This window comes from Paenibacillus cookii (genome assembly GCF_018333375.1).
GTDB classification, from domain to species: domain Bacteria; phylum Bacillota; class Bacilli; order Paenibacillales; family Paenibacillaceae; genus Paenibacillus_AQ; species Paenibacillus_AQ cookii.
In genome coordinates this window covers 1-57671 of record NZ_BORW01000026.1, presented here as the reverse complement: position 1 = coordinate 57671, position 57671 = coordinate 1, and the positions used below count along the sequence as shown (strand labels likewise).

Sequence of the window (57671 nt, the reverse complement as noted above, 5' to 3'; positions counted from 1 at the left end):
AGCGGCGTTTATTCTCGGGATCGGGATGGCCGTCGACGCGAACATCATCACAAACGAACGGATTCGGGAAGAAATCCGCAACGGCCGCAGCATCACCTCGGCGGTCAAAGCGGGGAACAAATCCTCCTTCCGCACGATTTTGGACTCGAACATTACGACGATTATCGTCGGTGCGGTGATGTTCGCGTTTGGGACAGGCGCCGTCAAAGGTTTCGCCCTTGTCCTGATCGTCGAAATCGTGCTGAGCATTTTGACGAACGTGTATTTGACCCACTTCCTGCTTAGTTTGCTCGTCAAGGGCGAGCTGCTCAAAAAACCGAAGCAGTTCGGGGTAAAGGAGAGTGAGATCAATGCACTTTAAGAGAGAATTCGACTTCGTGAAGCTCAGCAAGCCGGCCTTTATCTTTTCGATCGTGCTGACGATCGCCGGCATTATTGCGCTTTCCGCTTTCGGTTTGAACTACGGCGTTGATTTCCGCGCGGGTTCGAACGTGGACGTGAAGCTGTCCAAAAACGTGACGGCTGAAGAGATACAGCCGGTGCTCAGCGCCATCGGAGTCGCCAAAGAAGACGCGCATATCACGCCGGGGGATCAGCGGGTGAACATCCGTTTCACGAAAGTGCTCCAGGAGGATCAGGACGAAAAGCTGAAAGCGGAAATTCAGAAGCTGGACAAGTCTGCATCCTTCGAAATCAACACCGTTGATCCGGAAATGGCCAAGGAGCTCGGCCGGAATGCGATCTATGCCGTACTCATATCCTGTATCGGGATCATCATATACGTAAGTATCCGGTTTGAATGGCGGTTCGCGTTAGCGGCCATCGTCGCGCTTTTGCATGACGCGTTTATGGTCGTAGCGATCTTCTCCATCTTCCGGCTGGAGGTCAGCCTGACGTTCATCGTCGCGGTGCTGACGATCATCGGTTACTCGATCAACGATACGATCGTTATTTTCGACCGGATCCGCGAAAACCTGCGTTTCGGCAAGCAGAAGACGCGCGAGGATTTGGCCAAACTGCTGAACCACAGCGTCAACCAAATGCTGATGCGTTCCTTGTATACAGCGTTTACGGTATTTATCGCCGCGTTTTTCCTGTTCCTGTTCGGCGGAGAATCGATCAAAATGTTCTCGCTGGCCATGGTCATCGGCCTGATCTTCGGGGCATACTCTTCGATCTTCATCGCAAGCCCGCTGTGGCTGCTCTTTAAGTACAAGCAAAAACCTAACCGGAAAGCGGTCAAGCCTTCCAAAGCGTAAGGTTCTTGTACAGGTGAAAGCCGCGTCCCATGCGACGCGGCTTTCGATCTTCCATGTGGAACTCATCAATGGCTTATTCACCTCGAAGAAACGGATGCAGGTGCGTCATAACCGTACGGATGACATCCATTTCAAAGAAAAGAATCGGCATGTTGGGACTGCCGGAGAGGAGGCAAACATGAGCACAGGGCGTTCACATTCTTCCGATAAGGTCACTTGGGCGGGAATGATCGGCGATTTGTCGCTTGCCGTTCTCAAAGGGACATTAGGTTATTTCGGGGGAAGCAAGGCATTGCTTGGCGATGCGTTGTATTCCGCTTCCGATGCGGTGACCGCGTTGAACCGGCTCATTCCGCGCCGCATGTCCGCCAAAGCTTGGGGCGCAGGCAAGCAGCCGAAACGCTCGCACCGAACGGAGCCTTTGTTTGCGATCATTTTTGCGGTGCTTGTTCTGATGGGAGGGCTGCAGATCGCGATCGCTTCCATTCGGGAAATCGCTTCGGGAACCATCGAGATACCGGAATCGTTTACGCTCATCGCCATTTTTGTGTCGTTGGCCGTAAAGGAAGCCATTTTTCAATTCCAATACCGCTATTCGAAAAAGCAAGGCGACGGGAATCATACCGCTTATGCCGAAGAACATCGCTTTAGCTTGTATACTTCATTGACCGTCTGCATCGGCGTCTTTTTGTCCTTGGCAGGCGACGGTTTGCAGGTGAAAGCGCTGATGTACATGGATCCGGTTGCGGCTCTGATCGTGGCGGCTTTGGTGCTCCGCAAAGGGTACCTGATGATCGTGACATCCGTTTACGGTTCGCTTGTGGAGGAAACCGAGCAGGAGGACTCTCTGAATTTCATCGAGACCGTGCAGCGGGTACACGGCATCATCACCGTCGACGATTTGAAGGCAAGGGAGCAAGGACATTACGTAACCGTTGATCTGAAAATCAGCGTCAATCCCCGCATTACGGTGCTGGAAGCAAACGAAATCGCGGAGCGGGCCAAAAAACTGCTGATGAACCGCTTCGTGCATATCAGTGACGTGAATATCCAAGTCGTTCCTTATGATCCCGGCTATCCGTACAAATCCAATCATCAGCTTACGGATAATGACATGCCGACGCTGCTTCAATAACGCGTTGAATCGCGCATCGAAGGCGCAAGCCGGCAGGGAAAGAAAGGTGAAGACGATTGTTTGAATCAAAATATTCGTGGCAGACTCCTTCCGGACATGAAGAGACCGCACGAACTTTGGCTAAGCAGCTTTCGGTATCCCCATTGACCGCTTCGCTGCTGGCCTCCAGAGGCATCACCAGCCTGGACGATGCCGAAATGTTTCTCGGGGGCAGCCTTGACGCTTTGCATGATCCGTATCTGCTCCTCGGCATGGATAAAGCCGTACCGCGGATTCGGCAGGCGGTTGAACAGGGGGAACATATACTCATATACGGGGACTACGATGCGGACGGCGTTTCCAGCACTTCATTAATGATTTTTTTCATGCGGCATTTGAAGGCCTCTTTCGATATTTACATTCCGCATCGTTCCAATGAAGGCTACGGGTTACATAACCATGCGCTGGATTGGGCCCATCAGCAAGGCGTCAGCCTGATTATAACGGTGGACACGGGCATAAGCGCGGTAGAGCAAATCGCCTATGCCAACGCGCTTGGCATCGACGTGATCGTGACGGATCACCACGAAGCGCCCGAAGTGCTTCCCGAGGCGTATGCCCTCATCAACCCGAAGCAGCCGGGTTGCCCTTATCCGTTCAAAGGATTGGCGGGCGTCGGCGTAGCTTATAAACTGGCACAGGCCATACTCGGGGAACCCCCGGTGGAATGGACCGAAATCGTTGCGATCGGCACGATCGCCGATCTGATGCCGTTAACCGGGGAAAACCGCATTTTGGTCAGCCGCGGACTAGAATCGATGCGTCGCACCTCGTTTCCGGGAATTCGCGCCCTGATGGAGGTCAGCGGGATTGCGATGGGATCGGTTACGGCCACGAACGTGGCATTCGGGATGGCGCCAAGAATCAATGCCAGCGGCCGGCTGGACCATGCCGGTTCCGCCGTGGCTTTGCTGACGTCCGATGATGCGGACGAAGCGCAGCGTCTGTCCCATGCCTTGGACGAACTGAACAAGGAACGGCAGCAGGTCGTCGAATCAATCGTCGAAGAGGCGCTTGGGCAGCTGCAGCATAAATGTACGGACGGCAGCGTTCCGGACGTGATCGTTCTGGCAGGCGAAGGCTGGAACGTCGGCGTCGTGGGCATCGTCGCTTCGAAAATTTTGGAACGTTATTACCGCCCGGTCATTATTCTCGGGATCGATCCCGAAACCGGGATGTGCAAAGGTTCGGCGAGATCCATCCCGGGGCTTGACATTTACGAGGCGCTCACCTCCTGCAAAGACCTGATGGACCATTACGGCGGGCACCCGTCGGCAGCCGGCATGAGCCTGCACAAGGATCAGCTTCAAGCGTTTGAAGAAGCTTTGAACCGGTTTGCCGCCGCAGCGATGACGGAAGAAGATTATATTCCCGTCACGGCTGCGGACGGCGAATGGAAATTATCCGACGTTCCGCTGGACGTCATCGACGAAATCGAGATGCTGGCGCCGTTTGGCATGGCCAATCCGGTGCCGAAGCTCATTTTCCGCGGAACCCGGCTCGTCGAAACGAGAAAGATGGGGAAAGACGGTAAACATCTGAAGCTGGTCGTCCGACAGGACGGCGCGCGGATGGAAGCCGTGGCTTTCGGCAGGGGAGATTTGGCGGACGTGCTGGAAGAGGGAATGACCCTGGACATTCTGGCCGAGGTTTCGGTCAACGAATGGAACGGGTCGCGGAAGCCGCAGCTGATGCTGCAGGATATGCGGATCGTGGGACCGCAAGTGTTCGATTTGAGGGATGCCAAAGAGCCATGGAGGCTCGTCCAGCAAATCTACGACCGGATATCGCCGCATATGCGGCTGGACCGCAAACAGATCGCAGCCGTGTTTAATCCGCGCCTCGAAAGTTCCCCGAAATTGCATTTGAATGATTGCACCCTTTGGGTATATGATAAGAATGCTGGAATTTCGGCATATAACGACGCGGCCCATACCTATGACGCTGACCAGATTACGACTTTGTTTATGATACACGTGCCCGACTCCGCGGATCAGCTCGATACGCTGCTTGCCACGTTCAAAAACCTCTCCAACCTGTTCCTGCTCCACTCGGGACGGAATCAGGCGGAGAAGCTGACCGTGCCGAGCCGGGACCAATTCAAACTGCTGTATGTATTGCTGATGCGGATGGCTGCGGAGCCGATCAGGGAGAAGGAAGCGCTTCTCCGTCTCAGCCAGCAGTCCTCCGCGACATTGCGTATGGTATCGATGATGATGGACGTATTCGAGGAGCTTTCGTTTATTGAACGCCGTGACGGCCATATCGTGGTCATTCCGAAACCGCCGAAACGCGAACTGAGCAGTTCAGCGCATTTCTCCGCATTGGGCAGCCTGGCCGAAATGGAACAACATTTGCTGTATGCGGGCACATCCCAATGCACGAGCTGGATGATATCCCGTTTGGAAGGCGCCAGCTAAACGCATGACCTTTCGTATAACACTTAGGAGGAGATTTATTTGGATTACAAGAAACATATTCGGGTCATTCCCGATTTCCCGCAGCCGGGGATCAGCTTCAAGGATATTACCACATTGCTTCAGAACGGAGAACTGTACAAAAAAGCCATCGACGACCTTAAACAAATGGTTTCCGCTCTGAATATCGATGTGATTGCAGGTCCCGAAGCGCGCGGATTCGTGGTAGGCGCTCCTCTGGCCTATGCGCTTGGCGTCGGTTTTGCGCCGATCCGTAAAAGCGGGAAGCTTCCATACGAGACGATCGAGGTCGGTTATGATTTGGAATACGGCAAAGACCGTCTTGCGATGCATACGGATGCGATCCGCAAAGGACAAAACGTGCTGATTGCGGACGACCTGCTGGCGACCGGAGGCACGATTTCGACTTCCGTCAACCTCGTGCGGCAGCTGGGAGGGAATGTCGTCGGCGCAGCGTTCCTGATCGAGCTTTCGGCTCTGAACGGACGCGAGAAGCTGCCGGGGATCGAAGTGTTCTCCCTCATGGAATACGAAGATTAATCGCCAATAGCGAATTCTTATAAGGATTGTCCGGGACTCACGTTTTCCCGGGAAATATTAGGAATACCTTCGGGTCGATTCAGACCTGAAGGTATTTTTTGCTTTGTGCCGCAAATATACATGGAGTAGGGGTGTTGTCCACTCGCCGGCATGGCCGCCGGCATGACGAGTTTTCCCCGGGTTGTACGCAGATTGTTGGAATGCTCGGCGGCGATACGAAATAGTGTTATAAGAGAGGATAAAAACTTCATATTTTTATAATAAACAGAAGAAATTCTCTGAACATCCCGATTTTCTTCTCCTACCCCAAAAGCTGATGCCGTTCCGCCGTTTTTATCCTCAAGCCAAAGGAATGTCTGCCGACAATCATGGAAAGGGAGCCGAAAACATGAAAATGAACAAAAAGGGAATGTCTGTCATTGTGTTGTCCGTGTTATTGTTGTCGTTTATGCTGAGCGCCTGCGGCGGAGGTGGAGCAAGCCCGATAGAAAGCAGCGGAACGACGAAGGAAAACGGCGACGGAAAAACGCAAGAAAACGTCAGCAAAGCCGAGCCGGTGAAATTGGAATTTTGGACGATCTCGCTGCAGCCGACCTTTACGGATTATTTCAATAACCTGATCTCGGAATACGAAAAAAGCCATGAGGGCGTGACCATCGACTGGAAGGACTATCCTTACGATGCCGTTACCAACAAGCTGCTTACCAGCATTGCCAGCGGATCCAGTCCGGACGTGGTCAATTTGAACACGGAATTCGCGAGCCAAATGGGTTCCAAAGGCGCCGTAACCGACCTGAACTCCTTTTTGACCGATGAACAGAAGAAATCATATTTTGACGGCATCTTCAATTCCACCGTGATCGACGGAAAAGCCTATGCCCTCCCTTGGTACACCGGCACCGAAGTTCTTTTTATGAACACCAAAATCGTCAAGGCGGCCGGCCTGGATCCGGCAAATCCGCCGAAATCGCAGGATGAGCTGATCGCCTGGGCCAAACAGATCAAGGAAAAAACGGGGAAGACGGGATATGCGACGCAGTGGGTTTCGAACCTGTTCCCGAAAGAAGGCATCAAGATCCTGAACGAGGACAAAAGCGCAGCCGCATTTAATACGCCGGAAACGAAAGCGATCCTTGAAAAAACGAAACAGAAAATCACCGACGGCGTCATCATGAAGGAGGATGTTCCGTTCACGAAGCAGATCCAATATTATTCCAGTGAACAGGTGGCTTTCGAAATCGCAGGCCCGACGTTCATCAACTTCCTGAAAACCTCGGCACCGGACGTTTACAAAAATACGGTTGCGGTTCCGCTTCCGACAGGCAAAGCCGATGTGCGCTTGTCGAACAGCATGAACGTCGTCGTGCCCGCCAAGTCGAAGCACCCGAAGGAAGCGGTGGAGTTTGCGGCGTTCATTACGAATGCGGATAACCAGACGGCGTTTGCCAAAGCGGCCAATACGCTTCCGTCCACGAAGGAGTCCATCAAGGATCCGTTTTTTACGCAGTCGGACAATACGCTGGAAGCCCAGGCCAAAATCGCTTCGGCCAACAGCCTGGATAAAGCGGTCGATTATATGGTCGGCGTCCCGAACGCGTCGGATATCAACGGGGGGATCGCCAGAGGCCTGCAAAAAATCATGCTGAACGACGCCGACATCGCTTCCACGCTGAACGCCATGGAGCAGGAGGTCAATCAGGTGTTGAAAAAGTAAACGGGACGGTGAATGCGGCATGCGCAGATGGGTGCGTTCGGAAGCCTTCTCAGCTTGGACGTTTATGGCGCCCGGGCTGGCTCTAATAGCGGTGTTTGTATTTTGGCCGATCATTTACGGGATTCCGCTGTCCTTTACCGATTATTCCGTCATCTCCGAAACCCACTATGTTGGCTTGGATAATTTCGTGAAGGCTTTTCAGGATCATAACTATTTGATTTCGCTGTGGAATTCGCTTTTGTATGTCATCGTCGTGCCGGTGATCCAGGTTTTATCGATTTTGATGGCGATTTTGGTGAACGGGAACATACCCGGCGTCAAAATATTCCGTACGGCCTATTACATCCCGGTCGTGACTTCGATGGTGGCCGTCGCCCTGATCTGGAGCTGGCTGCTCAGCAGCAACGGCGTCGTCAATTTCCTGCTGATGAAAATCGGGCTTATCCATGAACAGGTTTCCTGGCTGTCGACCAGCAGCACCGCGTTGTTCGTCCTCATGTTCATTACGATGTGGAAAGGGCTCGGATACTACATGATGCTTTATTTGGCGGGACTGCAGGGCATCCCCTCCGATTTGTATGAGGCCGCCCGGGTGGACGGCGCGAGCCGCTGGCGTTCGATTTGGAGCATCACCGTGCCGCTGCTTCGGCCGCATATCCTGTTTTGCACGCTGATTTCGCTGATGGGGGCTATCAGAGTATTCGACGAGGTCTACATTTTGACCAAAGGCGGTCCGGGGAACTCGACGTTAACCTCCAGCGTTTACATTTTCCAAAAAGGCCTGGAGCAGTTCAACTTCGGGTATGCGTCGGCGCTGGGGCTGATCGTCAGCGTCCTGATCGGCGCGCTCAGCGTGCTTGTCTTCCGCTTTAACCGCAGAGGGGGTGTACATCCCTATTGATGGCGACCACGACTTATGCGAAAAAATGGTTGACGGGCGTGCGGCTTGCGGTCGTGTACGTCCTGCTGCTGGCGCTGGCCTTATTTATGATGGGACCTTTTCTGTGGCTGCTCAGCGTGTCGCTGATGCCCGGCAAAAACGTGTTTGCCAATCCTCCGGCCATTTTGCCGACGTTTATCGATTTCGATAACTACGTGAAAGTATGGCAGTTCATGAGTTTTCCGAAATACATTTACAACACGGTGGTCATTGCGGCGCTCGGGGTGGTCAGCAATGTCGTTTTATCCGCATTGACGGCTTACCCGCTTGCGACCTTCCGCTTCAAAGGCAGAAATTTCGTTTTCGGGCTGCTGGTGGCGACGATGATCATTCCGTCTTCGACGGCCATGATCGTACACTATTTGACCATTCAGTGGCTGCATCTTACAGGTTCTTTTCTCGGGGTGGTGCTGCCTTCGGCCGTTTCGGTGTTCAACATTTTCCTGATGCGGCAGACCTTTCTGAGCGTTCCGACGGACATCCGCGATTCGGGCAAAATGGACGGCGCCTCCGAATACCGGATATGGTGGCAGCTCGTGCTGCCGCTCGTCAAACCGGCGATCGCGGTGATCTCATTGCTGGAGATGATGGCGTTTTGGAACAACTTTTTGTGGCCGATCGTCGTGCTGGACGATCCGCAGAAGTATCCGCTTGCCGCGGCGCTGACGTTCCTGAACGGACAGTTTTCCTATAATTTCGGCTGGATCGCGGCGGGAACGATGATTTCGGTGCTGCCGATCATCATCGTATTCCTGTTTACGCAGCGGTATTATATGGAGGGCATCGCGGGAGCGATCAAAGGCTAGGCGGCGGGGGATGGACTTTTATATGAAAAAGGGAGCTTGTTAACCGATGGGGAAGCTGCACAAAATCGTCTATATGCCGCTGGATGAACGGCCTTGCAACTACCAATTTCCTTACCTGCTGGCGCAGGGAACCGGCGTCCGCATGGCGCGCCCGCCCATGGAGATGATGGGACTGAAAAAAAGGCCGGGGGACACGGACCGGTTATGGGCCTGGCTTGAGGAACAGACTGCGGATGCGGACGGCGCCGTCATAGCGCTGGATGCGCTGCTGTACGGCGGCATCGTCCCATCCAGGCTGCATCCTATGGAAGAACCGCAGCTCAGGGAACGTCTGCAAAAACTGCGGGGGCTGAAGGAGCGCAATCCGGGTCTGAACATATTCGCCTTTCAGCTGATCATGCGCTGTCCCCAATATTCGTCCTCCGACGAGGAACCGGATTATTACGCCGATTGGGGGCGGGATATTTTCCGGAAAGGATACATCGGCCACCGGTCGGAGCTGGGGCTCGCTGCCCCCGGGGAACTGGAGGAGCTGGCGAAGATCGACAGCCGTCTTCCCGCCGGCGTTCTGGAGGATTATTTGCGCCGCAGATCCGTCAACATCGGGGCGATCGGCTACGCGCTTCGGCTCGCTGCCGAAGGCGTCATCGATTTTATGGTCATCCCGCAGGACGATGCGGCGCTTTACGGGTACACGGCAAAGGACCAGCAGAAGGTGCGGGCCCTGATCTCGGAGCTCGATTTGGAGCTGAAAACGTACATGTACCCCGGAGCGGACGAAGTCGGCTGCACGCTGCTGGCCAGAATGGTCAACGAAAGCATGAACGCCGTTCCGCTCGTGTATGCGAGGCTGGCCGCCACCCGGGGAGCTTGGGTAACCCCGCTGTACGAGGACCGCGTTCTCCACGAAAGCCTGAAATGCCAAATCATGGCCGCAGGCGGTTTGATGGCGTCCTCGGCAGACGAGGCGGATCTCGTGCTGCTCGTGAACACGCCCGGGGAAACGATGGCGGAAGCAACCGTTCAAGAGGAGCCCGATTGGAGTGACGAGGTATCCCGGAACATCGTCGAACTGGCCGAATACGGGGATTACATGCTTCGCCGCAAAGGAAAACCCGTGGCCGTAGCCGATGTGGCTTACGCAAACGGTGCGGATCGCAAACTGCTGAAGCTGCTGAAGCACAAAGGTCTTCTCTTCGAATTGGCGGGTTATGCCGGCTGGAACACGAGCGGAAATACGCTGGGAACGGTCATCGCGCAGTCGTTTTTGTATCTTCGTTTCGGCCGGACGCCGCAGCATCTGGATTTTTTGGGTCTGCGCTACGCGGAGGATTTGTGTTACTGCACCGTCGTCCGCACGAAACTGAATCAAGGCGAAGTCGAAGCGATGGGGCTCAGCCGATTTCAGCTGGACGGGCCGCGGGGGAAAGTTGCCCGGCTGGTGAGGGAGCGCCTGGCGGATGAGCTCCGGCAGCGCATTGACGGAAGCGGGGGACGCGTCGAAATAACGGACTGCTTTATGCCGTGGAACCGGACCTTTGAAGCGGGGCTGAGCGTCCGTTATTATCCTCCGGATGAGGAAGGCTAAGACTGCATCGGGTTCCAGCCCCGGCATGTTTCATTCGAATTTGGCAAAAGCATAAAAAACAGAGCCGGCAGCGCCCCTTACAAGGGCTTGTCCGGCTCTGTTTATTTGGAATCAGTCTGGAGTCTTTTCAACAAGTTCGTCGTTTTTTTCGTTGGAAAGGCCAAGCACGTCAATCAGCTTGAAGAACAAGCTCAGCAACATGCCCACGATCGTTGCCAGCGCCATCCCTTTCAAATGGACGTTGCCGATATCGAGCTGCACGCCGCTGATGCCGACGACCAGCACGAGCGTGGCAAGGATCATGTTGGTCGGTTTCGAAAAATCGACTTTTTGCTCGACGAAAATACGCAGGCCCGAAGCGGCGATGACCCCGAAGAGCAGCAGCGACACGCCGCCCATAACAGGAACGGGGATGTTCGCGATGACCGAAGAAAACGTCCCCGAGAAGGACAGCACGATGGCGATGACGGCGGCCCCGCCGATCACGAACACCGAGTAGACCTTGGTCAGCGCCATCACCCCGATGTTTTCGCCGTAGGTCGTGTTCGGGGTGGAGCCGACGAATCCGGACAGGACGGTCGAAATGCCGTTGGCAAGCAACGAACGGTTCAAGCCGGGATCTTTGGACAAGTCTTTGCCGACGATGTTGCTTGTGACCAGCAAATGACCGATATGCTCGACGATGACGACCAGCGATACCGGTATGATGGTAAGGATCGCTTCCAGATCGAATTTAGGAGTGGTAATCGTCGGCATCGAAATGAGATGCGCGCTGGCGATGGCACCTTTGTTGATCATGCCCGGCATAAAGTAAGCGACCGCGTATCCGGTAACGATGCCGATCAGGATATGGATGATCTTCGGGAACCCGCGGAACAGCACGGCGCCGATGACGGTGACGCCAAGCGTCGTCATGGACAGGATCACGGCGTTGGGGTTAAACCAATCCGCCGAAGCCCCGTTCTGCGGGATCAGGCCGGCCATGCCGGCAGCGGTAGGCACGAGTTCAAGGCCGATCGTGGCGACGATGGCGCCCATGGCCGCGGGAGGGAAAACGACGTCGATCCATTTCGTTCCGGCGTATTGCACGATCAGTCCGACGATGATGAAGATGATGCCGGTAACGATAAACGCCCCGAGCGCGAGCGGATAGTTGTCCGTATCTTTCAGCAGTACGGCTTGCACAGGCGAAATAAACGCGAAGCTGGAGCCGAGGTAGGCGGGGATTTTTCCGCTGCAGATCAAAATGTACAGCAGGGTGCCGATGCCGTTCATCAGCAAAATCATGCCGGGGTCGACGCCGAACAGGTTAGGCACGAGGACCGTGCTGCCGAACATGGCGAACAGGTGCTGCAGGCTGAGAAGGAATCCCGGGCCAAGCGGAAGCCTTTCATGGACTTGAATTTCGCGTTGCAAGGTTCTTCACTCCTAAATATGAAATATTTTCGTATCTCGAATTGCATTCAATGAACTAGATTAGCTAAGATGCCGACATTTTTCAATCATTTTTTATGTGATTATGGCCAAATTCGATCATAAAAATTGACGAAAAACCAAAAACACCGGAATGTTCCGTCCAAACCTCCCTGTTCCTGGCAAGAAATATTGACGCGGAGCCTTTCAAGCGTCATAATTATAGGAAATCTTATTTGACCAGGGAACCTGCTTAGGATAAACGTTTGCGGGTTCTATTTCATATAGAAGGGAAACGGAAACGACTAGAATGGGCATAGAGCGATTACTTGAAAAGGCAGGAGCCTATATCAAAGAACCGGATTTGAGCCGCATCCGCGAAGCCTATGAATTTGCGGAGCAAGCTCATCACGGACAGGTGCGCAAATCCGGCGAACCCTATATTCTGCATCCGCTTGCGGTTGCAGAAATTGTCGTGGGCTTGATGATGGATACGACCTCCATCGTCGCTGCGCTGCTGCATGATGTCGTTGAGGATACGACCGTATCGCTGGAAGAAATCCGGGACAAGTTCGGCGACGCCTGCGCGATGCTGGTTGACGGATTGACCAAACTGGAGCGTATCCAGTTCCGTTCCAAAGAAGAGCAGCAGAACGAAAATTACCGCAAAATGTTTATCGCCATGGCGCAGGATATCCGGGTCATCGTGATTAAGCTTGCGGACCGGCTTCATAATATGCGTACTTTAAAATACCAGTCGGAGGAGAGCCAGCGGCGGATCGCGTACGAAACGCTCGAGATTTTTTGCCCGATCGCGGACCGGCTCGGTATTTCGGCGATCAAAAGCGAAATGGAGGACCTGTCGCTTCGCTATCTCAACCCTCAGCAATATTACCGGATCGCCAACCTGATTCATAAAAAACGCGCCGAACGGGAACAGTTTGTCGAAAACGTCATCGCCAAAATCCGCGAAAAGCTGGACGAAATGGGGATCGAAGGCGATCTGTCCGGCCGGCCGAAGCATATATACAGCGTTTTTAACAAAATGACGTCCAAAAACAAGCAGTTTAACGAAATTTACGACCTGATCGCGATCCGGGTCATCGTCGACAACATCAAGGATTGTTATGCCACGCTCGGCATCATTCATACGTTATGGAAGCCGATGCCCGGACGGTTCAAAGATTACATCGCCATGCCGAAGGCCAACATGTACCAATCGCTTCATACGACGGTGGTCGGACCCAACGGGGAACCGACGGAAGTGCAGATCCGGACGTGGGATATGCACCGGACGGCCGAATACGGGATCGCGGCTCACTGGGCGTATAAGGAAGGGACGACGCCGGCCGGAGGCAATTTTGAAAATAAAATGACTTTCTTCCGGGAAATTTTGGAGCTTCAGCATGAAGCGAAGGATGCTTCCGAGTTCGTGGAATCCCTTAAGATGGATTTCTTTTCGGACCTCGTATTCGTGTTCACTCCGAAGGGCGAGGTTATTGAGCTGCCTTCAGGATCCGTGCCTTTGGATTTTGCTTACCGGATCCATACGGAGGTCGGAAACCGCACGATCGGAGCGAAGGTGAACGGGCGGATCGTGCCGCTGGACCATCGCTTGAAAACCGGCGACATCGTCGAGATCCTGACGTCCAAGCACTCCTACGGACCAAGCGGGGACTGGCTGAAGATTGCCCAGTCTTCCCATGCCAGAAGCAAAATCAAGCAGTGGTTCAAAAAGGAAAAACGCGAAGAAAACGTGGAAAAAGGCCGCGACATGATCGAACGCGAGCTGAAAAACCGCGGGCTTGATCCTGCCGAATGGACCACGGACGACAAGCTGCTGGAAGTCGCCAAAAAGTTTGCCTTCAACGACGTGGAGGATATGCTGTCAGGCATCGGATTCGGGGGCATCACGGCCGCCCAAATTTGCACCCGCTTGACGGAACGCCTCCGCAAAGAGCAGGAAGAAGCCAATCTGCTGGAGCTGACGACGGAGAAAAAAGAAATCAAGGCCCCTTCGGAAAAACGATCCCGCCCGACCAACGGCGTGCGCGTCAAAGGAATCGACAATTTGCTGGTCCGTTTTGCGCGCTGCTGCAACCCTGTGCCGGGGGACGATATCGTCGGTTACGTTACCCGCGGACGGGGCGTTTCCGTACACCGCTCGGATTGCCCGAACATTCAGGCGTCGGAGGAAAGCGAGGATGCAGCCCGCGTGATCGAGGTCGAATGGGAGACCGAAATCGAAGCGAATTACAGCGTCGACATCGAAATTACGGGCCATGACCGCAACGGCCTGCTGAACGAGGTGCTTCAGGCGGTATCCGAAAGCAAAACGAACATTTCCGCCGTCACCGGACGTTCGGACAAAAACAAGATGGCGCTGATCCACATGACCATCCTGATCCGCAACACGGATCATCTCCATTCGGTCGTGGAGCGGATCAAACGCGTCAAAGACGTTTATACCGTGCACCGGATCATTCAATAACATTCATCATTCAGCAAGCGGAGGGAATCGCAGCATGAGAGTCGTCGTTCAGCGCTGCAAGGAAGCGCAGGTTACCGTGAACGGAGAAATTACCGGCCGGATCGGCCAAGGTTTGATGGTCCTCGTAGGGGTTACCCATGAAGATACGGAAAAGGATGCGCAATATTTGGCCGACAAGGTCGCGGGCCTGCGCATTTTCGAGGACGGGGAAGGCAAAATGAATTACAGCGTCACCGATGTGGGCGGGGGGATTTTGTCGGTCTCGCAGTTTACGCTCTACGGCGATTGCCGCAAAGGCAAACGTCCGAATTTTATGGCTGCGGCCAAACCCGATCGTGCGCTTGAGCTGTACGAATGTTTCAACCGCGAGCTGTCCGCCAAAGGGCTGCAGGTCGAAACCGGCATTTTCGGCGAGATGATGGATGTCGCGTTTACGAACTGGGGTCCCGTCACGTTGATCATCGACAGCAAAACGACGGCATAAACCGGCGTCCCCAAGGGAAAGCTGAAATATAGAACATCAGCCATTATCCGAAGGAGCCGTCCTATTTATGCGCCAATCTTTCCAAGGATCTGCCCTAAAGCAGCTGCCGCTCATCCCGCTTGAATCCGTGAAGGAAGCGGTCAAGCTGGAGCAGGCAGGGAAAATTCCTTTTCCTTTATGGCATGGATACGACAAGGGAAAAGGATCGCTGCCTTACCGCCAGCGCTAAAAATCGAACAGTACCCATGCAAAGCAGGGCTTCCAGCATATCGGAACCCTGCTTTTTTAAATGATGGTTACACCGGTTTTCTTTGGGGTAATTACAGAGCATAAAGGTAAACCAGAATCCTTCGAGAAAAAGGAGGCAATGATCATGTCGAAACAAATTCAGGCATACTTCAAAACGGAAGACGACGCCGAGCAAGCGAAAACGAAATTGATCGGCATCGAGACGGAGCATTTGGAGGTCGGCCGGCTCGGGACTGCGCTGGAAGGTAACAGGCGGATTCTGCTCCCGTTTGCCCCGGCCGGGATGACGGGCAACGGCGTGACGACCGGTTCCGCATCGGCTGCCGGCGTTTCCGGGGCGGCCTATACTCCTCCGGTGGTGATGTCGGTCGATGATAACGAGGGCGCGCGAGATCGGGATGGCTATGCAGCCGGGGAACCACCGGTGGAAAACCGGACCGCGGAAGACGTGCTGCTGCCGGATTCCATGGATTTGTACGCGGATCGTTACGATGATCTTGAATACGTGCTTTCCTGCAAAGTGCGGGATGTGGATTATGCAAATGTCGTCAACACGCTGCGCAATCACGGAGGTCACGTCGAAATCTTTGAGGAATGAGTAAAAGCCGGGTTTTTTAAAGCGGTTTCTTATTTGTAATATAACTGTAATATAAGCTTCATCATCCTTTAATATAGCCTGCTTATAATAACAGCATGACCCCCTTTTTTAATATAAAGTCTTTTGGACCTACAATCGGATTGTAGGTTTTTCTTTTGCCTGCCCCTTGACTTTAGTAAAGCAGTTCATTACAATCTAAAAATAATCCAAAAATCGATTCGATGACGGGACCAAGTAGTCCGCGCCCCACCATGCAGAGAGGAATCCCTTAGGCTGGAAGGATTCTATGGATGACCGGATGAATGACTTCCCCGAGAACACGCGTCGAAAACCGAGGAATCCGTGCGATATCCTTGCCAGTAGACGTGCTGCGCGTAACGGGCGTTAAACGTATGAGCGGATGCGCTATATCAGCGGGTCCGGAATGTGGGTGGCACCACGGGAGATTGATCGATCCAATCCCTCGTCCCTGTTTGCTTATTGAAGCGGCAGGGCGAGGGATTTTTTGCATACCCGGCGGCTTTTGGCCCGTACTTTGATAAGCGATATTAAATACGAAAAGAAACATTCAAAAACGTATTTTGGCAAATGTTGAGCTTTGTTGCGAAATTTGCGGAAAATACATGGAGCAGGAGGTAGAACGATGGCTTACCAAAAACCGACAGGCACGCAGGACTTTTTGCCTGGAACCGTGGAAAAATGGCAGTCCGTCGAGGAAAAAGCCAGAGACTTGTGCCGGCGGTTCAATTACCGCGAAATCCGCACGCCGATGTTCGAGCAGACCGAATTGTTTGAACGCGGCGTCGGCGAAACGACGGATATCGTCGAAAAAGAAATGTACACGTTCAAGGACAAGGGCGACCGCAGCATGACGCTTCGTCCGGAGGGAACGGCGGGGGTCGTCCGTTCTTACGTGGAGAACAAGCTTTACGGGGAACCGGACGTCAGCAAGCTGTATTACATCGGACCGATGTTCCGCTACGAACGTCCGCAGGCCGGCCGTTATCGGCAGTTCCACCAGTTTGGCGTCGAAGCCTTCGGCGCGATCGATCCGGCGATCGATGCGGAAGTGGTGTCGCTTGGCTACCAGTTCTGCAAGGAACTAGGGCTGCAGGGCGTTAAGGTAGAGATCAACTCGGTCGGCAACCCGGCGAGCCGCGCGGCATACCGCGAAAAGCTGCTGGAATTCCTCACTCCGATGAAGGACCGTTTGTGCAAGGACTGCCAATCGCGGATGGAGCGAAATCCGTTGCGCGTGCTGGACTGCAAGGTCGATCAGGACAAATTCGTCGACGCGCCTTCGATTCTCGACAGTTTGGACGAGGAATGCACGACCCACTTTGAACAGGTCAAACGGTATTTGACGGATATGGACGTGGATTTCGAGGTGAACCACCGCATGGTTCGCGGCCTTGACTATTACACGCATACGGCTTTCGAATATAAAGCGCAGGGCATCGGCGCGATCGACACGATCGGCGGCGGCGGCCGCTACAACGGCCTCGTGGGCGAAATCGGCGGGCCGGATCAGCCTGGGATCGGATTCGGGCTCGGGCTCGAGCGCATCTTGCTGATCGTCGAGAAGCAGGAAATCGACCTGAACGCCGTTAAACCGCTGGACGTTTATTTCGTCGCGCTTGGCGAAGCGGCCGACCGGGAAATCACGAAGCTGCTGTATCTCGTCCGCAAGGAAGGATTGTCGGCCGAACGCGATTACCTGGGAAGAAAAATGAAGGCTCAAATGAAATCCGCGGACCGTTTTAACGCCAAAGTGACGGCGATCCTCGGCGACGACGAGCTGCAGCGGGGCGAAATCGCGCTGAAATCGATGGCGACCGGCGAACAGCAGACGGTAAAGCTGAGCGAGCTTGCAACGAAACTAAAGGAAATCGCCGAATAGGCATACCAAATATAAAAGGAGTTTGAGAATCATGCTTAGGACCCATCAATGCGGAAGCCTGACGACAGGCCACATCGGAGAAACCGTAACACTGAACGGCTGGGTGCAAACCCGCCGCGACCTCGGGGGCGTATTGTTCATCGACCTGCGCGACCGCAGCGGCATCGTGCAAATCGTATTCAACCCCGCGTATTCCGGGGAAGCGCTGGCGATTGCCGACAAGGTGCGCAGCGAATACGTGCTGGCGGTTACCGGTAAAGTCGTCAAACGCGATCCGGAAACGATCAACCCGAACCTGGCCACAGGCGAAATCGAAGTTCAAATCACCGAGATCGAAGTGCTGAACGGCGCCAAGACGCCTCCGTTTTTCATCGAAGACGGCGTGGAAGTCGACGAGTCGCTTCGCCTGAAATACCGTTACCTGGACCTGCGCCGCCCGGAAATGCAGAAAACGCTGCTGCTCCGCTCGAAAGCTTCGAAGATTTTCCGCGACTTCCTGGACGGCGAAGGGTTTATCGAAGTGGAAACGCCGATCCTGACCAAAAGCTCCCCGGAAGGCGCACGCGATTATCTCGTGCCAAGCCGGGTGCATGAAGGCGAGTTTTTCGCTTTGCCGCAATCCCCTCAGCAGTATAAACAGCTTCTGATGGTGGGCGGAATCGAGCGTTATTTCCAAATCGCCCGCTGCTTCCGGGACGAAGACTTGCGCGCCGACCGTCAGCCCGAATTCACGCAGGTCGACATCGAAACGTCCTTCATGAGCCGGGACGAGCTGCTGGGCATGATGGAAAAACTGATGGCCCGCCTGTTCAAGGAAACGATTAACGTCGACATTCCTTTGCCTTTCCAACGCCTGACCTACGCCGAAGCGATGGACAAATACGGCTCCGACAAACCGGACCTTCGTTTCGGGCTGGAACTGATTCAAGTCAGCGATCTGGTTGCGTCGAGCGGCGTCAAGGTGTTTGCTTCGGTCATCGAAAAAGGCGGAGAGGTCAAAGTGCTGAACGCCAAAGGCTGCGGCACGTGGAGCCGGAAGGAAATCGACGATCTGGGACCGTTCGCGGCCCGTTACGGCGCCAAAGGATTGGCATGGATTCAAGTCAAGGAAGGCGAATTCAAAGGGCCGATCGTCAAATTCTTTACCCCTGAAGAGATCGAAGCGCTGAGAGAGCGCACGGGAGCCGAGGAAGGCGACCTGCTGCTCTTCTCCGCCGACAATAAAAAGGTCGTAGCCGACGTGCTTGGCGCACTCCGCCTGAAAATCGGCAAACAACTCGGCCTGATCAACGAAAACGAGTTCAAATTCGCCTGGGTAGTCGACTTCCCGCTGCTGGAGTGGGATGAAGAAGAGAAACGCTACGTCGCTCTCCACCATCCGTTCACCCGTCCGCGCGATGAAGACCAGCATCTGTTTGAAACGAACCCGGGTCAAATTCTCGCCCAGGCGTACGATATCGTGCTGAACGGTTATGAAGTCGGCGGCGGTTCCATGCGGATCTACAAACGCGACATGCAGGAAAAAATGTTTGCGGCACTGGGATTGTCCCCGGAGGAAGCCCAAGACAAATTCGGCCACCTGCTCGAAGCGTTCGAATACGGCACGCCGCCGCACGGCGGAATCGCCTTCGGCCTGGACCGCCTCGTCATGCTTTTGGCCGGCCGCAGCAACCTGCGCGAAACGATCGCGTTCCCGAAAACGGCAAGCGCCACGGATCTGCTGATGGACGCGCCATCGCCGGTCGATGCGTCGCAGCTTGAACAGCTTCATATCAAAGTGGCGAAAAAACCTGCAGAGAAAAAAGTGAATGCTTAAATAAAGGGAGGCCTCCATACTCTATGCTCAACCAATTTTCCCGGACGGAACTGGCCATAGGACCGGAAGGTCTGGAAGCGATGAAAAACAGCACGGTGGCTGTCCTCGGAATCGGCGGCGTAGGCTCCATTGCGGTGGAGGCCCTCGCCCGCACGGGCGTCGGCAAGCTGATCCTGATCGACAAGGACGTCGTGGACATTACCAACATTAACCGGCAAATCCATGCGCTCACGACAACGATCGGCCAGAAAAAAGCGGATTTGATGGTGGAACGGATCAAGCTGATCAACCCCGAATGCGAAGCGATCGCCTTGAATATGTTTTATACCGAGGAAACCTGCGAGGAGCTTTTCAAATACGACCTGGATTACGTGCTTGACGCGTCCGATACCGTTTCGTACAAAATCCATCTGATCAAGGAATGCCTCAAGCGAAAAATTCCGATCATCTCCAGCATGGGCGCGGCCAACAAAATGGACCCGAGCCGCTTTCAGGTCGCGGACATTTCCAAGACGACGGTCGACCCGATCGCCCGCGTCATCCGCACCAAGCTGCGCAAGGAAGGCATCAAAAAAGGCGTGAAGGTCGTCTTTTCGACCGAAGAGCCAATGAAGCCGCGGGTGGACGTGACGGAAAAAATCGTGCCCGAAAATGCTCCGGAAATCCGCAAAGCGAAGCAGCCGCCGGCCAGCAACGCGTTTGTCCCGCCGGTAGCCGGACTTATCATGGTCGGCGAGGCCGTCAAGGATCTGCTGAAAAAGGCCGGGATCCGGGTGTAAAGAAAATCCCTTCCCGAAGCCAGAATGTGGTACAATCAAAAGGCGTGAAAAGTCGAGAAAAACCGACAATCACGCCTTTTTGTTTCATGCCCGGCAATGAGGGGTCATTTGCCGGGGGCTCGACATAGAGAGAGAAAATCGTCATTGCTCATCAAACGACGTTTGTTACGATCGGCCATTTCAGCGATCCTTCGGTCATCGTATCCTGCATTACGCTGCTGGTGGCGCTGATCCTGTTTATCCGCAACGTCCAAGGCGGCCTTTTGATCGCGATCCTGGCAGGCACCGGGCTGGCTTACCTGCTTGGAGCGGTCCAACCCGTGCAGCAGACGGAGCCTGGCCGCCTGTTCGAATCCTACGGGACGTTATTCGGGCAGCTTTCCTGGTCGGGAATCGGCAGCCTCGTGTTTTGGATCGCGGTATTTTTGCTGCTTTTGATCGTCGTGTTCGAAAACATCGGCCTGATCGCGGCCCAAACCCGGATGATCGGCCGTCCCGGCAATTTCAAGGGAAGCCTGCGGGCGTTGGCGCTGACGAATATCGTTGCCGGCGTTTTCGGCAGCAGCCCGATGGTCGCTTCGGCGGAGACAAGCGCGGGAATCGCGGCCGGCGGCCGGACAGGCCTTACGGCGCTCGTATCGGGCGCGTTATTTGGGGCGACGTTCTTTTTTATTCCGCTGCTCGCCTACATTCCGGACAGCGCGATCGCCCCGGTCCTGATCGTGATTGGCGGACTGATCGTGCAGAGCGTGAAGGAAATGGATTTCAGCGACATGACCGAAGCGTTTCCGGCCTTTTTGATCATGGTGATGATCCCTTTCACATACAGTATTGTGGATGGCATGGCTTTCGGATTCATCGCGTACCCGCTCGTCAAAATCGCCCGGGGAAAAAGCAGGGACGTTTCTCCGGTGCTTTATATCATCGCCGCTTTGTTCGTCGTCAACTTTGTGGTGCATGCCCTGCTGTAATACTGAAGCAAAGGTACAGGCAACGGGGCCGCTTGCTTGCAGCAGGCGGTTCCTTGCTTTTTCAAGCAAACGAGATTCGGGGGAGGAGATGCCATATGACGCTAATACAATCATTTACCGAAGGACAGGAAGTTACGGGATTTTATTTATTAAAAACGGCGATGGTCAAACAGACGAATTCCACGCCGCCCAAAGATTATTTGGATCTTGTCCTTGCGGACGCCAGCGGGGAAATTTCGGCTAAATTTTGGGATGCATCCGCGGCGGACAAGGAAACCTTTTTTGCTCCCATGCTCGTGAAGGTGCGCGGCGTCGTGCAGCTGTACCGCGAGCGGCTGCAGTTCAAGGTGAACAAAATCCGGCCCGCAACGGATGAAGACGGCTACAACATTACCGATTTCGTACGGTCCGCGCCGGTTCCGCCCAATGATCTGGTTTATGCGATCAAAACGGCGGCATATACGATTCAGGACACCGAAATCCAGATGATCATCGACCACTGCCTGAACAAAATCGGGGACAAATTGATGCATTACCCGGCCGCCAAAGGCATGCACCATGCTTTTTACGCCGGTCTGGCCTATCACATCGTACGCATGCTGGAGTTAGCCGAGTTTATTTGCAAGCAGCGCCCTTTCCTCAACCGGGATTTGCTTGTGGCGGGCATCATCCTGCACGATATCGCCAAAACGGAGGAATTGACGGCGGAGCTGGGCATCGTCAGCGAATACAGCTTCACCGGCAAACTGCTGGGACATATTCCGCTTGCCGCCAGTTGGGTGACGGAAGCCGCGATGACGATCGGGGCGGACGTGAATTCGGAAAAAATCGTGTTGCTGCAGCATATGATTTTGTCGCATCATAATTTGCCGGAATGGGGCAGCTCCGTTCTGCCGCAAATTCCCGAGGCGCTTGCGCTGCACTTGATCGACCAGATGGATGCCAAGCTGCAGGCGGCGGAGGATGCGATCTCGATGATGCCGTCCACGGATGACTGGTCCGCGCCGGTAAGGGCGCTTGAGAACAAATCGTTTTACCGGGCCAAAGGAAACGAATGATGGAGGGGGAACTTCCGATGCAAAAAGCAGGCTATTCAGCTTCCGAAGGGCACGCCGGAAAGGCGTTCATCGTAGATCCGGACGGCGGGGAAAAGCCGGCGCTCCGGGTCATGACGTACAACATTCATCATGGCGAAGGGATGGACGGCATCGTGGACCTAAGGCGGATTGCCGCCGTGATTCGCGGCACCCGTCCCGATCTTGTGGCGCTGCAGGAGGTGGACCGCCATTTGTCCAGAAGCGGCGGCGTGGACCAGGCCGCGGAACTGGGAAGACTGACGGGCATGGATCACCGGTTCGCGAAGGCGATCGCTTTTGACGGAGGCGAATACGGAATAGCCGTTCTCTCCAAACTTCCGATTGCCTCGGCGCATACGCTGACGCTGCCGAACGAACCGGGAGGAGAGCAGCGCGTGCTGCTGGCCGTTCAGCTGGCTCCGGAACACGGCCTTCCGTCATTCGTGTTTGCGGATACGCATTTGGAATGGCAGGAAAACGCCGAGCTGGCCGAACAGATCCGGTTGGCCCAAGCAAACGCGATCCAAAATGAGCTCAAGGACAAAACGCCGTTGATTCTGGCAGGGGATATGAACGCGCTGCCGGATTCCGCGACGATGCGCGTTTTTGCGGAAAACATGGCGGACGCTACGGCTCACATCGGGCCTACCCATGCCGAAGACGGCAAAATCGACTATATCCTGTTCGATGAAAACAGCGGGTGGAGGCTGGTTGGCGCCCAGGCGATCGAAGAGGATGCGGCGTCGGATCACCTTCCCGTTCTCGCTGTATTGGCGTGGGATCCGGTAAAGGCATGACGCAGCAAAAAACCGAAACAGGTCTCTTGCGGAAAGAGTCCGTTTCGGTTATATGAAAAAAAGAATGATGATTTGCATAATTTAATGAAACATGTTGCATGTGACATACGTATATGATACTATATAATGTACCCTTAAAATGATACCATATAGTCATTAACATTATAGCATATTTTCTCATTTGCGTCAATATTCATTTGAGGGCCGCAGCGAAGAAGATACAGGATATGTCGAAATGATCTTTAAAGGGGGAGGACGTACGTATGGCGAACGAGGAACATGAATTAGAGACAAATCGTGCCGATACGAACGATCAGGAGCAGGCCGTCCATTTTGCCGAAGCGGAGCTTCTGCCGACTGGAATGAAAAACGACGATTCGGTGCGCATGTACTTGAAGGGGATCGGCCGGGTCGGTTTGCTTAGCGCCGAGGATGAAGTGAGTTTGGCCAAACGCGTCGCAGCCGGCGACGAAGAAGCCAAAAAGCTGATGGTCGAGGCCAATCTCCGGCTGGTCGTCAGCATCGCGAGACGGTACGCGGGACGCGGCATGCAGCTGTTGGATCTGATTCAGGAAGGCAATATGGGCCTGATCAAGGCCGTGGATAAATTCGATTATACGAAAGGTTTCAAATTCAGCACCTACGCGACTTGGTGGATCCGTCAAGCGATTACGCGGGCTATTGCCGATCAAGGCAGAACGATCCGCATACCGGTTCACATGATCGAAACGATCAATAAATTTACCCGCATTTCAAGACAGCTGGTGCAGGAATTGGGACGCGAACCCGAAGAAGAGGAAATTGCGCGCGCCATGGAGCTCAGCGTTGAAAAGGTACGGGAAATCATGAAGATCTCCCAGGAACCGGTATCGCTTGAAACGCCGATCGGGGACGAAAACGATTCGAAGCTCGGCGATTTTATCGAAGACCATGATGCGATGGCTCCCGTCGACTCCGCCGCCCATAAGTTTTTGAAGGAACAGCTCGGCGACGTTCTGGATACGCTCACGGAACGCGAGGAAAACGTGCTCCGTCTCAGATTCGGGCTTGAAGACGGACGGACGCGGACCCTGGAGGAAGTCGGCCAGGTGTTCGGCGTCACCCGCGAGCGGATTCGCCAAATCGAAGCCAAGGCCTTGCGCAAGCTGAGACATCCCAGCCGAAGCAAACGGCTGAAGGACTATATCGAATAATCGGGCGGTCCGGTCAGCCTTGGGGAACAGGCTTTGCCGGCATGGTTGACATCCGGAATGGCGATTCATTATAATTTGGTACGAAGCGGCAGTTTTTTCGACGAATCGTTGGTCGATAAAAACGGACGCGGGGAACTTTTTAATTTGACGATATGAGGTGGAAAGGCATGGAAAGATCAACTGTTCTTGTAAGAGATTTGGCTTAAGACGGGAGAAGTCTGCCCTTTTTTAACAAGCCATCTCGAGAACAGTTGATATGATTCCGAATCCTTTCTTACTCTGATATAGAACGACGGGTAAGGTGTATTCGCCTTACCCGTTTTTTTATCCCGGCATCGGGTTCATGGTCAGGGAAAAGAGCCGTTTCTACAATTCGAATATTTCCGCCTAACTTGAAGGCAAGCGCGGTTTGCGATTTTCATATGGCTGTTTCTCCGGATGGCTTTCGCTTGAATCCAACGAAAACCAGAAGGAGAGATCACGATGAGTATTTTAAATGTCGAAGGTTTAACGCATATGTACGGCGATCAGATCACGTTCAGGGACGTTCATTTCCGCTTGCTGCCCGGAGAGCATGCCGGCTTGGTCGGCGCCAACGGTGCGGGGAAATCGACCTTGTTCCGCTTGCTGACCGGCAGCCTGCTGCCGGATGCGGGCAAAATCGAATGGGCGCCGCAGGTGCAGGTCGGTTTTCTGGAGCAGCATATCGAGCTGCAGGAAGGAACGACGATACGGCAGTATTTGGAGCGGGCGTTTTCGGGCTTGTTCGCGATGGAAAAGGAAATGGGCGCGATCGCCGAGCGGCTGGCGGATCCGGGCGAGGAGCTCGATGCGTTGCTGCGCAAATACGGAGAACTTCAGGCGGCCCTTGAGCATCACGAGTTTTACCAGATCTCCTCCAAAATCGAAGACATCGCATCAGGGCTCGGCATTACGGAGCTTGGGCTCGAAAGGGATGTCAGCCTGCTGAGCGGCGGGCAAAAAACAAAGCTGCTGCTGGCGAAGCTGCTGCTGGAAGAACCCCAGGTGCTTCTGTTGGACGAACCGACCAACTATCTGGATCAGGTCCATATCGAATGGCTGACGGGCTACCTGAAGCGCTATAAACACGCCTACATCGTCGTGTCCCATGACGAGCATTTCCTGAATGAAATCACGACGGTCATCTTTCATCTGGCCCATCAAAATATGAAACGGTATACGGGCAATTATAGGCAGTTCCAAAAGGAGCTGGCGCTCGGGCAGGTGCAGCAGCAAATCGCTTACGAGAAGCAAAGCAAGGAAATCGAAAGGCTGGAGGCTTTTATCGACAAAAACCGGATCCGTAAAGCCAAGCAGGCCAAAAGCCGGGAAAAAATGCTGAGCCGAATCGTCCGGGTCGAAAAGCCGGTGGAAGGGCCCGCGCCCCGTTTCGAGTTTTCCACCCCGGCCGCGACGGCGGGCACGACCATCGTAGAGACGAAGGCGCTGGAGGTCGGGTATCACAGTCCGCTGTTCAAACCGGTGTCGCTGAAGGTGCGCAAAGGCGATAAAATAGCGATCGTCGGGGAAAACGGAGCGGGCAAATCCACGCTGGTCAACACGCTGCTGGGCCAGCTCCGGCCGCTTGGCGGCAAACTGCTTGCATCCGAACAGGTGAAAGCCGCCTATTACCGCCAAGAAGATACGGCGCCCGTTGAAACGCCGATGGAAAAGGTTTGGGCGCTGCGGCCGGATCTGACGCAAAAGGATATCCGGAAGGTGCTGGCCATGGCCGGTCTGACGGCGGAGCATATCCGCAAGCCGATCCGGGCGCTGAGCGGCGGCGAGCAGGCCAAGGTGCGCCTGGCGGAGCTGATGCTGACGCCGAGCCATCTGCTGGTGCTGGATGAGCCGACGAACCACTTGGACGTCCGGGCGAAGGAAGCGCTCAAAAAAGGATTGATGGATTACAAGGGCACCGTTTTGCTCGTCTCCCACGAGCCGGCCTTTTACCAAGACTGGGTGACCGATGTGTGGAAGGTGGCGGAGTGGAGATAAGGCGCCGCCGGCCTGGCAGCGGAAACGGAAAGGGAGCCGTCGGGTCGAAAGCGTTGCAACGAATTTGAACGTAACCCATACGGCAAAAACAAACATGATAAGGAAGCTGTCCGGTTGGACGGCTTCCTTTTTTTAAATGCCTCTCAAAGTTCCCCGTTATACCACCGCAGCGTCCCCATGGCATAGGAAAAACCGCAGCTGAACGCGACGATCGCCAGCATAAGGGCCATAAATGCCCAATCTCTCCAGGTGACCCGAATCCGGTCATAAAAATCGCGGCGGCCCGTTCCGGTAAACCCTCTCGATACCATCGCCACCGCGGCCCGTTCCGATTTGCGGATCGCTCCGGCGAGCAGCGGAATGCCGTAGCGCTTGAGCGCCTCCAGCAGCGACCGGGGCGTGCGGCGGATGCGTCCGGCGCCCCTTACCCGGTGCGCTCGTTGCATGATGGATAATTCCTCGCGGAACAAGGGCAAAAAACGAAAACCCGCCAAAATGCCGTAAGCGAGCTTGGGCGGCAGCTTGCACTGCTGCATCAGGCTGAGCATCAGCTTGACCGGGTCGGTCGTCAGCATAAACAGAAGCGATAGCGCGGAATACAGCAGCGTGCGCAATCCGAGCGACAGGGCCACCTGAAATGCGGCCGCCGTCACCCGAACCGGTCCGATGGACCATAGGATCGCGGAGCCCGGTTCCGGCTGCTCGCGCGGGAATACAGCGGCGGTCCAGAAATAACCGCATGCCAGGACAAGGAACGGCGAAAACAGAAGCAGCCATCTTCTCCAGGAGACGTTCCCGAATATCCATGTGACAAGCAGCGTCATGACCAGCGCCGTCGAAGTCGTCACCGGATCGAATACCAGCGATAGCGGGAGCACGCACAATACGACGGTCACGCCTTTGATGACCGGATTCAGCTCCTCAAGCCGAAGCAGCCGCGGCCGGGGGACCGGGACGGATTTTTCGCTCTGGACGTTCAGCATGGATCTCCCACCTCCATGGCTTGCAGCAACCGCGCGGCTATCGGAGGGATAAGGCCTTGATCTTCCAGAAATCGCGCGGGCTTGGACCAGAGCGAGATCGGAGGCCCCTCGAAGTGAATCGAACCGTTGTTCATCACGATTACGCGGTCGGCGTATTCCTGCACGAATTCCATGTCATGCGTGATGACGACGACGGCCAACCCCTGGTCCGCGCGGGCCCGCAGGCCTGACATCAGCTCCTTGGCCCCGTGGGCGTCCTGCCCGTAGGTCGGTTCGTCGCACAGCAAAATTTGCTGTTCGTCCGACAGCATGGCGGCCACGCTCAGGCGCCGCTTCTGTCCTTGGCTCAACGAGAATGGGCTGAAGGATTCGCGGCCCTCCAGACGGAATCGTTGCAAAAGGCCGTTTACCCGCTCGCCGATTTCCGTCTCGCTGCGGTTCTGCAATCGAAAGGAATAAGCCAACTCGTCATACACCGTATCGGCGACGAGTTGATGTTCCGGATGCTGGAAAATAAAGCCGATCCGGCTCCGGAGCTCGGCTTCCTTCCAGTCCGGCAGCGGTTTGCCGTCCAGCGTGACGCTGCCGGACGAAGGCTCCAGAAGCCCGGACAGCACGGCGAACAGCGTCGATTTTCCCGCACCGTTCCTGCCGGTAACCGCCAGAAGCTCTCCCGCGCGGACCGACAGGGAGATCTCCTGGATCACCGCCCGTTTTCTCCGGAAGAAGGACAACCGTTCTGCGCGAAGCAGGATGCGTTCGGCAACGCCGGGGCCGGCTGCGTGTTCGGAGACGGCCGCGCCGCGGCGCGCAGGTTCCGCGTTTTTTTGTAGCCGCGCCCGAAGCGAACGGGTCGCTTGTTTTTGAATTTGGGCCGGATAGCCCGTCCATTCCTCGATAAGCTCCCGGGCGGAAAGCGGCAGCGGGCCCGGGATGTCCCCGGCATCCGCTTGGCCGCCGGTCACGCCGGCATCCCGGATCAACGCGCGGTGAAGCGTGGCGGCCCGAGGGTGCCAAATGCCGGCTTGCGCCGCTTCGTGTGCTTGATTCATAAAAAACGCATCCGGCTTCCCCTCATATCGAACCGTTCCTTGCTTGTCCATAACGACAAGTCGGTCGACGTATTCGATCCATGGATCGAGGTTGTGCTCGATCAGCAGGATCGTCATCGGCAGCAGCCGGCGGAGGGCATGGAGCCGGTCCGCGAGCAGCTGCGCCGAAGCCGGATCGAGATTCGACGTCGGTTCGTCCAGGATGAGCACCTTGGGCCTAAGGACGAGCGCCGCGGCGATGGCGACGCGCTGTTTTTGCCCTCCGGAGAGCGTATGGATTTCTTTCTCCCGGCAATCGCTCAGCTGAACGAGCTTCAGCGCATCTTCGATCCGCCCGCCGATCTCCTCCCGGGGGCAGCCGATGTTTTCCAGGCAAAAGGCCAGCTCCTGCTCGACCGTCAACATGCAAAACTGGCTGTCCGGGTCTTGAAAGACGATGCCGACGGTTTGGGCCGTTTTTCCGGGATGGCGAAGGTCCGGCGTTTCTCCGAACAGCTTCACGCTGCCGGTAACGACGCTTTCCACCGCATGCGGGTATATCCCGTTCAGACAGAGGGCGAGCGAGCTTTTTCCGCAGCCGCCGGGACCCAAAAGCAGCGTGATTTCCCCCTTGTATAACGACATCGAAACCGAAGACAGCACGTCATCCCCAAGATGGTCGTCGAGCTTCAGGGAAATCCGGTCGGCTTCCAGCACCGGTCGGCGGTCTACAGCGGCCATTAGGAAACCTCCGCCTTGGAACTCAGCTGACCGCGCGAAGTTTTGGCGATCGGGAAGCTGCGGAGCACGCCGGTTTTGGCCAGCGCGTCGGCGATCCATTTGCCGAGCAGGCCGGCGAGCAGCACGGAGCTGACGATGCGGGCGATGAACATGGCCAGCAGCAGGCCCGGGGACAACGCGGCAAAGCCCGAGTGGATGAAACCCCAGGCAAAGCTGAAGACGGCCGAACCGGCGCCTGCGGCCATCAAGGCCGGGGCGGAATAGTTCCGGTAACGCAGCGCCGCAAAGACGGCTTCAGCCCCGAGCCCCTGGATAAAGGCCGACAAAATAAGCACCGGCCCTGCCGTATTGCCGATCAGAAGCTCGACGGTTCCGGCCACCGTTTCCGACAAAAGCGCGGCTCCCGGACGCTGCAATATATATGCCGAGATGATGGATACGATAAACCAGATCCCGAAAATGACCTCGTATCCCATCGGCCCCATCAAGCCGACCAGGACGTTGCCGACCTGAAGGAAAAGAACGTATACGACGGCAAAAACGACCGACAGCGAACTCAGCACGATAATGTCGCGCAATTTCCAGTTTTTCATCGGATCTGCGCCTCCCCGGCTTGGTTTCGCGCAGGCTTCGGGGAAGGGCTGTTGCACGACAGGGTTGCGGTCATCACCAAATGGGACGTTTCCTCCGCAGCGTTGGCAAACGCCTGCTCCAGCGTCCGGAACACGTCGCCGGCAGTCCCGTCGAGGCGGCTTGCATAATGAACGCTTCCGGAGAAGGTGCCCAGCGTTTGAGCCGTCCGGACCGCCTCCGCGATCATGCCCATATATCCCGGCGCGTTCATCGGATAAAGGGCGAACTGCGCCGACGTGTCGACCCCCGAGGGGGCATCGTTCAAACGGACGTCATCCTCCGACATGTACGCGTCGCCGCTGGAGTCGCCCGGGCAGCCGATCGAAAATGTGCCGCTGAACACGACATGCTCCCCGCTTTCCGCCGCATGGGCGAACATCGACTGGGCGACGTCGAACACCTGGGACATCCGCCCGCGGACGCAGGTGCTGACATCGTCCGTAAACATCCATACTTTGGACGTATTCGTCCGTTTCAAAGCCTCTTCGATGATTTCGGCAAAACGGCCGCTCATCGGATAAATCGAAAAGCGGCAGCCCGCGATGCGGCTGGTCCCGCAAGCGCCGGCGGATCCCCCGCACGCATCTATGCCGCTATGCAAATTTTCAGTCATAACCTTCGTTTCCTCCTTCAACGAACGCTGATCGATTTTCAACTTCAAGCCGGCCGGCACGCAAAAAAACCGCACCCGAAAGAGTGCAGCTCGCGGACGGCTCGAAGGCCGGTTCCGTCGTTCGGATCGAAAGGCCTCGAAGCAGTCGTTTCACCGCACTTCCCCACGCTAGTATGACCTAGATCGGGTGTAAAGGGTTAACGTTCGCGCATGCATTCGCTACTTGTCTCTCAGCCAGAAAGGCACCCCTAGTGCTATCTATCCGTATGCAGTTTTTTGCTGGTTCCCATTATACAGCTTCGAAAAAGATTGTAAAGACCCGAGCCTTTTGAAAGCGCCGTTTTCACAACGGGCCGCGCTGGAGAATGCGCCTTCATTGTGATATACTGAATATCCTTTCTAAGCGGGCTTATGGCTCACGACTAAGCATCAGCTTACCAGGGCAGGGTGGTTCGCGGCGTTCGCCCCGCACATATCGCAGGGTTGCAGGCGAACGGCGCACGAACGGCTCCCGCGGCCATTTTGGCTGGCGGAAAAACTTTTAGGAGGTAACTGAAATTGGAGCAAACTTTTCAAAGTGCCTATCAAGAGGAAGAGCGAAGGCTGAATGCAACGATAGCGGAAATCGACAAGCAGCTGGAGCGGCTGCGCGCGATCCCGGTGTATACCGGGCATGATTTTACCGAGCAGGTGCTCGAGGCCGGGCGCGAGGAAAAAAGGCAGTCCTTGGCCAAGAGCCTGGCGGCCCCTTATTTTGGACGGCTTGATTTTCAGGAAAAAAAGGATGCCGCGCCCACACCGCTTTACATCGGCAAAATCGGCGTCGATCACGAGGAGGTCGGCGAGCAGCCGATGGTCATCGATTGGCGGGCCCCGATCGCCAGCGTTTTTTATTCCTTCACGGGCGGGGATGAACCGGCTTCGTACGAAGCGCCCGAAGGGACGATCGAAGGGCTGGTGTATTTAAAGCGGAACCTCGTCATCCGGAAGCAGATTTTGGAGCGGGTGTCCGACACGTATGACCGGAACGGCGACCAGCCGGCCGTATCCGACGAATTTCTGGTATACCGGCTGGGCGAAAACAAGGACAACAAGCTGCGCGATATCGTTTCCACCATCCAGGCGGAGCAGGACAAAATCATCCGCGCGGCAAAAAATACGGCGCTGATCATCCAAGGGGTGGCGGGAAGCGGAAAAACGACCGTGGCGCTGCACCGCCTCGCCTATTTGCTGTATCAATACAAGGAGCAGGTCACGGCAGAGAAGATGATCATTTTTGCCCCGAACCATATGTTCCTCGATTACATTTCCGACGTGCTGCCCGAACTCGGCGTCGGGGACATCCAGCAGAGCACGTTCGCGGATTGGGCCATGAAGCAGCTCGGCATCGAGCTCCCGCTTGCCGATCCGTCCGAGACGCTTTCCTACTGGTTCGAATCGGACGGGGGAATGCCGGAGGTGACGGACGAGGTTCCCGGACGCTTCAAGGGCTCGATCCGGTTCATGGACATGATCCGCGCCTGCATCGAGGCGATGGAAGACGCTTCTGTGCCCCAAGCGGACTTTATGCCTTGGGAGGGCGCCGTGCTCGCGCGCGATACGATTCTCCACTGGTTCAACGACGAATATAAGCCGTATCCGCTCGCGAAGCGGAAAGAACGGGTGATGGCGAGAATCCACCGGTGGGTCGAGATGGAGCTGAAAAAGTCGCCTTCGGCCGCCGCGATGAAGGAGCGGAAGAAAAAAGCGTCCCAGCGCGAAAAATCATATGCCGCCAAGTGGCCGAAGTTCGAGCCGCTCGTGCTGTACAAGCAAATGTTCAAAGCGCTGAAGCTGCAGGCCGGCTGGCCGGAAGAACTGCTGGCGGGCATTCCGGGCGCCGTGTTGAAATCGACGCAAAAGGATTTGAAAAAGGACATTCTGCGCGAGGAAGACCTGCCTGCCCTGTTGTACATCCATTATTTGCTCAACGATATCACGGGAGAACAGCGGTTCGACCATATCGTCATCGACGAGGCGCAGGATTTTTCGCCATTTCAGGTCGCGGTCCTCGATTTGTTCGTGAAAGGCCACTCCTTTACCATTCTCGGGGATTTGTCCCAGGGCATCCATGCCTACCGGGGAGTCCATGGCTGGGAGGAAATGAGGGCCTGGTTCAATCCGGAAGACACGGCGTATTTTGCGCTCACGCGGAGCTACCGCTCGACGATGGAAATCATCGAATTCGCCAACCGCATCCTCGAGCAAGGGGTAAGCAGCGAACTGCTTGCGGTGCCTGTTTTTCGGAGCGGGAACCCGGTGCGCATGATCGCTTATGGAAGCGGCGAAGACGAGCGATTAAAGGGCCTGCGCGAAGGGCTGCTTAAGCTTTCGTCGGGCGAATACCGCACGGTGGCCGTGTTGACGCGGACGCTGAAGGACGCAAGGGCGCTGCACGAACGGTTGCAGCCGGACTTGCCCGATCTTCACTTGATCGACGGCGGCGACAAGGCGTACGAGGGCGGCTTATCCGTCCTCCCCGTATACCTCTCGAAAGGCCTCGAATTTGACGCGGTCATCGTGGCGGATGCGGACGGGGAGCACTACGGCGCTTCGGCTTGGGATGCGAAGCTGCTGTACGTCGGGTGCACGCGCGCGCTGCACGAGCTGTGGCTGATGCACGGCGGCCCGCTGCCGGATTATTTGCAAAACATGGATGAAGAGATCGCGGTGACGGGCTGGTAGGGCCAAGAGCCATTGCGCCCGGCATCCCGCAGGCAAAAAAATCCTGGTAAAAAACGTATATACTTATTCTTTCGCTTGAAGAGCAGCTCCAAATATGAGTTAATAAAGGTGTCGGACGGCCGACAACTTCCTAAAGAAAGGAGCTGATGCAATTTTGATCACAAATAACGAGGTGGTTTCCGCCTAAGCGGAAATCGCAAAGTTCAGGGGGGCCGGAAGCAGGCCTCCCTAATTACCTTTTTTAAATATATCCTACATAACAGAAAGGAGGGAGCGATAAAATGTTCAACGCAAAATTCGCAAATCGGAACCAACATCTGATGAAGGAGGACGTTTATCGTGAATTACCGAAACGGGAGGGATGTGCTTCCCCCTAGTTTGCTGAAAGAGCTGCAGAAGCACATTGAGGGCGAGCTGATCTACATTCCCAAAAGAAGCAGCGAACGTGTCGGCTGGGGAGTCAACAGCGGCACCAGACAGATGATCGAGCGCAGAAACGAGGAGATTTACAATCTCCATTGCAGCGGCCACTCGCTCGAATATTTGACGAAAACTTTCCATCTGTCCGTCGAAAGCATCCGGAAGGTCATCTTCAAAAAGCGTGCGGAGCATGGCGCGGAAAAAGTGCCGGTACGCCGTTGATTGCCGCCGGGCTCATCAAAATCATATGGAGTGAGGATTTGAAACATCCTCGTTTGCGAAAGGGCATCCCGATCGGTTTTCCGAGAAACTTAGGGATTCCCTTTTTCGTTTGCGTTCGTATCCGAAAGCTCCTGCCTTGGGGCGCAAAAGCTTCTTTCCTTCTTCTGGATACGGGATTCGTTTCATGGCAAGAAGGCGGGAAGGTAAGGTACAATGAAGGCAGGAACGACAATCACGCGGTCATGGAGCGGCGTGTCAGCTTCATCCCGTCATAACCGTGAACCGTGAGAGGTGAGGAAATGAGTTTAAAAGGCTTGACCGTAAGGGAAATGCTTGAACTTCCCGTCATGCAAAACGCAAAGCTGATCAGCGGGGAAAAGGGACTGGACCGGATCGTGCAGTATATCGATATTTGGGAGGTTCCCGATATCGGGAGCTGGCTCCGGGAAGGCGAAATGGTGCTCACCGCCGGGTATCCGGCGCGCGACAACCTATCGCTCCTCACCGATATGATCGAGCAGCTCGCCAAAGTCAACGGGGCGGGCATTGCCATCAAACCCGAACGATTCATTCCCCGAATCCCGCAGGAAATGATCGATAAAAGCAATTTATACCATGTCCCGATCATTCAGCTCCCGGTGCGAATGGCTTACATCGATATTACGTATAACGTCATGGAGCAAATTTTGAACAGGCAGGCCGTGCTGCTCAAACGTGCGGAGGAGGTCAACAAGGCGCTGACGGGACTCGTGCTTAACAACAAAGGCATTCAGGTCGTTGCCGACAGCGTCTCCCAGCTGATCGAATCGCGGATATGGATCGTCGATAAAACCGGCGGCGTGCTTGCCTCCTCCCCGGAAGGCAGCCCGTATGTCCCTTCCGACAGCCATCGGCAGTGGGAAGTGAACGTCGATAATAAAATGCTCGGAAAATTCGTGGTGGAAAAACGGAAGCTGGACGAGCTGGACCTGATGCTGATCGAACAGGCGCGCCTGGTGTTTTCGCTGGAGCTGATGCGGGAAAAGATCGCCTTCGACACCGAAAGCAGGCTGCGGGGGACGTTTTTTGAGGAGTTGTTATTGAATCCGCCGGCCGACGAAAGGATCACCGCTTCGAAAGGGCTGCAGCTTGGATTGTCCCCCAGTTGGTTATGGGAGGTTGCCGTTATCGAAGCGGACGAGCCGTTTTATAACGAGGATTCTCCCATCGCTGAAACGATTCAATCGTTGTTGGCCGAAGAATCCGCGGTCCGGAAAGTCCGCCCCCAGCTCCAGATTCACGGGGGGAAAATCGTATTGTTTTTGCCTTCCGTACCGTCCTCCGGCGCGGAGAGCCGCCAAGACAACGGCAAAGGCAGGCAGACTCCGTGGAACGAGAAAATGCAATCCTGGCTGCAGCAGTGGGATTCGGTCCGAATCGGCATCGGCCGCCAGGTTCGGCTGTTTGAAACGAATCGCAGCTACCATGAGGCAAGAACGGCGGTATCGATCGGCTTCCGCTTGAACCGGAGACGGCAGCTGTTTTTATATTCGGAAGTTGAGATGCTGCAAATGCTGCTGGATTCCACCGATGAAACTTGGCTGAGCAGGTTCGTCGACGAAAGAATCGGCAAGCTGGCGGAGCACGACCGGGAGAACGGGACCAATTACGTCAGCACGCTGTATCATTACTTGGCGACGGGCGGCAGTTTGAATGAGACGTCGAACCGGATGTATATTCACCGCAATTCGGTCAATTACCGGATCGACCGGATCAAAACGATGACGGGTCTCGACTTGAACAGCGCCCAAAGCCGGTTTGAGCTTTATTTGTGCTCAGCGTATTATTTGGTTAACCATGCATAACAGAGATGCCACCCGATGTCAGCTCTCAGCGAGTTCCTGTAATGCCAAGGATTTACTATGATGGGCGCCGTCATCTTTCCATGACGAAAATCGTTGCGTAATCCCGTGAATAAAACGCCTTCTTTGTGCTCTGAGCACAAAGGGGCGTTTTTAGTTTTGTTGGCCGGGTACATTGTTGCGCCGCGGGTAAAACAATTAAAATCTTACTTAATAAAAATTTTTAAGGGGATTTGCGCAAAATCCTGAAGGATGAAATCGATCCTGACATCAATCAAAAGGGACGAGAGGGTGATCGGCTTGATCGGATTAATTCGCGTATTTACCGCAAATGATAATGAAGTGGTTCAAGCGCATGGAAAACGGATTCAAGAGCAGTTTCATATCCCTGTTTTAAGCAGAAGCATTCCCGACCAGCCGCTAGGTATCTATGACGACGAAACCGAGAGGATTGCGATACCGAAAATCGTGGAGCTTGGCGTCCGGATGGAGCAGGAAGGCTGCCGGGCCATCATTATCAGCTGCGCCGCGGACCCTGCCGTTAACGAGCTTCGAAGCCGCGTCACGGTTCCGGTCATCGGCGGAGGAAGCGCCGCGGCGCATGTCGCCCGTTCGCTCGGCTTGCCCGTAGGGGTGATGGGAATCACCGAAGGCGTGCCTCCGGTGATGCGCGACATTTTAGGCGATCTCGTCGTAGGTTACCGGCGTCCCGAAGGCGTGACGAACACGACGGATCTGATGACGGAACAGGGCCGCAGCATGGCGTTGGAAGCGGCGAAATCCCTCGTATCCCAAGGCGCTAGGGCGATTGTATTCGCTTGCACGGGCCTCGCTACGATCGGGTTTGCCGAAACGCTCCGCAAAGAATTGAAGGTGCCGGTGATCGACACGGTCGAATCGGAAGGTTTGATGGCCGCGAATTATTATAGACAAGCCGGCGCTTTTTGAAAAGGGGGCCCCGCATTCCGGGGATGACAAACGATATGAATTTTATCGGCCTTCAATGTTGAAAGTCGGCAATATCTATGTTTCCCGCTTTTAAAGGGGGAGGAAGGCACTCGTTACTTTTCTTTGAAATCCCCTCGATTCGGCCATCGGCGCCTGGTTCTTTGCGCCCGTAGCGTTACGAACCTGATGACGATGGCTTGCAAACGAGTGATCAACCTAGACAAATTGGAGGCATATGGATGAGCGAAATCAAGAATGAAATCGGACAGACGGAGAAAAAAGAGAAACATCCCAGCATATTCGAACCTTTTGGCTTGTTCCTCAATGTAATTACCGGCGTCCTTGGCGCGATCGTCGGCATTCAGATCGTGACCACGCTCGGCGTGACGCCGAACACGGCCATCATCGGCGCGCTGGTTGCGATGCTGATCGCAAGAATTCCGGTAGCGGTATTCAAAAAGTATAAATCGATCCATCGCCAAAACATGGTGCAGACGTCCATTTCCTCCGCGACGTTCGGCGCGGCCAACAGCCTGTTCATACCGATCGGGATCCCGTTCGTGATGGGCGAGATGAAACTGATCATCCCGATGCTGATCGGCGCGGCGCTGGCGATGTTCGTCGATGCGGCGCTGCTGTACAAGCTGTTCGATTCGAAGCTGTTCCCCGCTTCCGGAACCTGGGCGCCGGGCGTGGCGACCGCCGAATCGATCATTGCCGGCGATAAAGGCGGCAAACGCGCGGGACTGCTCGGGGTCGGGACCGTCATCGGCCTGATCGGATCTTATTTCCACGTTTCGATGTCCGCGTTCGGCGTGGCGTTTATCGGCAACATTTGGGCGCTCGGCATGTTCGGGATCGGCCTTTTGATCCGCCAATATTCGAACCCGCTGTTCAGCATCGACGTCGACAAGCTGTATATCGCGCACGGCGTCATGATCGGCGCAGGGATCGTCGCGCTGGTGCAGGCGGCCATCCTCATTTTGAAACGTCCGAAAAAGGAAGACCAGGCCGCCGACGCCGAGAAATACACGCGTTCGGAAGGCGAAGCCAGACGCGCCCTCGGGCTTGGTTTTGCCGCGTACCTCGTCATCGCCCTTATCATCGCCCTCATTGGCGGTCTCATTACGAAAATGTCGATCGGCATGCTGATCGGATTCCTTGTCTTTGCGGCCTTTGCCGCGTTCGTGCACGAAATTATCGTCGGCATCGCAGCCATGCATTCCGGCTGGTTTCCAGCCTTTGCCGTCGCTTTCATCACGCTGCTGTTCGGCATGCTGATCGGTTTTCCTACCGTGGCGCTGGCGCTGCTCGCAGGATTTAGCGCCGCGACGGGCCCGGCTTTTGCTGACATGGGCTACGACCTCAAAACGGGTTATATCCTCCGCGGGAACGGGGAGGACAAAGAGTTTGAGCTTCGCGGCAGAAAACAGCAGTACATGACAGGCATGATCGCGTTCGGCGTAGCGGTCATCGTTGTCGCTTTGACCTACCGTTCGTATTTCGGCCAAAATCTCGTTCCGCCGATCGATACGGTATACGTGTCGACGATCCAAGCGGGGGCTTCCCCGGACGTTGCGATGAAGCTGCTGCTGTGGGCCATCCCGGGCGCCATTTTGCAATGGCTTGGCGGCGCGAAACGCCAGATCGGCGTCATGTTCGCGACCGGTTTGCTGATCTCTACGCCAAACGCTTGCTGGGCGGTTCTGGCGGGTCTTTTGATCCGGATCGTCGTGCTGAAAGTTAAGGGCAAGGAAGCCGAAACGCCGATGAGCATTTTGGCGGCAGGGTTTATCGCGGGAGACGCGATTTACAGCTTCTTTAACTCCATGTTCAAAATGAGAAAGTAGGTGCATTCCATGGCTAGAATCAAACTGGACGAAAAGATGGTGGAAAGCGCCGTGTTCGGCGGCGCCGTCCTGGGCGGCGGCGGAGGCGGCTGGATCGAAGAGGGGCTGCAGATCGGCCGTTTGGCCTTGGAGCTTGGCGAACCCGAGCTGCGCACGATCGACGAATTTGCGGACGACGATACGTTCGTGACCGTTTCGCTCGTCGGCGCGCCCGGAGCGAAAGATAAATATTTGAAACCGATCCATTACGCCAGATCGCTGGAAATGCTCGCACGCGGGCTGGGCAAACCGATTTCGGCGATCCATACGAACGAAAACGGGGCCGGAACGACGGTGAACGGCTGGCTGCAATCGGTCATGACGGGCATTCCGCTCGTCGACTTCGCCTGCAACGGCAGAGCGCATCCAACCGGCACGATGGGCGCGCTGAATTTGACGGAAGTCGAGGATTACGTGTCGCATCAGACGGCCATCGGCGGCAAGGGCGACAATTACCTGGAGTTCAGCGTTTCCGGATCGCTGGGCAAGGCCGCTTCGATGGTCCGCAAAGCTTCGGTTGAAGCGGGCGGGCTCGTCGCGGTGGCCAGAAATCCGGTAACGGCCGCTTACGCGAGGCAAAACGGCGCCCCGGGCGCCATCACGCAGGCGATCGAGGTCGGCGAAGCGCTGCTTGGGGCGAAAGGCGAGGCGGCCATTGCCGCCGTCGTGGACAAGCTTGGCGGAAAGGTCGTCGCCGCCGGCGAGGTGACTGCATTCGAAATGGAAACGACAGGCGGATTCGACGTGGGCAAAGTGACCATCGACGGCTTCGAAATGACCTTCTGGAACGAATATATGACGCTGGAAAAAGACGGGGAGCGTTACGCGACGTTCCCGGACCTGATCATGACGCTGGACGCCAAAACGGCCAGACCGGTCGTCACGGCCGCCCTGGAAAAAGGGCAGCAGCTCGCCGTCATCGCGGTGCCGAAAGCCAAACTGCTGCTCAGCAGCACGATGAGCAACAAATCGCTGATGCAGCCTGTCGAGGATATCATTAAAAAACCGATTTTGGATTACCTGTTCTGATTCGCTAAAACTTGCTAAATACTATTTACATCTAACTGGAGGTCGGATTCGATGACATTAAAACAAACGATGGCCGCGCTTGAAGCGATGGACGACGCCCATGTAACCGGAGAGAAAGTAAAGGAGCTGTTCGCCGGCTATCCCGAAGTTTCGATCGAGGTGCAAAAAGTAACGGGAGAAAAAGGGAGCACGGATTTCATTAAAATCGTCATTCCCGGCACCGAGGGCAAAACGAAAGGCGGAAGCGCCCCGACCTTCGGCATCGTAGGCCGCCTGGGCGGAATCGGTGCCCGTCCAAGCCGCATCGGGCTCGTATCCGATGCCGACGGCGCGGTGGCCGCCGTTGCCGCGGCGCTGAAACTCGCGGACATGCAGGTGAAAGGCGACCGTTTGAAAGGCGACATTATCGTGACGACCCATATTTGCCCGGATGCGCCGACCCGTCCGCATGAACCGGTCGATTTCATGGATTCGCCGGTCGACATCGGCGCGATGAACGCGCATGAAGTATTGCCGGAGATGGAAGCGGTGCTTTCGATCGACACGACCAAAGGCAACCGCGTCATCAATCATAAAGGGTTCGCGATTTCCCCGACCGTAAAAGAGGGCTACATCCTGCGTGTCAGCGAAGATTTGCTGCGGATCATGGAAATGACGACAGGACTGCTGCCGGTGACGTTCCCGATTACGATGCAGGACATTACGCCGTACGGGAACGATCTGTACCACATCAATTCGATTTTGCAGCCGGCCGTTGCGACGAGCGCTCCGGTCGTCGGCGTCGCGGTCACGGCGCAAAGCGTCGTTCCGGGCTGCGGCACGGGCGCCAGCCACGAAATCGACATCGCTGCCGCGGTTCGTTTTTCGGTTGAGGTTGCCAAGGAATTCACGAATGGAACCTGCGCGTTTTACGATGCGGCCGAATACGACCGGATCGTGAAGCTTTACGGCTCGATGAAGGTGCTTCAAACGGCAGGCAGCGCGGAAGGAAAATAAGAAGAGACAGGGAAGGGGCTTTTAGTTCTTTCCCTTTTTTCGCAGGAAAAAACGTTTGGGATATTTACGTTTGGCGCAACACGCGCTTTTGGCGAACATGGGGAGGAGGATCATCGCATGACGAAACTTGGGGTCATTACGATCGGGCAGGCTCCGCGCAAAGACGTGGCCCCGATTTTGCGGGAGCATTTACCGGAACGGGTGGAGATGATTCAGGCAGGCGTTTTGGACGGCTTGTCGAAAGAATATATTGCCGCCAATTTATGTCCGGAAGACCGGGATTACACGCTCACATCCCGGCTGACGACCGGGGAGTCGGTCATCATGGGGCGCAGCAAAATCCAGCCCATATTGCAGCAGAAGATTTATGACATGGAGAATCAAGGGGTCGCCAATATTTTGCTGCTTTGCACGGGCGTTTTCCCGGGGCTTGCGACCCGAACGGCTTATTTGATCGAGCCGGATCATATAATTCCGCCGGCCGTCAAGGCGATGGTCGGGAACCGGAGGCTGGGCGTGATCGTTCCTCTGGAAGAGCAGAAGGAAACCATGAACTCGAAATACGAACCTTATGGACTATACCCGGTATACGGGGTCGCCTCGCCATATATTTTCGATCCGGGAGATTTTCAAGCCGCGGCGGCCGGACTCAAGGGCAAGGCGGATATCCTTTTGCTGGACTGCATGGGGTATACGGAGGAGGCGCGGAGACTGATGGCCGAAGCTTCCGGATTGCCCGTCATTCTGTCCAATGCGATCATGGCGAAAATCGTTTCGGAAATGATTTGATTCGGAAATGATAGGACCGACAGGGACCCTTTATGGGCGACAAAGCGGGACACGGCGAAAAAATGGTTGAAAGGAAGTCAGACAAATGCAGGAAAAAATCGTTGAAACCAGCATCAACATGCTGAAAGATTGCCTTGGATTAAAAGCGGGAGAGACGTTTCTGATCGTCTCCGACGATTCGAGAAAGGAACTCGCGGAATCGCTATACGAAGCAGGAAAACGCATCGGAGCCGAAAGCATGCTGACGGTGATGAAGGAACGAAGCAAATCGGGCGAAGAACCGCCGGCGCCGATCGCGACCGCCATGGCGGCGTCGCAGGTCGTCGTTTGCATCACGAAGCATTCGCTGACGCATACGCAAGCGCGGAAGCAAGCGGCAGCGGCCGGCGCCCGCCTTGCGACGATGCCGGGCATTACCGAGGACATGTTCCTGGAAGGAGCCATCGCGGCAGACTATACGGAAGTGAAAGCACTGACGGAAAAAGTGACCGATATGCTCACGCAAACCCGCAAGGTACGCATCGAAAAGGACGGACACGCGCTGGAGTTTTCCATCGACGGCCGCGACGGGGTGCCGAGCACGGGCATGTACGTGGAGCCGGGTCAATCGGGAAACCTGCCTTCGGGGGAAGCGTATATCGCGCCCGTAGAGGGCTCCGCCGCAGGGAAAATCGTCGTCGACGGCTCGATCGCCGGCATCGGCAAGGTTGCGGGTCCGGTCGTTTTGACCGTGGAGAAGGGCCGCCTTGTAGCGGCCGACGGCGGCGCGGAGGGCGAAAAGCTGCTGCAAATGCTCGGGGATGGCGACGGCAGGCTGCTCGGGGAGTTCGGCATCGGCACCAACAACAAGGCGAGAATCACGGGCGTCGTCCTGGAGGACGAGAAGGTATACGGCACGATCCACGTCGCTTTCGGCAGCAACAATACGTTTGGCGGCGTCGTTGCGGCCGGCGTCCATATCGATTGCGTCGTCGGCCGACCGGACGTTTATTTGGACGACCGGTTGATCATGAAAAACGGCGAGCTGGTGGAGAGCTGATTTATGCAGGCGGCGCCACAGGCAGGGCCAAACGAGGCGAATGAGGAATAAAGCATGGGTGCGGACTGGAACGACCCGCAGAGCGCCGGCAGCGACCGCCGGCTCTGCGGGCGTTTCTTTTTTGCGCATGGAAAGAACTCATGGACGAGGAGAAATCCCGAGATATAAGATAAAGCATAAAATGTAAGCGCTATTTTGCGGCCGGCAACAAGACATCGGCAAAGATTGGGACAGCGCTGAACAAATAACGTGAAATTTTATAGCAGGATACTTGCAATTTTCTTGCAGGTATCCTGCGTTTGAAGAAGAATGTTATAAAGTGGATTTTGCGCAATGAAAGATGGGAACGATCCCGGCATAAGGAAAATTTGGAGGGCTAGCGATGAACGATAGGATTCAATACGCCGCGCAGGTGAAGCCGACGGAAAGACAGTTGTCCGTTCAGGAGATGGAATTTTATGCTTTTGTTCATTTTTCGGTGAATGCGTTTACGGACCAGGAATGGGGAAGCGGGAAGGAAGATCCGTCGATCTTCAACCCGACCGCGCTGGATGCGGACCAATGGGTGGAAGCGTGCAAATCGGCCGGCATGAAGGGTTTGATTTTGACCTGCAAACATCATGACGGTTTTTGTTTGTGGCCGAGCCAATATACGGAGCATTCCGTCAAAAGTAGTCCGTGGAAAAACGGCGGCGGCGACGTCGTCAAGGAAGTGGCGGACGCCTGCCGCCGGGGAGGCATCCGTTTCGGCATCTATTTGTCCCCGTGGGACCGGCATGAGCCGACCTACGGCGATTCGCCGGCATACAACGAATATTTCAAAAACCAGCTGCGGGAGCTGTTGACCGGATACGGCGACATCTTCTGCGTTTGGTTCGACGGCGCCTGCGGCGAAGGCCCGAACGGCAAACGCCAGGTGTACGACTGGGACGCCTATTACGCGCTCATTCGGGAGCTGCAGCCGGGGGCGGCCATTTCCGTCTGCGGCCCCGACATCCGCTGGTGCGGCAACGAGGCGGGACACTGCCGGGAATCGGAATGGAGCGTCGTTCCCGCATCGCTGCGGGATAACGAAAAAATCCAGGAAAATTCCCAGCAGGAAGACGACGGAGAATTCGCCAAGAGATACAGTTCGGAGGACGAGGACCTGGGAAGCCGTGACGTCGTTTTGAAGGAAAAAGAGCTGATCTGGTATCCGGCGGAAGTGAACACTTCGATCCGTCCGGGATGGTTCTACCATGCGTCCCAGGACGATCAGGTGAAGCCGCTCGAGGAACTGATCAAGGTGTATTACGGATCGGTCGGGGGCAATGCGACGTTTCTGCTCAACATTCCGCCGGACACCCGCGGCCTGTTCCATGAAAACGACGTGCGGCGCCTGCAAGAGCTTGGGGAATGGATCCGGGGAACGTTCCGCACGAACCTGGCCGCCGGCGCCCCGGTGGAGGCGAGCGAAGCGATGGCAGGGCATGAAGCCTTATACGCGGTGGACGGCGACCGGGATACGTTCTGGGCTCCGCAAGAGGGAACGGAAGCGGCCGGTTTGACGGTCGATCTCGGGGCGGAGCAAACCTTCGACCACGTCGTTTTGCAGGAATACCGGTACAGCCAGCGGGTCGAGCGGTTTGTGCTGGAGTATATGGCAGGCGGCGAGTGGAAAAAGGCGTACGACGGCACGGTGATCGGTTATAAACGGATCTGCCGTTTCCCGGCCGTTACAAGCCGTTACGTCCGCCTGACGATCACGCAATCGAGATGGTGGCCGAACATTTCGGCATTCGAAGTGTACCGCGGCGACCGGAACGCATGATCTGTGCCTGCCCGGTATGTTATGATAGAGGGAGAGCTTGAAAAGGACAAGAGACAAGCCATTTCATTTTCAAGGACGTGAACACAGATGGATTTATTTTCTTTCCAGCAGGAGTCGGACCGGGGCGGAAGGCTGCTGGCCGACCGGATGCGTCCCACCTCGTTGGATGAATATATCGGGCAGGAACATATCGTAGGCCCCGGAAAGCTGCTGCGCAGGGCGATCGAAGCGGACCAAGTCAGCTCGATCCTCCTGTACGGCCCGCCGGGATGCGGGAAAACGACGCTGGCGCATATCATATCGCAAAAAACGCAGGCGGACTTCGTCCGGCTGAACGCCGTGGACGCCTCCGTCAAAGACGTGCGGGAAGTCATCGACCGCGCCCAAAGCAACAAGGCGATGTACGGCACGAAAACGATCCTGTTCCTCGACGAGGTGCACCGCTTCAACAGCTCGCGGCAGGACGCGCTGCTGCCGGCGGTCGAAAAAGGGACGATCATTTTTATCGGGGCGACGACGGAAAACCCGTTCCATTACGTCAACGGGGCTTTGATGAGCCGCTCCACCCTGTTCCAGCTGCAGCCGTTGACGAAGGACCATTCGCTTGCCGCCATGAAGCGGGCGCTGGCCGATCCCGACAAAGGGCTCGGATATATGAAGCTGAAGGCGGACGAGGAAGCGCTGGACCATATCGCCACGATGGCGAATGGGGATATCCGCCGGGCGCTGACGGCGCTCGAGCTGGCGGCGATGACGACGCCGCCGGAGGACGACGGCACCGTTCACATTACGCTTGGCGTCGCCGAGGAGTCGATCCGCCGTCCGACCGTGCGGGCGGACGAATCGACGCAATACGACGTGCTTTCCGCCTTTCATAAAAGCATCCGCGGCTCCAGCGATGCCGCTTTGTTCTGGTTTTTGTACGCGGTGGAGAAGCTGGGGATGGACCCGATGGTGTTCATCCGCCGCCTGATCGCCGCCAGCAGCGAGGACATCGGCCTCGCGAATCCGCAGGCCATGGTCCAGGCCGTCAGCGCATTGGAGGCCTACCGGAACAACGGTTGGCCGGAAGCGAAGCTGAACATCGCCCAGGCCATCTTGTTTGCCGTGGAGAGCCCGAAATCGAATGCGGTTTATACGGCGATTTCGCGGGCGACGTCGGCGATCGAAGAGCTGAAATCGGCGGAGGTGCCGCTGCATTTGCGGGATACGCATTATAAAGGGGCCGTGAAGCTGGGCCATGAAGGCTACAAGTATCCCCATGATTATCCGGGGCATTACGTGAAGCAGGATTATTTGCCGAAGGAGATTGCGCGCCGCGTCTTCTACCAGGCGACCGAGCAGGGCAACGAGGCGAAAATCCAAATCAACCAGCAGCGCAGAAGAAACCAGTTCCTTTCCGGGGAATGATGATCGAATTACGGGGAAATCTTCATCAACGAGAAGGATTCCGCGGGAGTCGTAGAGAATGTTTTGCACAGGCGTCATGAAACGTCCGCCGAACAGGTTCGGCATGCAGGGCGTTCCATGAAAAAAAGCCACCGCCGCCGGAAACATGGGGGCGGGTGGCTTTAACGTCTGTGCTTTATTTTTTTTGGAGTGCCGGCAGCTTGAACGGAACCTTTTCCACTTTGTCGATGGTGCCGCCGCCAAGGCAAACGTCGCCTTGATAGAACACGACGGCTTGTCCCGGAGTAATCGCTTTTTGCTTCTCGGCGAACCGCACGTGTACGGTGCCGTCTTCAAGCCATTCGAGCGTAACGTCCTGGTCGGGCTGGCGGTAGCGGAACTTGGCGGTGCAGCTGAAAGGCTCTGTGGGCACGTTCCCTTCGCCTGCGATCCAGTTCACGCCTGTGGCAATCAGCCCCGTCGAATACAGGCTCGGATGCTTGTCGCCTTGAACGACGTACAAAATATTTTGCTCCAGATCCTTGTCGGCCACGAACCACGGTTCGCCGTTTCCGGATCCGCCGATGCCGAGCCCTTGGCGCTGTCCGAGCGTGTAATACATCAAGCCGTCGTGGCGGCCTTTGATTTCGCCCGTCGCGATATCCACCATATCGCCGGATTGCGCCGGCAAATACTGGCTAAGGAACTCTTTGAAGTTACGTTCGCCGATGAAGCAGACGCCGGTGCTGTCTTTCTTTTTGGCGGTGTACAATCCCGCCGCTTCGGCAATCTTGCGTACTTCGGGTTTCGGCAGATGGCCGATCGGGAACATCGCTTTCGACAGCTGCTCCTGATTCAGCGCGTTCAGGAAGTAGGTTTGATCCTTGTTGCCGTCGACGCCGCGGAGCAGCTTGAAGACGCCATCCTCCTCGACGACGCGGGCATAATGGCCCGTGGCGACATAATCGGCGCCCAGTCCCAGCGCCTTGTTCAGGAATTCGCCGAATTTGATTTCGCGGTTGCACATGACGTCCGGATTCGGCGTGCGCCCTGACTTATATTCGTCGAGGAAATAGGTAAATACTTTATCGAAATACTCTTTTTCGAAATTGACCGTGTAATAAGGAATATCTATCTGCTCGCAAACGCGCCGGACATCCTCTGCGTCCTGTTCCGCGGTGCAGACTCCGAATTCGTCGGTATCGTCCCAGTTTTTCATGAAAATACCGATGACATCGTAGCCTTGCTCCTTCAGCAGGAGCGCGGTCACCGAGGAATCGACGCCGCCGGACATGCCGACGACCACGCGCGTGTTTTGATTGTTGTTTGCCAAAATTAACTCACCATTTCTATTTTGAAATTGTGCCCATACCCGTATTTTAACACACAACGGGCCGGAGGTCATACCCGGATGGCGTTTGTCCGCATGAGGAGTACAATTTGCAGTTTTGCCCGAGATTATATATGATGGAATTTTAGAAGTTTTTGCCGGGGGAAACCGATTTTTACGCGATCAAATCAATGGGGGAAAGGCGTGCCTGTCTTCCGTGGAAGTACATCGGTTGACGTTAACATACCAAAAAAACGCCGGATATGTTAACATAAGCAAAGGGTTATGATCGGAATACGCAGATATTATCCTCAGGATCTAAGGTGTCTGCAACGGATCCCGACATATTTAAAAGAAAACATGAACTTTTGAAAGAGGTGCCACCTTTGAAGATATCGACAAAAGGGCGTTACGGCCTGACGATCATGATGGAGCTTGCGGCCAAATACGGCGAAGGCCCGATCTCGCTGAAAAGCATCGCCGAAAAAAACCAGCTTTCCGAGCATTATCTGGAGCAGTTGATCGCGCCGCTGCGCAACGCCGGGCTCGTGAAAAGCATTCGCGGCGCGTACGGCGGTTACGTGTTGTCCCGCGAAGCTTCGGAAATTACGGCGGGAGACGTCATCCGCGTGCTGGAAGGCCCGATTTCCCCGGTCGATTTTACGGAAGAAGACGATCCTGCCAAGCGCAACCTGTGGCTTCGCATCCGCGACGGCATCGCGAACGTGCTGGATTCGACCACGCTGCTCGACCTGATCACCTATCAGGAGCAGGACGCCGCCGATAACTACATGTTTTACATTTAAAAGGAGATGCGAAAATGAAATCCATTTACTTGGATCATGCGGCATCCACGCCCGTCCATCCGGAAGTCGCGCAGGAAATGATGAACGTGATGACGGGGCAATTCGGCAACGCATCCAGCGTTCATGCCTTCGGCCGTTCCGCCAAACGGACGGTGGGCGGGGCCAGGGACAAAATCGCCAAATATTTGGGCTGCCACCCCGATGAGCTCGTGTTCACCGGCGGCGGAACGGAAAGCGACAACCTTGCGTTGTTCGGCGCGTTGGAGGCGATGGAAGGCCGGGATAAGCATGTCATTACTTCGTCCATCGAACACCATGCCGTGCTGCACGCCTGCGAGGAGCTGGAAAGGCAGGGCTACCGCGTCACGTATCTTCCGGTTGACGGGACGGGAAGGGTGCGTGCAGAAGACGTTGAACAGGCGCTGACGGAAAATACGGCGCTGATCAGCATCATGTATGCGAACAATGAAGTCGGCACGGTGCAGCCGATCCGGGAAATCGGCGAGCTCGCCCGAAGCCGCGGCATCCTGTTCCATGTGGACGCCGTTCAGGCGCTGGGGGCGATTCCGATATCCTTGCGCGAGCTGCCCGTGGACCTGATGAGCTTTTCGGCCCATAAAATCAACGGCCCCCAAGGGATCGGCGCTTTGTACGTGCGCCGCGGCGTCCACCTTGCGCCGAGACTGCACGGGGGGCTTCAGGAGAAAAAACGCCGCGCAGGCACGGAAAACATGGCGGGCATCGCCGGATTCGCCAAAGCCGTCGAAATTGCGGCGGAACAACTAGAGCCGCGCAGAGAGCATGACCTCATGCTCCGGGATACGTTTATCCGTTTGCTGGAACAGGAAATTGGACAAGACGCGTTTGTCGTCAACGGACATCCCTCTGAATTTTTACCTCACATACTGAATATCAGCTTCCCGGAAACAGACACGGAGACGCTCCTGATGAACCTGGACATGGAAGGCGTTGCGGCAGCCAGCGGCTCGGCATGCACCTCCGGTTCCCTTGAGCTGTCCCATGTGCTTCAAGCTATGAAACTTCCACAAAATGTTTTGCGCTCCGCGATTCGTTTTAGCTTCGGTTTGGGTAATACTACGGAAGATATGGAATACACCGCCCAAAAAATTGCAACCATTCTTCGTCGTTTACGTATTAGAAGTTAGGATTCTCTATGTATGGACAAGGAGGGAGGCGTGCTTCCATACCGTCCGGAACAAGGATCGGTGCCCGCAGGGGCATCCGTCCCGCCTCTCGCGGGATGCCTTCGTTTCAATCTCATGACGATAGGTGGGTCCTGGCATGAAGTTTCAAGAATTGATCGGCCTTGCCGTGTTCGATGTGGACGAAGGCGGGCAGATCGGCAAAATCAGCGATGTTTGGGTCAGCGGGGACTGGAAGCTCCAAGCTTTGGAGCTTGAAGGCAGAAGCCTGTTTTCCAGTTCGGCCAAGTCCGTATCCTGGGAGGATATCGTGGCTTACGGCGAAGACGCTGTGATGATTCGGAATCAACAGGCTGTTCGAAAGACAAAGGCCGACGATATACAATACACGTTCCTGACGGGCAAAAATAAACTGAAGGACATGGACGTGCTGACCGAGGAAGGCGTTCTGCTCGGAAAAGCGACGGACGTTTATTTTGACCAGGAAATGGGAAATACAATACTAGGTATAGAAATCAGCGACGGTTTCGTCTCGGATTTGCTGGAAGGCCGGAAATGGCTGCCGCTTGCGGAGGGCATGTCCATCGGCAAAAACGCAATCATGGTGCCGCCGATGAGCGAAGAGCGCCTCGGAAAAACCATTCATTCTGTTAACGGATAGGTGATCTATGAATATGAGATGTCCCAACTGTAATTCCAAAGATATCGGTAAAATCGGTTCGCACCAATTTTATTGCTGGGGCTGTTTTATCGAACTGACGGTCAACGGAGATAAAATGTCCGTCTATCAAGTCGAAGAGGACGGCACGCTTAGTTCGCTGGACGATCTGTTTTTCGAGGAAATTCCTCAGGAATTCCCGCATCTGCACGCGTCCAATTGAAAGTGAACTTATGAACATGCTTTTTCGGCAAAAAAAGAAACCTATCACTAGCGTTCGCTCGAAAGACGCGCGTTAGTGATGGGTTTCTTTTGCTTTATCGCTTGGCCGGGGCGGGCTGGTCTTTCAAGGTTAATTTTTTCCTTTCGCACATATAATAACGTGTACAGCAAGTCCGAAAGGAGGAAAGCTTCCTTGGAGAACATGACCGGAAACAAGTGGTTCCGTTTGCTCATCTGGTTTATTCTCGGCCTGATCGCCCTTTATTTCATTTGGCTGCTTCGCCCGATGTTCATGAATATATACCATTTTTTCAAAGTGATTTTGGCTCCGTTTATCGTGGCGATGATCATCTCGTACGTGCTGAATCCGATCGTTTGCCTGCTGGCCGACCGCAAAGTGCCGAGGGGCATTGCCGTGCTGTTGATTTACGCCGTGTTCATCACCTGCGTGGCGGTCATCCTCATCAATATGATTCCGGTGCTGATCGAGCAAATGGAGGAGCTGAACGAACACCTGCCGGAAATGACGATGCATGCGCAAAGCCTCATGAACCGGCTGGACCAGAAACTGCTCCCGGACGGGGTGATGGCAGGGGTGGACCGCTGGTTTTTGCAATGGGAAGACCGGCTGGCGGCGGGGATCTCCGATTTTATCGACAACATCGGTACGACGATTAATCTGGTGCTGAACATTTTTATCGTTCCGTTCCTCATTTTTTATATTTTGAAGGACTTCGACGTTTTTGAGCGGGCGATCGTTTCGTATCTTCCCCGTTCCCGGCGCAAAGCGACCGTAAGCGTGCTGAAAGAGATCGACCTGGCGCTCGGCAATTACGTGCGGGGGCAGTTTATCGTCTGTTTCATCATCGGCGTGCTGGCGTATATCGGGTATATGATCGTCGGGATGCCGTACGCGCTTTTGATGGCCAGCATCGTCGCCGTTTTTAACATCGTGCCGTATCTCGGCCCCTTTCTGGGGGCGGCTCCCGCGGTCGTCATGGCTTCGACGATTTCATGGAAAATGGTTCTGCTGGTCATCGTCGTCAATTGGATATGCCAAATTTTGGAGAGCAACGTCATTTCTCCGCAGGTGGTCGGCAAAAAGCTGCATCTCCATCCGATCGTCATCATTTTTGCGCTGCTTGTCGGAGGGGAAATGGCGGGCATCGTCGGCCTCATTCTCGCCGTTCCCGTGTTTGCGGTGCTGAAGGTGCTGCTGCAGCATTTTTTCGCCTATTACATCAAGCGCAAGACGACCTGAACCGCCCTGGATTGACATTCCCCCGCTGCGCCGATATACTTGTGTAGAATATGTTCAAAATGGACAAAACGGCGATGAAATGAAGTACGGCTGAGAGGCTCCTTGGACAGAGAACGGATTCCTTCGCGCTGAAGCAGCGCGGATGGCTGGAAGAATCCGCATGCGGGCGCTGCCGGAAAGCTGATTTCGGAGTGCGGGCAAACCCCGCCGGCTGGCCCCGTTACAGGCTATACGAGGAGATCGCTCCGACGGACGGGCATTCTGCGGAATGCAACAGGACGGTTCGGGCGATAACCAGGGTGGTACCGCGATATGATCGTCCCTGAAATTTTTCAGGGGCGTTTTTATGTTGTTTTCCCATAAATTGAAGCTGGAGGCTGTATAACCATGAAAGCAAGCGAAATCCGTTCCAAATGGCTTGAGTTTTTTGCAAGCAAAGGGCATAAAATCGAACCGAGCGCCCCGCTCGTGCCGCATAACGACCCGTCCCTGCTATGGATCAATGCGGGCATGGCGCCGCTCAAACCTTATTTCGACGGACGGATCAGCCCGGAAAATCCGCGCCTGACCAACTCCCAGAAATGCATCCGCACCAACGACATCGAAAACGTCGGCAAAACCCGCCGCCACCATACGTTTTTCGAAATGCTGGGCAACTTCTCGATCGGCGACTACTTCAAGGAAGAAGCCATCACGTGGGCATGGGAGTTCCTGACCGGCAAGGAATGGATCGGCTTCGATCCGGAGCGCCTCTCCGTCACGGTATATCCGGAAGACGAAGAAGCATTTAAGCTGTGGAACGAAAAAATCGGACTGCCTGCCGAGCGCATCGTCAAGCTGGAGGATAACTTCTGGGATATCGGCGAAGGCCCTTGCGGACCTTGTACCGAAATTTTCTACGACCGCGGCGAGGCTTACGGCGACCTGTCCGATCCCGAAATGTATCCCGGCGGGGAAAACGAGCGTTTCCTCGAAGTATGGAACCTCGTATTTTCGCAGTTCAACCATAACAAAGACGGCTCCTATACGCCGCTTCCGAATAAAAACATCGATACCGGCGCCGGCCTGGAACGGTTTGCTTCGATTTTGCAAAACGTGGATTCGAACTTCGACACGGACCTGTTCCAGCCGATCATTCAACAAACGGCCAAGCTTGCCGGCGTGAACTACAATGACAGCGTGGAAAAAGACGTTGCGCTGAAGGTCATCGCCGACCATATCCGTACCGTGACGTTCGCCGTGGGCGACGGCGTGCTGCCGTCCAACGAAGGCCGCGGTTACGTCATCCGCCGTCTGCTCCGCCGCGCCGTGCGTTACGGCAAGGTGCTCGGACTCGACCGTCCGTTCCTTTACACGCTGACCGAAACCGTCGGCGATATCATGGGCGTTTTTTATCCGGAAGTCGTCGAAAAACGCGAGTTCATCGAAAAAGTCATCCGCACGGAAGAGGAGCGTTTCCATGAAACGTTGTCCGAAGGTTTGGCGATTCTCGAAGACATCAGCAAAAAGGCGCTGGAAAACGGCACGAAAGTCATCGGCGGCCAGGATGCGTTCAAATTGTACGATACTTACGGATTCCCGTTTGACCTGACCGAAGATTTCGCCCTGGAGCATGGCCTTACGGTCGACCGCGAAGGGTTCGACGCTTCCATGCAGGAGCAGCGCGACCGCGCGCGTGCGGCCCGCCAGGAAAGCGGCGGCATGAAGGTGCAGGGAGGCGCGCTCTCCGATTATACGGTTAAAAGCGAATTTGTTGGATATAATGACACCGTAGCGGAGTCCAAAATTTTGGCGATCATCGTGGATGAAGCCATGGTGGAGAGTGCCGGCGAAGGCGCGACCTGCCAGGTCATTCTCGAAAAAACCCCGTTTTATGCCGAAAGCGGCGGCCAGGTCAGCGACCAAGGGCTTCTGCGCGGCGGCAGCGTGACCGCAAAAGTGGAGGGCTTGTACAAGGCGCCTCACGGGCAGCACGTGCATATCGTAACTGTAGAAGCCGGGGAGCTCAAAGTGGGCGAAACGGTAAAAGCCGAAGTGGATCAGGCCAAACGCCGCGATATCGTCAAAAACCATACGGCAACCCACCTTCTGCATAAGGCGCTGAAGGAAGTGCTTGGAGAGCATGTCAACCAGGCCGGCTCTTTGGTGGAGCCGCAGCGTTTGCGCTTCGACTTCTCCCATTTCGGCAGCATCTCGGCCGAGGAGCTTGCGGACATCGAACGCCGCGTCAACGAGCAGATTTGGAACGCCGTGAACGTAAACATCGAATACAAGCCGATCGACGAAGCCAAAGCGATGGGCGCCATGGCCCTGTTCGGCGAAAAATACGGCGACATTGTGCGCGTCGTCCAGGTCGGCGATTACAGCCTGGAGCTTTGCGGCGGCTGCCATGTAGGCAATACGTCGGAGATCGGCATCTTCAAGCTGGTGAGCGAAAGCGGCATCGGTTCCGGCGTGCGCCGGATCGAAGCGGTAACGGGCCGCGCGGCGTACCAATTCGTCGAAAGCCAGCTGGATTTGCTGAAGCAATCCGCCGAAATGCTGAAGTCCAATCTGAACGACGTGCCGAAGCGCATCGAATCCGTTCATGCCCAGCTGAAAGAGCTGAGCCGCGTAAACGAATCGCTGCAAAGCAAGCTGAGCATGATCGAAGCGGGACAACTGACCGACCAGGTAAAAACGGTCGGCGGAAAAGAACTGCTCGCGGTTCGCGTTACGGTCGGCAGCATGGACGGGCTCCGCACCCTTGCCGATGAACTGAAAAACAAATTGCCGTCGGCCGTGCTCGTTCTGGGCGCAGCCATCGAAGACAAAGTGAACTTCGTCGTCTCGGTTCCGCAAGAGCTGACCAAAGCAGGCCTGCACGCAGGCAAGCTCGTGAAAGAAATCGCGGCCGTTTGCGGCGGCGGAGGCGGCGGCCGTCCGGACATGGCCCAAGCGGGCGCCAAAGACGCAAGCAAGCTCGATGATGCTTTGAAGCTGGCGGAGGAATTGGTCGCCAACGCATAAGATGCGGGAAGGTTCTGAAAAGAAAAATTTGTTTAATTTGTCCTTGGAGTTTCCTTACTGCGGGATGATTATGTTATATTAGAAGAAGATATGAAGCCTAAAGAATCAATTCGTCAACAGTGTGCTTCGGCACGCCGTTGAAGAAGCGAGGTGTCACAATATGGACTCCATGGATAAAACGATGAAGTTTAGCGTTAAAGGCGACGAAAAGGAAGCGTCTTCCAAAGACATCCTTTTGATGGTGTATGACGCATTGGTTGAAAAGGAATACAATCCGATCAACCAGATCGTCGGTTACCTCCTATCCGGAGATCCGGCATATATCCCCCGCCATAACAACGCAAGAAGTTTGGTCAGAAAAAAAGAGCGTGATGAGTTGATTGAAGAGCTGGTCCGGTTCTACTTAGCCAATCACCGATAGGAGAGCTTTAATGAGAATCATGGGGTTGGACTACGGCGACCGCAAAATTGGTGTTGCCGTCAGTGATTTATTCGGATGGACCGCGCAGGGACTGGAAGTGGTGGAACGGCGGCGCGACGGTTCCGAAGTATCGCGGATCGCGGAATTGGTCCGCGACTACGAGGTGGAGGAGATCGTCGTCGGACTGCCCAAAAACATGAACGGCAGCATCGGTCCCCGCGGTGAAATCTGTATCGATTTCGCTGACAAGCTAAAAGAAATGCTGAAATTACCCGTCCACCTGTGGGATGAGCGGCTGACAACCGTGTCTGCCGAGCGGACGCTGATCGAGGCTGACGTCAGCCGGAAGAAGCGAAAGCAAGTTGTGGATAAAATGGCTGCAAGCTTGATTTTGCAAAATTATTTAGACTCAAAGACTAAAGGGTGAGGGTGATCACAGATGGCCAATGAGCGTAATCTTTTTGAGGAAGAACCGGATATTATTTATATTCCCGATGACGAAGGCAATGAAGAAGAATTCGAAGTCATCATGAAATTTGAAGTCGATGGCTCGGACAACAAGTATATGATGGTCGTACCTCTGGAAGCGGGAGACGAGGATTCGGACGAGGTGTATGCGTTCCGTTACGAAGAGGACGGGGATGACCTCAAGCTCTACATGATCGAAGATGATGCGGAGTGGGAGATCGTCGAGGAAACCTTCAACACCTTGGTTGCCGAACTTGATGGAGGTAATGTGCATGAGTGATTTTTCTGCAGACCAGGCCGTGTGGACTTCCGTGCTGAAGGAAACGTTCGGTCCGACTGTAGAGCTGCAGGACGAAGACGGTTCCACCGAAGTTTACGACCTGGCAGCGGAATTTGAAGTGGGCGGCCAAACCTATGCGGTGCTGCAAAGCCCCGACGACCGAAGCGGCGAATACAACATTTTGAAAGTCGTGAAGTCGCCGGACGGGGATTTGGAGCTGGCCACCATCGATGACGACGACGAATGGGAAAACATTACCGAGCTGTACGACGAGATGACGTTCCCGGAAGACGACGAACATTGATTCGGAGCATTTACAGCTTCCCTGAGAAGACAAAATTTCAAAATGAATACACAAAGAGGGCGGTGCAGACCGTCCTTTTTGGTTGTGAAGGGTTGGATTTTTTTGAAAGCTGTCAAAGTCGTAATTGTAATTCTGATTATTCTTCTGCTAGGAGCGGGCGGGGGAGCCTATTACGTGTGGAACGGACTCCAGCCGGTTCAAGCGTCGGACGAGCCCGTGAAATTCACGATCGAACCGGGCATGGGCACCTCCAAAATAGCCGATGTGCTTCAACAAAACGGACTGATCAAAAATGCTGCGGTTTTTAAAGGGTACCTGAAGTGGAAACGGGAAGGCTCGCGTTTTCAAGCAGGCATTTACGAGGCCAAGCCGGGCGCGACGTTGGACGAGCTGATCGCCAAGCTGAACAAGGGCGACGTGGTGAAGGAAGAGATGGTGCGGATTACGATTCCGGAAGGTTACACCGTCGAGCAAATCGCCGCAAAGGTCAGCGAAGCGACGGGGGCTCCGGCCGACTCTTTCCTGCAGCTGGCGGATCACCCCGGGAACGAAGCGATTGCCGCGTTTAAGGAAGTCCCGGATAACGGCAAGCTGAAGCATGCGGCGGAAGGGTATTTGTTCCCGGATACGTACGATTTTAAAAAGGGAACGACCGAACCCGAAATGTTCCGGCGGATGATGGAGCAAACGCAAAGCAAGCTGGACGGCATCCCGAACCTGCAGGAAAAGCTGCGCGACCGCGGCCTTACGCTGCATGAAATGCTGACGATCGCGTCGCTCGTGGAGCGCGAGGTTGTGGTGGATAAGGAGCGGCCGCTTGTGGCGGGGGTCATATATAACCGCCTCGACAAAAACATGAAGCTGGAAATCGACGCAACGGTGCAATACGCGCTGCCGGAGCCGAAAGAGCGGCTTCTGTATAAGGATTTGAAAGTCGAAAGTCCTTACAATACCTATTTGCATGAAGGGCTTCCGCCGGGGCCGATTTGCAGCCCCAGCCTGGCCTCGATCGAAGCGGCGCTGAATCCCGAGGCATCGGATTACCTGTATTACGTCACGAAAAAAGACGGCTCCCATGAGCACTTGTTTGCGAAGACGTATCAGGAGCATCTGAAAAACATCCAAAAAAGCAAAAGCGGCGCCAATAAAGGCTGAGCCCGGCAAAGGAATGTGATCGACCGGGGCACAAAAATATTGGCAAGCTTTAAGCAATAACCGCCCGTTGGGCGGTTTTTTCATGGCATCGCATCCGGCTGCTCGTTTTGAATGCTGTTCAAAGCGGCAAAGGCCATCGGGCCAAATCCTTCGGAGGCCTCTCCTTGCGGCATGGAGACGTGGAACACAAAACCGCTGCCGTCAAGTTCCTTTACGATGTACTCGTACGTTCCCGACGTACCGGAAGCGAGCAGGAACAGTTCGGTGTCTTTCAACGGGCCGGTCAAATCGTCGGAATGAAGCTGCCGGACGTCGCCGTGTTTTTTCAATGCTTCCTTTCCTTCGAGAAGCAGCTCGTCTTGGTTGTAATCGGAAGGCATTTTTTCGATCCGGACCGAATAGCGGGGATCGATGTTCATGTAGATCAGATGTTTCGCAGGATCAAAGGAAAGATGCTCCGGCACATAAAGCGAGTAACCTTCGGCCTGGGCCAGCTTGGCCGGCCGTTGTTCTTTCGAGCCTTCGACGGTAACCTCGAGCATGGTTTCGCCGGGTCTTGCGGCCGCGCCGTCCTCGGAAGCCGCAGATTTGGAATCGCCCGATGACGGGTCGCCCATCGCTTGAGGGGATTTTTGCGGCCTGGATGCCACCGGCTCCGAATTCGGATCGGTGGATGGTGGTTTTACGCCTTCTCCAGCCGTCCCCGCATCGTCTTCATTTTGGCGTTGGCCGGCGTTATGTCCCGCTCCTTCTTTCAGATCGGTTCCAGGAATTATTCCGATTTCCGGCGGGGTATTTTGATCCTTCTGTTCGCCGGATGTTCCCGGCGCAATCGTTTGGGCTTCCTGCTTGCCTCCGCAACCGCTTAGGGAAACGGCGACCGCGAGGGCCAGCACGATGGAACTGATTTTGAACGTTTTTTTCATGTCGCACCTCCGTTATCGTCATAGACGAACCGAAGCGTCCGCAAGTTTCAATACCGCAATAAACGCGTTCCATATTCGGGCTGGTTTCGGCATCTTATGAAGAACAATGGGCCAAATAGGCTGCTGGGCCGTTGCCAATCGTCCTTTTTAGTAGCGCAGGAACGAAAAAAGTATGAAGTTTAGGAAAATAGTTATAAAGAACTCAACTTTCGCAGCTTAATTTTCCGAACAAAGCCTTGATATAATTGGGCAAACTCGCAATCCATTGCTGGAGTTGACATACAACGGCAGACTGATCCCGTTTGGATTTTGCTTCCGTGAACGCC

General features: G+C 55.2%; 49 protein-coding genes, 1 pseudogene and 1 riboswitch (1 of these 51 running past the window's edge). Of the genes and pseudogenes, 43 read left to right on the top strand and 7 right to left on the bottom strand.

What is annotated here, in order from left to right; translation table 11 throughout:
* From secD to KI367_RS19580, 9 genes are all read left to right on the top strand, one after another.
* A protein-coding gene (gene secD / locus KI367_RS19620) for a protein translocase subunit SecD (RefSeq protein WP_212951805.1) crosses the window boundary here: on the top strand, positions 1–361 show its 3' end. The gene continues 911 nt to the left of window position 1, outside the view; the window shows 361 of its 1272 coding nt (coding positions 912–1272); its start codon lies beyond the left edge, outside the window; the stop codon is at positions 359–361.
* A complete protein-coding gene (gene secF, locus KI367_RS19615) occupies positions 351–1259 on the top strand; it encodes a protein translocase subunit SecF (protein WP_036711197.1) in 909 nt (302 codons plus the stop codon). Before secD ends, secF begins: the two co-directional genes overlap by 11 nt.
* Positions 1260–1437: 178 nt before the next feature.
* A complete protein-coding gene (locus KI367_RS19610; protein WP_212951804.1) occupies positions 1438–2394 on the top strand; it encodes a cation diffusion facilitator family transporter in 957 nt (318 codons plus the stop codon).
* A gap of 56 nt (positions 2395–2450) precedes the next feature.
* Positions 2451–4853: a single-stranded-DNA-specific exonuclease RecJ gene (gene recJ / locus KI367_RS19605; RefSeq protein WP_212951803.1), complete on the top strand. Its 2403-nt coding sequence runs from the start codon at positions 2451–2453 to the stop codon at positions 4851–4853.
* Positions 4854–4892: 39 nt separating this feature from the next.
* The gene (locus KI367_RS19600; RefSeq protein ID WP_036711201.1) at positions 4893–5411 is read left to right on the top strand and encodes an adenine phosphoribosyltransferase; all 519 of its coding nucleotides are present in this window, start codon (positions 4893–4895) and stop codon (positions 5409–5411) included.
* Between the two features lie 388 nt (positions 5412–5799).
* Positions 5800–7125: an ABC transporter substrate-binding protein gene (locus KI367_RS19595; protein ID WP_212951802.1), complete on the top strand. Its 1326-nt coding sequence runs from the start codon at positions 5800–5802 to the stop codon at positions 7123–7125.
* A 19-nt stretch (positions 7126–7144) separates the two neighbouring features.
* Positions 7145–8026 carry a carbohydrate ABC transporter permease gene (locus tag KI367_RS19590; RefSeq protein WP_212951801.1) on the top strand — a complete coding sequence of 294 codons (882 nt, stop codon included), beginning with the start codon at positions 7145–7147 and terminating at the stop codon, positions 8024–8026.
* Positions 8026–8871, top strand: coding sequence for a carbohydrate ABC transporter permease (locus KI367_RS19585; RefSeq protein WP_212951813.1), 846 nt, complete (start codon positions 8026–8028; stop codon positions 8869–8871). Before KI367_RS19590 ends, KI367_RS19585 begins: the two co-directional genes overlap by 1 nt.
* A gap of 46 nt (positions 8872–8917) precedes the next feature.
* Positions 8918–10459, top strand: coding sequence for a DUF4127 family protein (locus tag KI367_RS19580; protein WP_212951796.1), 1542 nt, complete (start codon positions 8918–8920; stop codon positions 10457–10459).
* 111 nt (positions 10460–10570) lie between these two features.
* On the opposite strand, the gene uraA is transcribed toward KI367_RS19580, so the two are convergent.
* Positions 10571–11875, bottom strand: a complete 1305-nt coding sequence (uraA, locus tag KI367_RS19575; protein ID WP_036711206.1) for a uracil permease — start codon at positions 11873–11875, stop codon at positions 10571–10573.
* A gap of 307 nt (positions 11876–12182) precedes the next feature.
* Between uraA and KI367_RS19570 the strand changes: the two genes are divergently transcribed.
* The 12 genes and pseudogenes from KI367_RS19570 (at position 12183) to KI367_RS19515 (ending at position 26245) form a co-directional block, all read left to right on the top strand.
* Positions 12183–14363, top strand: a complete 2181-nt coding sequence (locus tag KI367_RS19570; protein WP_036711209.1) for a RelA/SpoT family protein — start codon at positions 12183–12185, stop codon at positions 14361–14363.
* Positions 14364–14397: 34 nt separating this feature from the next.
* Positions 14398–14847 (top strand): D-aminoacyl-tRNA deacylase, encoded by a 450-nt coding sequence (dtd, locus tag KI367_RS19565; protein ID WP_036711211.1) that lies wholly within the window; start codon positions 14398–14400, stop codon positions 14845–14847.
* Between the two features lie 67 nt (positions 14848–14914).
* On the top strand, positions 14915–15076 hold the full coding sequence (locus KI367_RS19560; RefSeq protein WP_156124606.1) for a hypothetical protein: 162 nt from the start codon (positions 14915–14917) through the stop codon (positions 15074–15076).
* A gap of 144 nt (positions 15077–15220) precedes the next feature.
* Positions 15221–15694: a hypothetical protein gene (locus tag KI367_RS19555; RefSeq protein ID WP_212951790.1), complete on the top strand. Its 474-nt coding sequence runs from the start codon at positions 15221–15223 to the stop codon at positions 15692–15694.
* 643 nt (positions 15695–16337) lie between these two features.
* Entirely contained in the window at positions 16338–17594 is a 1257-nt protein-coding gene (hisS, locus tag KI367_RS19550; protein WP_036711216.1) for a histidine--tRNA ligase, read from the top strand.
* Positions 17595–17625: 31 nt separating this feature from the next.
* On the top strand, positions 17626–19410 hold the full coding sequence (gene aspS, locus KI367_RS19545; protein ID WP_212951788.1) for an aspartate--tRNA ligase: 1785 nt from the start codon (positions 17626–17628) through the stop codon (positions 19408–19410).
* A gap of 23 nt (positions 19411–19433) precedes the next feature.
* Positions 19434–20189: a tRNA threonylcarbamoyladenosine dehydratase gene (locus KI367_RS19540; RefSeq protein WP_036711218.1), complete on the top strand. Its 756-nt coding sequence runs from the start codon at positions 19434–19436 to the stop codon at positions 20187–20189.
* Positions 20190–20326: 137 nt separating this feature from the next.
* Positions 20327–21160, top strand: a pseudogene (locus KI367_RS19535) (solute carrier family 23 protein); the annotation flags it as partial.
* A 95-nt stretch (positions 21161–21255) separates the two neighbouring features.
* Complete coding sequence (locus KI367_RS19530) at positions 21256–22218, top strand: 3'-5' exoribonuclease YhaM family protein (protein WP_036711221.1); 963 nt, start codon at positions 21256–21258, stop codon at positions 22216–22218.
* Positions 22219–22235: 17 nt separating this feature from the next.
* Positions 22236–23033, top strand: coding sequence for an endonuclease/exonuclease/phosphatase family protein (locus tag KI367_RS19525; RefSeq protein ID WP_212951787.1), 798 nt, complete (start codon positions 22236–22238; stop codon positions 23031–23033).
* Between the two features lie 362 nt (positions 23034–23395).
* Positions 23396–24226 (top strand): RNA polymerase sigma factor RpoD, encoded by an 831-nt coding sequence (rpoD, locus tag KI367_RS19520; protein ID WP_246537120.1) that lies wholly within the window; start codon positions 23396–23398, stop codon positions 24224–24226.
* Between the two features lie 483 nt (positions 24227–24709).
* Positions 24710–26245: an ABC-F family ATP-binding cassette domain-containing protein gene (locus tag KI367_RS19515; protein ID WP_212951783.1), complete on the top strand. Its 1536-nt coding sequence runs from the start codon at positions 24710–24712 to the stop codon at positions 26243–26245.
* 143 nt (positions 26246–26388) lie between these two features.
* On the opposite strand, the gene KI367_RS19510 is transcribed toward KI367_RS19515, so the two are convergent.
* From KI367_RS19510 to KI367_RS19495, 4 genes are read right to left on the bottom strand one after another with little or no spacing between them, the layout of a single operon-like run.
* The gene (locus tag KI367_RS19510; protein WP_212951781.1) at positions 26389–27228 is read right to left on the bottom strand and encodes an energy-coupling factor transporter transmembrane component T family protein; all 840 of its coding nucleotides are present in this window, start codon (positions 27226–27228) and stop codon (positions 26389–26391) included.
* A complete protein-coding gene (locus tag KI367_RS19505; RefSeq protein ID WP_212951780.1) occupies positions 27222–29000 on the bottom strand; it encodes an ABC transporter ATP-binding protein in 1779 nt (592 codons plus the stop codon). Before KI367_RS19505 ends, KI367_RS19510 begins: the two co-directional genes overlap by 7 nt.
* Positions 29000–29593 (bottom strand): ECF transporter S component, encoded by a 594-nt coding sequence (locus tag KI367_RS19500; RefSeq protein WP_212951778.1) that lies wholly within the window; start codon positions 29591–29593, stop codon positions 29000–29002. The genes KI367_RS19505 and KI367_RS19500 overlap by 1 nt, the downstream gene beginning before the upstream one ends.
* On the bottom strand, positions 29590–30246 hold the full coding sequence (locus KI367_RS19495) for a YkoF family thiamine/hydroxymethylpyrimidine-binding protein (RefSeq protein ID WP_212951776.1): 657 nt from the start codon (positions 30244–30246) through the stop codon (positions 29590–29592). The genes KI367_RS19500 and KI367_RS19495 overlap by 4 nt, the downstream gene beginning before the upstream one ends.
* A gap of 143 nt (positions 30247–30389) precedes the next feature.
* Positions 30390–30506, bottom strand: a riboswitch (TPP riboswitch).
* A gap of 298 nt (positions 30507–30804) precedes the next feature.
* On the opposite strand from KI367_RS19495, the gene KI367_RS19490 reads away from it, so the two are divergent.
* From KI367_RS19490 to KI367_RS19440, 11 genes are all read left to right on the top strand, one after another.
* On the top strand, positions 30805–32970 hold the full coding sequence (locus KI367_RS19490; RefSeq protein WP_212951774.1) for a HelD family protein: 2166 nt from the start codon (positions 30805–30807) through the stop codon (positions 32968–32970).
* A gap of 339 nt (positions 32971–33309) precedes the next feature.
* On the top strand, positions 33310–33612 hold the full coding sequence (locus KI367_RS19485; protein WP_036711229.1) for a CD3324 family protein: 303 nt from the start codon (positions 33310–33312) through the stop codon (positions 33610–33612).
* Between the two features lie 299 nt (positions 33613–33911).
* A complete protein-coding gene (locus KI367_RS19480; RefSeq protein WP_036711237.1) occupies positions 33912–35456 on the top strand; it encodes a PucR family transcriptional regulator in 1545 nt (514 codons plus the stop codon).
* Positions 35457–35753: 297 nt separating this feature from the next.
* Positions 35754–36401, top strand: a complete 648-nt coding sequence (locus KI367_RS19475; protein ID WP_212951772.1) for an aspartate/glutamate racemase family protein — start codon at positions 35754–35756, stop codon at positions 36399–36401.
* 239 nt (positions 36402–36640) lie between these two features.
* A complete protein-coding gene (locus KI367_RS19470; protein ID WP_036711241.1) occupies positions 36641–38251 on the top strand; it encodes an OPT/YSL family transporter in 1611 nt (536 codons plus the stop codon).
* Between the two features lie 9 nt (positions 38252–38260).
* Complete coding sequence (locus tag KI367_RS19465; protein ID WP_212951770.1) at positions 38261–39319, top strand: S-methyl thiohydantoin desulfurase family protein; 1059 nt, start codon at positions 38261–38263, stop codon at positions 39317–39319.
* A gap of 51 nt (positions 39320–39370) precedes the next feature.
* Positions 39371–40315, top strand: coding sequence for a DUF1177 domain-containing protein (locus tag KI367_RS19460; protein WP_212951769.1), 945 nt, complete (start codon positions 39371–39373; stop codon positions 40313–40315).
* A 117-nt stretch (positions 40316–40432) separates the two neighbouring features.
* The gene (locus tag KI367_RS19455; RefSeq protein WP_036711246.1) at positions 40433–41104 is read left to right on the top strand and encodes an AroM family protein; all 672 of its coding nucleotides are present in this window, start codon (positions 40433–40435) and stop codon (positions 41102–41104) included.
* An 85-nt stretch (positions 41105–41189) separates the two neighbouring features.
* Positions 41190–42143 carry an aminopeptidase gene (locus tag KI367_RS19450; protein WP_212951767.1) on the top strand — a complete coding sequence of 318 codons (954 nt, stop codon included), beginning with the start codon at positions 41190–41192 and terminating at the stop codon, positions 42141–42143.
* 382 nt (positions 42144–42525) lie between these two features.
* Positions 42526–43953: an alpha-L-fucosidase gene (locus tag KI367_RS19445; protein WP_212951765.1), complete on the top strand. Its 1428-nt coding sequence runs from the start codon at positions 42526–42528 to the stop codon at positions 43951–43953.
* Between the two features lie 87 nt (positions 43954–44040).
* A complete protein-coding gene (locus KI367_RS19440; protein WP_036711250.1) occupies positions 44041–45363 on the top strand; it encodes a replication-associated recombination protein A in 1323 nt (440 codons plus the stop codon).
* Positions 45364–45538: 175 nt separating this feature from the next.
* Here the strand turns inward: KI367_RS19440 and mnmA are convergent, their stop codons facing one another.
* Entirely contained in the window at positions 45539–46675 is a 1137-nt protein-coding gene (mnmA, locus tag KI367_RS19435) for a tRNA 2-thiouridine(34) synthase MnmA (protein ID WP_036711253.1), read from the bottom strand.
* 383 nt (positions 46676–47058) lie between these two features.
* On the opposite strand from mnmA, the gene cymR reads away from it, so the two are divergent.
* The 11 genes from cymR to mltG all read left to right on the top strand — a co-directional run bounded on the left by cymR (position 47059) and on the right by mltG (position 56419).
* Positions 47059–47478, top strand: coding sequence for a cysteine metabolism transcriptional regulator CymR (gene cymR, locus KI367_RS19430; RefSeq protein WP_036711257.1), 420 nt, complete (start codon positions 47059–47061; stop codon positions 47476–47478).
* A gap of 14 nt (positions 47479–47492) precedes the next feature.
* Positions 47493–48644, top strand: coding sequence for a cysteine desulfurase family protein (locus KI367_RS19425; protein ID WP_036711260.1), 1152 nt, complete (start codon positions 47493–47495; stop codon positions 48642–48644).
* A gap of 136 nt (positions 48645–48780) precedes the next feature.
* On the top strand, positions 48781–49302 hold the full coding sequence (locus tag KI367_RS19420) for a PRC-barrel domain-containing protein (protein WP_212951758.1): 522 nt from the start codon (positions 48781–48783) through the stop codon (positions 49300–49302).
* 13 nt (positions 49303–49315) lie between these two features.
* Positions 49316–49522 (top strand): YrzR-like zinc ribbon domain, encoded by a 207-nt coding sequence (locus KI367_RS19415; RefSeq protein WP_036711266.1) that lies wholly within the window; start codon positions 49316–49318, stop codon positions 49520–49522.
* A 201-nt stretch (positions 49523–49723) separates the two neighbouring features.
* Positions 49724–50782 carry an AI-2E family transporter gene (locus KI367_RS19410; RefSeq protein WP_373316246.1) on the top strand — a complete coding sequence of 353 codons (1059 nt, stop codon included), beginning with the start codon at positions 49724–49726 and terminating at the stop codon, positions 50780–50782.
* Between the two features lie 387 nt (positions 50783–51169).
* Positions 51170–53791 carry an alanine--tRNA ligase gene (gene alaS, locus KI367_RS19405; protein WP_212951754.1) on the top strand — a complete coding sequence of 874 codons (2622 nt, stop codon included), beginning with the start codon at positions 51170–51172 and terminating at the stop codon, positions 53789–53791.
* A gap of 160 nt (positions 53792–53951) precedes the next feature.
* Complete coding sequence (locus KI367_RS19400; protein WP_036711271.1) at positions 53952–54212, top strand: IreB family regulatory phosphoprotein; 261 nt, start codon at positions 53952–53954, stop codon at positions 54210–54212.
* Positions 54213–54222: 10 nt separating this feature from the next.
* Positions 54223–54639: a Holliday junction resolvase RuvX gene (gene ruvX, locus KI367_RS19395; RefSeq protein WP_212951753.1), complete on the top strand. Its 417-nt coding sequence runs from the start codon at positions 54223–54225 to the stop codon at positions 54637–54639.
* A gap of 12 nt (positions 54640–54651) precedes the next feature.
* Positions 54652–54960, top strand: coding sequence for a DUF1292 domain-containing protein (locus tag KI367_RS19390; protein WP_212951744.1), 309 nt, complete (start codon positions 54652–54654; stop codon positions 54958–54960).
* Positions 54953–55264 carry a DUF1292 domain-containing protein gene (locus KI367_RS19385; protein ID WP_212951743.1) on the top strand — a complete coding sequence of 104 codons (312 nt, stop codon included), beginning with the start codon at positions 54953–54955 and terminating at the stop codon, positions 55262–55264. Before KI367_RS19390 ends, KI367_RS19385 begins: the two co-directional genes overlap by 8 nt.
* Before the next feature lie 102 nt (positions 55265–55366).
* A complete protein-coding gene (gene mltG, locus KI367_RS19380) occupies positions 55367–56419 on the top strand; it encodes an endolytic transglycosylase MltG (protein WP_246537116.1) in 1053 nt (350 codons plus the stop codon).
* Positions 56420–56499: 80 nt separating this feature from the next.
* Here mltG and KI367_RS19375 read toward each other — a convergent pair whose 3' ends face one another.
* Complete coding sequence (locus KI367_RS19375; RefSeq protein ID WP_212951739.1) at positions 56500–57345, bottom strand: DUF8580 domain-containing lipoprotein; 846 nt, start codon at positions 57343–57345, stop codon at positions 56500–56502.
* Positions 57346–57671: the final 326 nt, after the last annotated feature.

Excerpts from the sequence above, each read along its gene's own strand:
- KI367_RS19505 (WP_212951780.1), bottom strand. The coding sequence starts at position 29,000 with ATGGCCGCTGTAGACCGCCGACCGGTGCTGGAAGCCGACCGGATTTCC.
- aspS (WP_212951788.1), top strand. The coding sequence starts at position 17,626 with ATGCTTAGGACCCATCAATGCGGAAGCCTGACGACAGGCCACATCGGA.
- KI367_RS19450 (WP_212951767.1), top strand. The coding sequence starts at position 41,190 with ATGCAGGAAAAAATCGTTGAAACCAGCATCAACATGCTGAAAGATTGC.
- KI367_RS19500 (WP_212951778.1), bottom strand. The coding sequence starts at position 29,593 with ATGAAAAACTGGAAATTGCGCGACATTATCGTGCTGAGTTCGCTGTCG.
- KI367_RS19585 (WP_212951813.1), top strand. The coding sequence starts at position 8,026 with ATGGCGACCACGACTTATGCGAAAAAATGGTTGACGGGCGTGCGGCTT.
- KI367_RS19515 (WP_212951783.1), top strand. The coding sequence starts at position 24,710 with ATGAGTATTTTAAATGTCGAAGGTTTAACGCATATGTACGGCGATCAG.
- KI367_RS19560 (WP_156124606.1), top strand. The coding sequence starts at position 14,915 with ATGCGCCAATCTTTCCAAGGATCTGCCCTAAAGCAGCTGCCGCTCATC.
- KI367_RS19530 (WP_036711221.1), top strand. The coding sequence starts at position 21,256 with ATGACGCTAATACAATCATTTACCGAAGGACAGGAAGTTACGGGATTT.
- KI367_RS19470 (WP_036711241.1), top strand. The coding sequence starts at position 36,641 with ATGAGCGAAATCAAGAATGAAATCGGACAGACGGAGAAAAAAGAGAAA.
- KI367_RS19385 (WP_212951743.1), top strand. The coding sequence starts at position 54,953 with ATGAGTGATTTTTCTGCAGACCAGGCCGTGTGGACTTCCGTGCTGAAG.
- ruvX (WP_212951753.1), top strand. The coding sequence starts at position 54,223 with ATGAGAATCATGGGGTTGGACTACGGCGACCGCAAAATTGGTGTTGCC.
- alaS (WP_212951754.1), top strand. The coding sequence starts at position 51,170 with ATGAAAGCAAGCGAAATCCGTTCCAAATGGCTTGAGTTTTTTGCAAGC.
- KI367_RS19540 (WP_036711218.1), top strand. The coding sequence starts at position 19,434 with ATGCTCAACCAATTTTCCCGGACGGAACTGGCCATAGGACCGGAAGGT.
- KI367_RS19420 (WP_212951758.1), top strand. The coding sequence starts at position 48,781 with ATGAAGTTTCAAGAATTGATCGGCCTTGCCGTGTTCGATGTGGACGAA.
- KI367_RS19410 (WP_373316246.1), top strand. The coding sequence starts at position 49,724 with ATGACCGGAAACAAGTGGTTCCGTTTGCTCATCTGGTTTATTCTCGGC.
- secF (WP_036711197.1), top strand. The coding sequence starts at position 351 with ATGCACTTTAAGAGAGAATTCGACTTCGTGAAGCTCAGCAAGCCGGCC.
- KI367_RS19595 (WP_212951802.1), top strand. The coding sequence starts at position 5,800 with ATGAAAATGAACAAAAAGGGAATGTCTGTCATTGTGTTGTCCGTGTTA.
- KI367_RS19590 (WP_212951801.1), top strand. The coding sequence starts at position 7,145 with ATGCGCAGATGGGTGCGTTCGGAAGCCTTCTCAGCTTGGACGTTTATG.
- KI367_RS19510 (WP_212951781.1), bottom strand. The coding sequence starts at position 27,228 with ATGCTGAACGTCCAGAGCGAAAAATCCGTCCCGGTCCCCCGGCCGCGG.
- KI367_RS19495 (WP_212951776.1), bottom strand. The coding sequence starts at position 30,246 with ATGACTGAAAATTTGCATAGCGGCATAGATGCGTGCGGGGGATCCGCC.
- KI367_RS19455 (WP_036711246.1), top strand. The coding sequence starts at position 40,433 with ATGACGAAACTTGGGGTCATTACGATCGGGCAGGCTCCGCGCAAAGAC.
- dtd (WP_036711211.1), top strand. The coding sequence starts at position 14,398 with ATGAGAGTCGTCGTTCAGCGCTGCAAGGAAGCGCAGGTTACCGTGAAC.
- KI367_RS19390 (WP_212951744.1), top strand. The coding sequence starts at position 54,652 with ATGGCCAATGAGCGTAATCTTTTTGAGGAAGAACCGGATATTATTTAT.
- KI367_RS19580 (WP_212951796.1), top strand. The coding sequence starts at position 8,918 with ATGGGGAAGCTGCACAAAATCGTCTATATGCCGCTGGATGAACGGCCT.
- hisS (WP_036711216.1), top strand. The coding sequence starts at position 16,338 with ATGGCTTACCAAAAACCGACAGGCACGCAGGACTTTTTGCCTGGAACC.
- KI367_RS19460 (WP_212951769.1), top strand. The coding sequence starts at position 39,371 with ATGACATTAAAACAAACGATGGCCGCGCTTGAAGCGATGGACGACGCC.
- KI367_RS19555 (WP_212951790.1), top strand. The coding sequence starts at position 15,221 with ATGTCGAAACAAATTCAGGCATACTTCAAAACGGAAGACGACGCCGAG.
- KI367_RS19375 (WP_212951739.1), bottom strand. The coding sequence starts at position 57,345 with ATGAAAAAAACGTTCAAAATCAGTTCCATCGTGCTGGCCCTCGCGGTC.
- KI367_RS19570 (WP_036711209.1), top strand. The coding sequence starts at position 12,183 with ATGGGCATAGAGCGATTACTTGAAAAGGCAGGAGCCTATATCAAAGAA.
- KI367_RS19440 (WP_036711250.1), top strand. The coding sequence starts at position 44,041 with ATGGATTTATTTTCTTTCCAGCAGGAGTCGGACCGGGGCGGAAGGCTG.
- KI367_RS19610 (WP_212951804.1), top strand. The coding sequence starts at position 1,438 with ATGAGCACAGGGCGTTCACATTCTTCCGATAAGGTCACTTGGGCGGGA.
- KI367_RS19480 (WP_036711237.1), top strand. The coding sequence starts at position 33,912 with ATGAGTTTAAAAGGCTTGACCGTAAGGGAAATGCTTGAACTTCCCGTC.
- KI367_RS19425 (WP_036711260.1), top strand. The coding sequence starts at position 47,493 with ATGAAATCCATTTACTTGGATCATGCGGCATCCACGCCCGTCCATCCG.
- KI367_RS19445 (WP_212951765.1), top strand. The coding sequence starts at position 42,526 with ATGAACGATAGGATTCAATACGCCGCGCAGGTGAAGCCGACGGAAAGA.
- rpoD (WP_246537120.1), top strand. The coding sequence starts at position 23,396 with ATGAAAAACGACGATTCGGTGCGCATGTACTTGAAGGGGATCGGCCGG.
- KI367_RS19415 (WP_036711266.1), top strand. The coding sequence starts at position 49,316 with ATGAGATGTCCCAACTGTAATTCCAAAGATATCGGTAAAATCGGTTCG.
- KI367_RS19525 (WP_212951787.1), top strand. The coding sequence starts at position 22,236 with ATGCAAAAAGCAGGCTATTCAGCTTCCGAAGGGCACGCCGGAAAGGCG.
- KI367_RS19400 (WP_036711271.1), top strand. The coding sequence starts at position 53,952 with ATGGACTCCATGGATAAAACGATGAAGTTTAGCGTTAAAGGCGACGAA.
- KI367_RS19465 (WP_212951770.1), top strand. The coding sequence starts at position 38,261 with ATGGCTAGAATCAAACTGGACGAAAAGATGGTGGAAAGCGCCGTGTTC.